Source organism: Stenotrophomonas sp. GD03819 (assembly GCF_029841665.1).
In the GTDB taxonomy this organism is placed as follows: Bacteria; Pseudomonadota; Gammaproteobacteria; order Xanthomonadales; family Xanthomonadaceae; genus Stenotrophomonas; species Stenotrophomonas geniculata.
On the sequence record NZ_JAOCEW010000019.1, the window covers coordinates 1 to 55,881 of the forward strand.

54 protein-coding genes and 2 pseudogenes (1 of these 56 only partly in view) are annotated in these 55,881 nt (G+C 62.9%); 8 read left to right on the plus strand and 48 right to left on the minus strand.

Annotation, left to right across the window (positions count from 1 at the left end; translation table 11 throughout):
• Positions 1–11 precede the first annotated feature (11 nt).
• The 29 genes from N5D45_RS12665 to N5D45_RS12805 form a co-directional block, all read right to left on the minus strand.
• Positions 12–647, minus strand: a complete 636-nt coding sequence (locus N5D45_RS12665) for a ribonuclease HII (RefSeq protein ID WP_043396472.1) — start codon at positions 645–647, stop codon at positions 12–14.
• Entirely contained in the window at positions 644–1,903 is a 1,260-nt protein-coding gene (gene lpxB / locus N5D45_RS12670) for a lipid-A-disaccharide synthase (RefSeq protein WP_049482825.1), read from the minus strand. The genes N5D45_RS12665 and lpxB overlap by 4 nt, the downstream gene beginning before the upstream one ends.
• Complete coding sequence (gene lpxA, locus N5D45_RS12675) at positions 1,900–2,691, minus strand: acyl-ACP--UDP-N-acetylglucosamine O-acyltransferase (protein WP_134958344.1); 792 nt, start codon at positions 2,689–2,691, stop codon at positions 1,900–1,902. The genes lpxB and lpxA overlap by 4 nt, the downstream gene beginning before the upstream one ends.
• A 16-nt stretch (positions 2,692–2,707) precedes the next feature.
• Positions 2,708–3,166, minus strand: coding sequence for a 3-hydroxyacyl-ACP dehydratase FabZ (fabZ, locus tag N5D45_RS12680; protein ID WP_008265823.1), 459 nt, complete (start codon positions 3,164–3,166; stop codon positions 2,708–2,710).
• Positions 3,163–4,185 carry a UDP-3-O-(3-hydroxymyristoyl)glucosamine N-acyltransferase gene (gene lpxD, locus N5D45_RS12685; RefSeq protein WP_049455670.1) on the minus strand — a complete coding sequence of 341 codons (1,023 nt, stop codon included), beginning with the start codon at positions 4,183–4,185 and terminating at the stop codon, positions 3,163–3,165. Before lpxD ends, fabZ begins: the two co-directional genes overlap by 4 nt.
• A gap of 460 nt (positions 4,186–4,645) precedes the next feature.
• Positions 4,646–7,009: an outer membrane protein assembly factor BamA gene (bamA, locus tag N5D45_RS12690; protein WP_010486337.1), complete on the minus strand. Its 2,364-nt coding sequence runs from the start codon at positions 7,007–7,009 to the stop codon at positions 4,646–4,648.
• Positions 7,010–7,083: 74 nt separating this feature from the next.
• A complete protein-coding gene (gene rseP / locus N5D45_RS12695; protein ID WP_228355175.1) occupies positions 7,084–8,442 on the minus strand; it encodes an RIP metalloprotease RseP in 1,359 nt (452 codons plus the stop codon).
• Positions 8,443–8,498: 56 nt separating this feature from the next.
• A complete protein-coding gene (locus N5D45_RS12700; protein WP_228355176.1) occupies positions 8,499–9,689 on the minus strand; it encodes a 1-deoxy-D-xylulose-5-phosphate reductoisomerase in 1,191 nt (396 codons plus the stop codon).
• Between the two features lie 2 nt (positions 9,690–9,691).
• Positions 9,692–10,528: a phosphatidate cytidylyltransferase gene (locus N5D45_RS12705; protein WP_010486331.1), complete on the minus strand. Its 837-nt coding sequence runs from the start codon at positions 10,526–10,528 to the stop codon at positions 9,692–9,694.
• Entirely contained in the window at positions 10,525–11,292 is a 768-nt protein-coding gene (gene uppS / locus N5D45_RS12710) for a polyprenyl diphosphate synthase (RefSeq protein WP_029380082.1), read from the minus strand. The genes N5D45_RS12705 and uppS overlap by 4 nt, the downstream gene beginning before the upstream one ends.
• Positions 11,293–11,297: 5 nt before the next feature.
• Positions 11,298–11,852, minus strand: a complete 555-nt coding sequence (frr, locus tag N5D45_RS12715; RefSeq protein ID WP_010486327.1) for a ribosome recycling factor — start codon at positions 11,850–11,852, stop codon at positions 11,298–11,300.
• 96 nt (positions 11,853–11,948) lie between these two features.
• The gene (pyrH, locus tag N5D45_RS12720; RefSeq protein WP_010486325.1) at positions 11,949–12,677 is read right to left on the minus strand and encodes a UMP kinase; all 729 of its coding nucleotides are present in this window, start codon (positions 12,675–12,677) and stop codon (positions 11,949–11,951) included.
• Positions 12,678–12,798: 121 nt separating this feature from the next.
• Complete coding sequence (locus N5D45_RS12725) at positions 12,799–14,337, minus strand: GGDEF domain-containing protein (RefSeq protein WP_197657092.1); 1,539 nt, start codon at positions 14,335–14,337, stop codon at positions 12,799–12,801.
• 818 nt (positions 14,338–15,155) lie between these two features.
• The gene (locus N5D45_RS12730; RefSeq protein WP_014703559.1) at positions 15,156–15,377 is read right to left on the minus strand and encodes a DUF2274 domain-containing protein; all 222 of its coding nucleotides are present in this window, start codon (positions 15,375–15,377) and stop codon (positions 15,156–15,158) included.
• A complete protein-coding gene (locus N5D45_RS12735; RefSeq protein WP_014703558.1) occupies positions 15,374–16,651 on the minus strand; it encodes a TrbI/VirB10 family protein in 1,278 nt (425 codons plus the stop codon). Before N5D45_RS12735 ends, N5D45_RS12730 begins: the two co-directional genes overlap by 4 nt.
• A 2-nt stretch (positions 16,652–16,653) precedes the next feature.
• On the minus strand, positions 16,654–17,658 hold the full coding sequence (trbG, locus tag N5D45_RS12740) for a P-type conjugative transfer protein TrbG (protein WP_279939043.1): 1,005 nt from the start codon (positions 17,656–17,658) through the stop codon (positions 16,654–16,656).
• On the minus strand, positions 17,655–18,359 hold the full coding sequence (gene trbF, locus N5D45_RS12745) for a conjugal transfer protein TrbF (RefSeq protein ID WP_014703556.1): 705 nt from the start codon (positions 18,357–18,359) through the stop codon (positions 17,655–17,657). The genes trbG and trbF overlap by 4 nt, the downstream gene beginning before the upstream one ends.
• Positions 18,360–18,376: 17 nt before the next feature.
• Complete coding sequence (gene trbL / locus N5D45_RS12750) at positions 18,377–19,756, minus strand: P-type conjugative transfer protein TrbL (RefSeq protein ID WP_014703555.1); 1,380 nt, start codon at positions 19,754–19,756, stop codon at positions 18,377–18,379.
• Positions 19,757–19,768: 12 nt separating this feature from the next.
• A complete protein-coding gene (gene trbJ / locus N5D45_RS12755) occupies positions 19,769–20,512 on the minus strand; it encodes a P-type conjugative transfer protein TrbJ (protein WP_096989798.1) in 744 nt (247 codons plus the stop codon).
• The gene (gene trbE, locus N5D45_RS12760; protein WP_014703553.1) at positions 20,509–22,941 is read right to left on the minus strand and encodes a conjugal transfer protein TrbE; all 2,433 of its coding nucleotides are present in this window, start codon (positions 22,939–22,941) and stop codon (positions 20,509–20,511) included. The genes trbJ and trbE overlap by 4 nt, the downstream gene beginning before the upstream one ends.
• Before the next feature lie 10 nt (positions 22,942–22,951).
• Entirely contained in the window at positions 22,952–23,224 is a 273-nt protein-coding gene (locus N5D45_RS12765) for a VirB3 family type IV secretion system protein (RefSeq protein WP_004883097.1), read from the minus strand.
• Entirely contained in the window at positions 23,221–23,607 is a 387-nt protein-coding gene (locus N5D45_RS12770; RefSeq protein ID WP_022995779.1) for a TrbC/VirB2 family protein, read from the minus strand. The genes N5D45_RS12765 and N5D45_RS12770 overlap by 4 nt, the downstream gene beginning before the upstream one ends.
• Positions 23,604–24,671, minus strand: a complete 1,068-nt coding sequence (trbB, locus tag N5D45_RS12775) for a P-type conjugative transfer ATPase TrbB (protein ID WP_014703552.1) — start codon at positions 24,669–24,671, stop codon at positions 23,604–23,606. Before trbB ends, N5D45_RS12770 begins: the two co-directional genes overlap by 4 nt.
• Positions 24,668–25,144, minus strand: a complete 477-nt coding sequence (locus tag N5D45_RS12780) for a ribbon-helix-helix protein, CopG family (RefSeq protein WP_014703551.1) — start codon at positions 25,142–25,144, stop codon at positions 24,668–24,670. The genes trbB and N5D45_RS12780 overlap by 4 nt, the downstream gene beginning before the upstream one ends.
• Positions 25,141–27,156, minus strand: coding sequence for a conjugal transfer protein TraG (locus tag N5D45_RS12785; RefSeq protein WP_014703550.1), 2,016 nt, complete (start codon positions 27,154–27,156; stop codon positions 25,141–25,143). The genes N5D45_RS12780 and N5D45_RS12785 overlap by 4 nt, the downstream gene beginning before the upstream one ends.
• Before the next feature lie 235 nt (positions 27,157–27,391).
• A complete protein-coding gene (gene trbK, locus N5D45_RS12790) occupies positions 27,392–27,655 on the minus strand; it encodes an entry exclusion lipoprotein TrbK (RefSeq protein WP_014703549.1) in 264 nt (87 codons plus the stop codon).
• A complete protein-coding gene (locus N5D45_RS12795) occupies positions 27,652–28,596 on the minus strand; it encodes a LysR family transcriptional regulator (RefSeq protein ID WP_041366910.1) in 945 nt (314 codons plus the stop codon). The genes trbK and N5D45_RS12795 overlap by 4 nt, the downstream gene beginning before the upstream one ends.
• A 72-nt stretch (positions 28,597–28,668) precedes the next feature.
• Positions 28,669–29,901, minus strand: a complete 1,233-nt coding sequence (locus N5D45_RS12800) for an MFS transporter (protein ID WP_157915985.1) — start codon at positions 29,899–29,901, stop codon at positions 28,669–28,671.
• Positions 29,902–29,945: 44 nt separating this feature from the next.
• Positions 29,946–30,839 (minus strand): macrolide 2'-phosphotransferase, encoded by an 894-nt coding sequence (locus N5D45_RS12805; RefSeq protein WP_014703546.1) that lies wholly within the window; start codon positions 30,837–30,839, stop codon positions 29,946–29,948.
• A 331-nt stretch (positions 30,840–31,170) separates the two neighbouring features.
• Here N5D45_RS12805 and N5D45_RS12810 point away from each other — a divergent pair, with 331 nt between their 5' ends.
• A complete protein-coding gene (locus N5D45_RS12810) occupies positions 31,171–31,773 on the plus strand; it encodes a TetR/AcrR family transcriptional regulator (protein ID WP_041366533.1) in 603 nt (200 codons plus the stop codon).
• Positions 31,774–31,827: 54 nt separating this feature from the next.
• On the opposite strand, the gene N5D45_RS12815 is transcribed toward N5D45_RS12810, so the two are convergent.
• The 5 genes from N5D45_RS12815 to parA all read right to left on the minus strand — a co-directional run bounded on the left by N5D45_RS12815 (position 31,828) and on the right by parA (position 36,298).
• Positions 31,828–33,813, minus strand: a complete 1,986-nt coding sequence (locus N5D45_RS12815) for a relaxase/mobilization nuclease and DUF3363 domain-containing protein (RefSeq protein ID WP_041366531.1) — start codon at positions 33,811–33,813, stop codon at positions 31,828–31,830.
• A 436-nt stretch (positions 33,814–34,249) separates the two neighbouring features.
• Positions 34,250–34,849, minus strand: coding sequence for a S26 family signal peptidase (locus tag N5D45_RS12820; protein ID WP_096989801.1), 600 nt, complete (start codon positions 34,847–34,849; stop codon positions 34,250–34,252).
• Positions 34,846–35,391, minus strand: coding sequence for a DUF2840 domain-containing protein (locus tag N5D45_RS12825; RefSeq protein WP_096989802.1), 546 nt, complete (start codon positions 35,389–35,391; stop codon positions 34,846–34,848). The genes N5D45_RS12820 and N5D45_RS12825 overlap by 4 nt, the downstream gene beginning before the upstream one ends.
• The gene (locus tag N5D45_RS12830) at positions 35,388–35,663 is read right to left on the minus strand and encodes a chromosome partitioning protein ParB (protein ID WP_096989803.1); all 276 of its coding nucleotides are present in this window, start codon (positions 35,661–35,663) and stop codon (positions 35,388–35,390) included. The genes N5D45_RS12825 and N5D45_RS12830 overlap by 4 nt, the downstream gene beginning before the upstream one ends.
• Positions 35,660–36,298 carry a ParA family partition ATPase gene (gene parA / locus N5D45_RS12835; RefSeq protein WP_096989804.1) on the minus strand — a complete coding sequence of 213 codons (639 nt, stop codon included), beginning with the start codon at positions 36,296–36,298 and terminating at the stop codon, positions 35,660–35,662. The genes N5D45_RS12830 and parA overlap by 4 nt, the downstream gene beginning before the upstream one ends.
• On the opposite strand from parA, the gene N5D45_RS12840 reads away from it, so the two are divergent.
• Positions 36,297–36,437 (plus strand): hypothetical protein, encoded by a 141-nt coding sequence (locus tag N5D45_RS12840; RefSeq protein ID WP_157915986.1) that lies wholly within the window; start codon positions 36,297–36,299, stop codon positions 36,435–36,437. The two genes, parA and N5D45_RS12840, sit on opposite strands and share 2 nt — an antisense overlap.
• A gap of 162 nt (positions 36,438–36,599) precedes the next feature.
• Here N5D45_RS12840 and N5D45_RS12845 read toward each other — a convergent pair whose 3' ends face one another.
• The 4 genes from N5D45_RS12845 to N5D45_RS12860 all read right to left on the minus strand — a co-directional run bounded on the left by N5D45_RS12845 (position 36,600) and on the right by N5D45_RS12860 (position 39,319).
• The gene (locus N5D45_RS12845) at positions 36,600–37,457 is read right to left on the minus strand and encodes a replication initiator protein A (protein WP_096989806.1); all 858 of its coding nucleotides are present in this window, start codon (positions 37,455–37,457) and stop codon (positions 36,600–36,602) included.
• Positions 37,458–37,483: 26 nt separating this feature from the next.
• Entirely contained in the window at positions 37,484–37,768 is a 285-nt protein-coding gene (locus tag N5D45_RS12850; RefSeq protein ID WP_096989807.1) for a helix-turn-helix domain-containing protein, read from the minus strand.
• A gap of 75 nt (positions 37,769–37,843) precedes the next feature.
• On the minus strand, positions 37,844–38,650 hold the full coding sequence (locus N5D45_RS12855) for a DUF2285 domain-containing protein (RefSeq protein WP_096989808.1): 807 nt from the start codon (positions 38,648–38,650) through the stop codon (positions 37,844–37,846).
• Between the two features lie 321 nt (positions 38,651–38,971).
• Positions 38,972–39,319 (minus strand): DUF2958 domain-containing protein, encoded by a 348-nt coding sequence (locus N5D45_RS12860; protein WP_096989815.1) that lies wholly within the window; start codon positions 39,317–39,319, stop codon positions 38,972–38,974.
• A gap of 265 nt (positions 39,320–39,584) precedes the next feature.
• On the opposite strand from N5D45_RS12860, the gene N5D45_RS12865 reads away from it, so the two are divergent.
• Both N5D45_RS12865 and N5D45_RS12870 read left to right on the plus strand, forming a co-directional pair.
• The gene (locus tag N5D45_RS12865) at positions 39,585–39,893 is read left to right on the plus strand and encodes a helix-turn-helix transcriptional regulator (protein ID WP_096989809.1); all 309 of its coding nucleotides are present in this window, start codon (positions 39,585–39,587) and stop codon (positions 39,891–39,893) included.
• Between the two features lie 20 nt (positions 39,894–39,913).
• Positions 39,914–40,558 (plus strand): hypothetical protein, encoded by a 645-nt coding sequence (locus tag N5D45_RS12870; RefSeq protein ID WP_279939049.1) that lies wholly within the window; start codon positions 39,914–39,916, stop codon positions 40,556–40,558.
• A gap of 228 nt (positions 40,559–40,786) precedes the next feature.
• On the opposite strand, the gene N5D45_RS12875 is transcribed toward N5D45_RS12870, so the two are convergent.
• The 3 genes and pseudogenes from N5D45_RS12875 to N5D45_RS12885 form a co-directional block, all read right to left on the minus strand.
• Positions 40,787–40,942: a hypothetical protein gene (locus N5D45_RS12875; RefSeq protein WP_201794001.1), complete on the minus strand. Its 156-nt coding sequence runs from the start codon at positions 40,940–40,942 to the stop codon at positions 40,787–40,789.
• A 287-nt stretch (positions 40,943–41,229) separates the two neighbouring features.
• Positions 41,230–43,314 (minus strand): annotated as a pseudogene (locus N5D45_RS12880) (ParB/RepB/Spo0J family partition protein).
• Positions 43,315–43,395: 81 nt separating this feature from the next.
• Complete coding sequence (locus N5D45_RS12885) at positions 43,396–44,223, minus strand: DUF932 domain-containing protein (RefSeq protein ID WP_279939067.1); 828 nt, start codon at positions 44,221–44,223, stop codon at positions 43,396–43,398.
• 562 nt (positions 44,224–44,785) lie between these two features.
• Here N5D45_RS12885 and N5D45_RS12890 point away from each other — a divergent pair.
• Positions 44,786–46,027: an SIR2 family protein gene (locus N5D45_RS12890; RefSeq protein ID WP_096989813.1), complete on the plus strand. Its 1,242-nt coding sequence runs from the start codon at positions 44,786–44,788 to the stop codon at positions 46,025–46,027.
• A 14-nt stretch (positions 46,028–46,041) separates the two neighbouring features.
• On the opposite strand, the pseudogene N5D45_RS12895 reads toward N5D45_RS12890, so the two are convergent.
• A pseudogene (locus N5D45_RS12895) lies at positions 46,042–46,143 on the minus strand (ATPase); the annotation flags it as partial.
• A 259-nt stretch (positions 46,144–46,402) separates the two neighbouring features.
• On the minus strand, positions 46,403–46,912 hold the full coding sequence (radC, locus tag N5D45_RS12900) for a DNA repair protein RadC (RefSeq protein ID WP_096989814.1): 510 nt from the start codon (positions 46,910–46,912) through the stop codon (positions 46,403–46,405).
• A 522-nt stretch (positions 46,913–47,434) separates the two neighbouring features.
• On the opposite strand from radC, the gene N5D45_RS12905 reads away from it, so the two are divergent.
• Genes N5D45_RS12905 through N5D45_RS12915 form a run of 3 tightly spaced genes read left to right on the plus strand, consistent with a single transcriptional unit; the run spans position 47,435 to position 50,620 of the window.
• Entirely contained in the window at positions 47,435–48,523 is a 1,089-nt protein-coding gene (locus N5D45_RS12905; protein WP_279939052.1) for a hypothetical protein, read from the plus strand.
• Positions 48,507–49,553, plus strand: a complete 1,047-nt coding sequence (locus N5D45_RS12910; protein WP_096989870.1) for a serine/threonine-protein kinase — start codon at positions 48,507–48,509, stop codon at positions 49,551–49,553. The genes N5D45_RS12905 and N5D45_RS12910 overlap by 17 nt, the downstream gene beginning before the upstream one ends.
• Positions 49,550–50,620, plus strand: coding sequence for a serine/threonine-protein kinase (locus N5D45_RS12915; RefSeq protein WP_279939053.1), 1,071 nt, complete (start codon positions 49,550–49,552; stop codon positions 50,618–50,620). Before N5D45_RS12910 ends, N5D45_RS12915 begins: the two co-directional genes overlap by 4 nt.
• Positions 50,621–50,876: 256 nt before the next feature.
• Here N5D45_RS12915 and N5D45_RS12920 read toward each other — a convergent pair whose 3' ends face one another.
• The 5 genes from N5D45_RS12920 to N5D45_RS12940 form a co-directional block, all read right to left on the minus strand.
• On the minus strand, positions 50,877–51,941 hold the full coding sequence (locus tag N5D45_RS12920; RefSeq protein ID WP_279939055.1) for a PDDEXK nuclease domain-containing protein: 1,065 nt from the start codon (positions 51,939–51,941) through the stop codon (positions 50,877–50,879).
• On the minus strand, positions 51,938–53,140 hold the full coding sequence (locus tag N5D45_RS12925; protein ID WP_279939057.1) for a site-specific integrase: 1,203 nt from the start codon (positions 53,138–53,140) through the stop codon (positions 51,938–51,940). Before N5D45_RS12925 ends, N5D45_RS12920 begins: the two co-directional genes overlap by 4 nt.
• A 237-nt stretch (positions 53,141–53,377) precedes the next feature.
• The gene (tsf, locus tag N5D45_RS12930; protein WP_010486320.1) at positions 53,378–54,253 is read right to left on the minus strand and encodes a translation elongation factor Ts; all 876 of its coding nucleotides are present in this window, start codon (positions 54,251–54,253) and stop codon (positions 53,378–53,380) included.
• A gap of 126 nt (positions 54,254–54,379) precedes the next feature.
• Entirely contained in the window at positions 54,380–55,186 is an 807-nt protein-coding gene (gene rpsB / locus N5D45_RS12935; protein ID WP_005408748.1) for a 30S ribosomal protein S2, read from the minus strand.
• Positions 55,187–55,406: 220 nt separating this feature from the next.
• Positions 55,407–55,881: the 3' portion of a molecular chaperone gene (locus N5D45_RS12940; RefSeq protein ID WP_228355177.1), read on the minus strand. It continues 224 nt past the right edge of the window; the window shows 475 of its 699 coding nt (coding positions 225–699); its start codon lies beyond the right edge, outside the window; its stop codon occupies positions 55,407–55,409.

Sequence of the window (55,881 nt, forward strand, 5' to 3'; positions counted from 1 at the left end):
GCTCTACAAGGTCAACCGAGGCACTCACGTACCGGGGCGAAGCTGCGCCGGTGCTCCATGCAGGGGCCGTGCTCGCGCAGGGCGGCCAGGTGGGCCGGGGTGCCATAGCCCTTGTGTTGCTCGAAGCCGTACTGCGGGTGGCGGGCGTGCACGTCCTGCATGTAGCGATCGCGCGAGACCTTGGCCAGGATCGATGCGGCCATGATCGCGCGGTCGATGCCATCGCCGCCGATCAGCGCCTGCGCCGGCAGTACCAGGCCCTTGGGCACCACGTTGCCGTCGATGCGCGCGAAGCCGGCCACGTGGGCGACCGCGGCGACGACATCGCGCATGCCCTGCAGGGTGGCCTGGTAGATGTTCAGGCGGTCGATGGTGTCCACGTCCACCAGCACCACGTGCCAGGCAAGGGCGCGCTCGATGATGCGGTCATGCAGCTGCTCGCGGCGCGCCGCGGTGAGCTGCTTGGAATCGTCCAGGCCGTTGATGCGTGGCCGTGCCGGGTCGAACACCACCGCCGCCACCGCCACCGGCCCGGCGAGCGGACCACGGCCGGCCTCATCGACGCCGGCAACCAGGCGTTCCGGCTCGATTACCGCGCTGCCATCGAACAGGGCCAGGCTGGCCGCTGCGGCGTGGCGGCGGCTCATGCCTGGGCCTGGTCGCGCATCAGCAGCTCGCCGACGGCGTCGGCGGCACGTGCCGAAGCATTGCGGCGCAGGCGCTCATGCAGGCGTGCATAGGTGTCCTGCAGGTCGGTTACCCGTTGTGGGTGGTCGAACCACTGCTGGATGGCCGCGGCCAGCTTGTCCGGCGTGCAGTCGTGCTGCATCAGTTCCGGTGCCAGGTCCTGCCCGGCCAGGATGTTGGGCAGGGCGAAGCGGTCGACCTTGATCAGGCCGAATGCCTTGACCAGACGGTAGGTCAGTTCGTTGACACGGTAGCCGACCACCATCGGCCGCTTCACCAGCATCGCCTCCAGGGTCGCGGTACCGGACGCCAGCACCACCACGTCGGCGGCGATCATGGCGTTGCGGGCCTGGCCGTCGAGCACATGCGAGTACGCGACCGGCAGCGCCGAGCGTGACAGCTGCTCTTCGATCAGGCGCTTGCAGGCGGGGTTGGCGGCAGGCACCACCACGTGCAGGCCCGGGATGCGTTCGGAGACCTGCCAGGCAGCCTCGAAGAAGGGTTCGCCGAGGCGCGAGATTTCGCCCAGGCGGCTGCCCGGCAGCACCGCCAGCACCTTGGCCGAAGTCGGCAGGCCAAGCGCGGCGCGCGCTTCCTCGCGGTTGCCCTGCAGCGGAATGTCGTCGGCCATCGGATGGCCGACGAAGCGCGCGTCGATGCCGTGCTTGGCATAGATGGGCGGCTCCATCGGGAACAGGCACAGCACCAGGTCGGCGCTGCTGCCGATCTTCTCGGCACGCTTCTCACGCCAGGCCCAGACCGAGGGGCTGACGTAATGCACGGTGCGCACGCCACGCTGCTTCAGCCAGCGCTCGATGCCCAGGTTGAAGTCGGGGGCGTCGATGCCGATGAACACGTCCGGCTGCCAGTCCAGCGCACGCTGGCGGAACGCCGAGCGCAGCTTCAGCAGGCGCGGCAGATGGCGCAGTACTTCGGTCAGGCCCATCACCGCCAGTTCGCTGGCATCGTGCCAGGTCTGGCAGCCGGCGCTGCGCATGGCGTCGCCACCGATGCCGGCGAATTCGGCATGCGGGAAGCGCGCTTTCAGTTCGCGAACCAGGCCCGCACCGAGCAGATCGCCGGAGGCCTCACCGGCGACCAGGGCGATCCGCAACGGGCGCTCGCTGAGCACCCGTTGCGCGGGGACGCTGCCGGTCATCGAGGCCAGCGGAATCACAGCGGCGCCGGCCGGCGCCTGGCCGGTCGTGCTGCTCATCGCAGCAAGGGCCTCTCGGCGTGCTCGATGAAGTCCAGCATGGCCTTCACGTCATCGCTGTCACGCGCCTGTTCGGTCAGCTGCACCTTGGCTTCGGCCAGCGGCAGGCCCGCCACGTACAGGGTGCGGTAGGCACGCTTGATGGCGGAAATGCGCTCGGCATCGAAACCGCGGCGCTTCAGTCCTTCGCTGTTGATGCCGCGCGGGCGGCCCAGCGAATCGGTGCCGACCATGGTGAACGGCGGAACGTCGCCATTGGTCAGCGCCCCCATGCCGAGGAAGGCATGCGCGCCGATCCGGCAGAACTGGTGGGCACCGGCGAAGCCGCTGATGATCACGTAGTCGCCCACGGTCACATGGCCGGCCAGGGTGGTGTTGTTGGAGAACACGCAGAAGTTGCCGACATGGCAGTCATGCGCCACGTGCGTGTAGGCCAGCATCCAGTTGTCGTCGCCGATGCTGGTGATGCCGCCGCCGCCGCCGGTGCCACGGTTCAGCGTGACGAACTCGCGGAACACGTTGCGGTCGCCGATCACCAGTTCGGTGCGCTCGCCGCCGAACTTCTTGTCCTGCGGCTCGCCACCGATCGCTGCGTGGCCGATGAAGCGGTTGTCGCGGCCGATCTTCGTCGGGCCGTGGATGCTGCAATGGGGGCCGATCACCGTGCCGGCACCGATTTCCACATCGGCACCGATCAGGGTGAACGCGCCCACCTGGACGTCATCGGCCAGGCGCGCGGCCGGGTCGATGACGGCGGTCGGGTGGATCCGCGGTGCGTTGTCAGTCATTCCTGCCTCCAGTGGATCAGCCCTTGGCGCCGGCACACATGACTTCGGCCGAGGCAACGACTTCACCGTTGACCTTGGCTTCGCCGTAGTACCAGCCCATGTTGCGGATCAGGCGCTTCATCTGCACATCCAGCATCAGCACGTCGCCGGGCACGACCTGCTTGTTGAAGCGGGCGTTTTCCACCTTGACCATGTAGAACAGCTTGGACTGCGAGTCACGGCCGAGCGTGAGCTGGGTCATCACGCCACCGGCCTGCGCCAGCGCTTCGATGATCAGCACGCCAGGCATGATCGGGCGGCCGGGGAAGTGACCCTGGAAGAACGGCTCGTTGATGCTGACGTTCTTCTGCGCAAGGATGCGCTTGGCCTCGATGTCGAGCTCAAGCACCCGGTCCACCAGCAGGAACGGATAGCGGTGCGGGAGCAGTTCCTGGATCTGGCAGACGTCGATCGGAAGCTGCAGCGTGTCGTTCATTCTTTCTCCTTGCCAGCAGCCAGGACGCGGCGAGCCAATGCGTCCAGCTGCTTGAAGCGCGCGGCGTTCTTGCGCCACGTGCGGTTGTCGGTCAACGGGGTGCCGGACGAGTACTCGCCCGGCTCATGGATGGAATTGCGGACCACCGACTTGCCGGTGATCACGACTTTGTCGCAGATCTCGAGGTGGCCGACCACGCCGACGTGGCCGCCGAGCAGGCAGTAGCGGCCGATCCTGGCACTGCCGGCGATGCCGGTGCAGCCGGCGATGGCCGAGTGCGCGCCGATCTGCACGTTGTGCGCGATCTGCACCAGGTTGTCCAGGCGCACGTCTTCGTCCAGCACGGTGTCTTCCAGCGCACCACGGTCGACGCAGGTGTTGGCGCCGATTTCGCAATCGTCGCCGATGCGCACGCCGCCGAGCTGCGGCACCTTGATCCACTTGCCGGCGTCCATGGCCAGGCCGAAGCCATCGGCGCCGAGTACGGCGCCGGGATGCACGCGAACGCGCTTGCCGAGCTTGACCCGGGTGACCAGGGTGACCCGCGCGATCAGCTCGCAGCCGTTGTCCAGGCTGCAGTCTTCGCCGATCACGCTGCCAGTGCCGATGATGCAGTTCTCACCGACCACGCTGCGCGCGCCGACGGAGACGAAGGGACCGATATGGGCGCTGGCGGCGACCTGGGCGCTGGGATCGATGACGGCGCTGGGGTGGATGCCCGGCGGGCGCGTTGGCGCGATATCGAACAGCGCGGCGATCTTGGCGAAGGTGGTGTACGGGTCCTTGGCCACGAGTGCGGCGCCGGGGGCGGCCTCGGCGTCGTCGGCACGCAGGACCACCAGCGAGGCCTGGCTGTCGGCCAGCTGGGCGCGGTAGCGTGGATTGGCGAGGAAGGTCAGCTGGCCAGGACCGGCATGGGCGAGGGTAGCCACGCCATGGATGGCGGTGGCGGGGTCGCCATGGACCTGCAGGCCGAACTGCTCGGCGAGTTGCTGGGCGGTGTAGGTGGGAGTATTCACGGCGGGAGTTTAACGTGTGACGCCATTGCGGTCATGCGGGGGCAGGGCTTGGCGCCTGCCTGGTACGGGCGGGAGGCGGCGGGTGGCCCTGGCCAGGACACGCAAAAGCCCCTCCATGGTGCTCGATGGCGCCTTGCTCGTGTGCGCTGTCCTGCGCACACGGCAAGACCGGGGTTGGGCGTCCTGCCCAACCCGCCCGAGGCATGCCTCGGCCCCATGGCGCCAACGGTCCTGTCCAGGGCCACCCGCCGCCTCTGAACAATTTCCCGCGAGCGCGGCCAAAAGTCCGTGCCGTGCAGTGTCATCTGCAAAACGAAAACGCCGGGCAGAGCCCGGCGCTTCGCGCCCCGTCTGGTGGAGAGCCCCCCTTTGTTAAGGGGGGCGCGCCAGCGGCGCGGGGGATAGGTGAAATGCGCGGGCAATTCACCGGAGGTGGATCAGTTCTGGGGAACAACGTTCCTCAGAACTGGCCACCGAACGTGAATTGCAGCCGTTCGATCTTGTCATCGTCTTTCTTCTTCAGCGGGAAGGCGTAGCTGATCGAGATCGGGCCGACCGGGGCGCGCCACAGCAGGGCCACACCGGTGGACACGCGCAGTTCGTTGGCCTTGAAGTTGTCCACGCCGTTGTAAACGTTGCCGAAGTCGACGAAGGCTGACACACGTGCCGACGGGCTGTCGAACAGGCGCGGGAAGTAGGCTTCGACCGAACCAACGGTCTTCAGCGAACCACCCAGCGGCTGGCCTTCCGGATAGCCGTTGGTGACTTCGCGCGGGCCGAGGGTGTTGTCTTCGAAGCCACGCACCGAGTTGGTACCGCCGGCGTAGAAGTTCTCGAAGAACGGTAGGCCGCTGGCGGTCACCGTACGGGTGGTGCCGTCCGGGTTGGTCAGCGTGCGGGTGTAGTCGTTGCCATAGGCATCGCCGTAGCCCACTTCGGCACGGGTGTTGATCACCAGCGACGGCATGATCGGCCAGTACTTGCTGATCTGGTAGTTCAGCTTGTAGTACTCGATGGTCGAACCCGGCAGCGTGGTTTCCAGGCCGATGCGCTGGTAGGTACCGCGGGTCGGCATGAAGTAGTCGTTGCGCGAGTCACGCGCCCAGCCCAGCTCGGTGCGCCAGGCATGGAACGTGCGCTTACCGACGGCGTTGATGTAGTCGATGATCGACTGCGGGGTCGAGCCCTGGTAGGTGGTGATCTGGTTGCTGTCGATGCCGAACATCAGCGAGACGGTATCGGTCTCGGTGATCGGCACGCCGAACACCACCTGCGCCGAACCATTGGTGCTGTTGTACTGCGCGGTGTTGAAGTCGGAGTAGTCCAGCTCGCGCCAGGACAGGTTGTAGCCCAGCGACACGCCGTCATCGGTGAAGTACGGGTTGGTGTAGCTGAAGCCGTAGCGCTGCAGGTAGCTGCTGCGCGAGGCTTCGACCGACACGCGGTTGCCGCCGCCGAGGAAGTTGTTCTGCGACAGCTGCACCGACGTGGTCATGCCGTAGGACTGCGAGTAGCCCAGGCCGAACACGAAGCTGCCGGACGTGGTTTCCTTGACGTTGTAGACGACGTCAACCTGGTCGTTGCTGCCGCTGACGGCCGGGGTTTCCACGTCCACCGACTCGAAGTAGCCCAGGCGCTGCAGGCGGATCTTGGAGCGGTCGATCGCGGCCTGCGAGTACCAGCTGTTCTCGAACTGGCGCATTTCGCGACGCATCACTTCGTCGGACGTACGTGTGTTGCCACGGAACAGGATGCGACGCACCGACACGCGAGGGCCGGGCACGACCTGCATGTTGATCGCCACGGTCTGCTCGGGGCGGTTGGTGGTCGGGATCGGGTTCACCTTGGCGAACGCATAGCCGATGTTGGACAGCGAGTTGGTGATGGTGTCCGAGCTGAATTCCAGCAGCGCACGCGAGAACGTGTCGCCGGACTTCTGGATCACCATGCGCTCGACGTCCTCCTGCGGGAGGATCGTGTCGCCGCTGACCTTGATCTCGGAGATCTTGTACTGCGCACCTTCGGTCACGCCGGCGGTGAGGAACATGTCGCGCTTGTCGGGGCTGATCGACACCTGGGTCGAATCAATGCTGAAGTCGACATAGCCGCGGTCGAGGTACCAGGAATTGAGTTTTTCCAGGTCGCCGGACAGCTTTTCCTTGGAGTACTGGTCGTCACGGCGGTACCACGACGCCCAGTTGTGCTCCTTGGACTCCCAGGTCTCCAGGATGTCCTTGCTCTCGAACTTCTCGGTGCCGACCAGGTTGACGTGACGGATCTTGGCCGCCTTGCCTTCCTTGATCGCGATCGCGATGTCCACGCGGTTGCGGTCCAGCGGGCTCACCGTCGGGGTGATCTCGACGTTGTACTTGCCGCGGTCGTTGTACTGGCGGCGCAGTTCCTGGGTCACGCGGTCCAGGCTCAGGCGATCGAAGGTGCCGCCCTCGGTCAGGCCGATGTCGGACAGGCCCTTGAGCAGCTGTTCGGACTTGATGTCCTTATTGCCGGTCACGGTCAGCTTGTTGATCGCCGGGCGTTCCTTGACGGTCACCACCAGGATGCTGCCCTGGCGGTCCAGCTGCACGTCTTCGAAGAAGCCGGTCTTGTACAGGGCGCGGATGGTCTCGCCGACCTTGTTGTCGGTGACCGTCTCGCCACGCTCCACCGGCAGGTAGGTGAATACCGTGCCCGAGCTGATGCGCTGCAGGCCATCCACGCGGATGTCGCTGACAGTGAAGGGCTCGGCTGCCTGGGCCAGGGCGGGAGCGCCGGTGACGGCGGCGAGGGCGAGGGCCAGCAGGCGGCGATTGGGGAGTCGCGTCATGTCACGTCCGGTAGGAAGGTCGATTTCGTTGGTGCGGGATGCCGACGCTGTAGACGGCAACAACATGGAAAAGTTCATCGCGGGACCAGGCCGAGGATGTCGTTGTAGAACGCCAACCCCATCAACCCGGCCAGCAACGCCAAGCCGATGTACTGGCCGGCGGCGATGGCACGCTCGCTCAGCGGGCTGCCCTTGACCAACTCGATAAGGTAATACAGCAGGTGGCCGCCGTCCAAGATCGGGATCGGCAACAGGTTGATGATGCACAGGCTGAGTGACAGCAGGGCAAGGAACTGCAGGAACCAGTCCAGGCCGCGTTTGGCTGAAACATTGGCCACGCGGGCGATGGTCACTGGTCCGGAAACGTTCTGCAGCGAGGCTTTGCCGGTGACGATGCGGCCCATCATGCCCAGCGAATCGGCCGCCAGGCGGCCTGTTTCGCGCACGGCCACGGTGACCGCGTCGAGCGGGCCATAGCGCAGCAGGGTGTCATAGGGCGGGCTGAACGAGGTCGGGAACTGCACGCCGATCTGCCAGATCGGCTCGCCCCTGGAATCCTTGCCCTGGCGCGGGGTGACTTCCAGCGCCAGGCGTTCGCCGCCCCGCAGGACCTCGATCATGCCCGGGCCGCCAGCGCGGCCCAGCGTCTGGATCTCGCCGATGACCTGGTCGGCACCGTCGATGCGCTGGCCGTCGATCGCCACGATCAGATCGCCCGGCTGCAGCTGCCCGGCCACCACGGAGTCCGCGGTGAGCGAATCGACCCGTGCCGGTTGCAGCCACGACTGCCAGTAAAGGCCAGCCAGGATCGGCACGCGTCGTTCATCGAAACCGGGGGGCAGCTGCGACAGCGGCAGGGTGCGCACGCGCACCTGATCGGCCGGGTCCAGCACTTCCAGCTTCACGTCGCGGCGGTCCATCGCTGCGGCGGTCAGCGCCATGCTGGCCTCGCCGAGGGTAACCACCGGGCGCTCGTCCACGCGCAGCACGCGGTCGCCGCTGGTCAGGCCGGCGCTGGCGGCGATGCCGCTGACACGGCCGATGGTCGGCGAATAATCCTGCTTGCCGATCACGAACATCGCCCACAGCAGCAGGATGCACAGCAGCAGGTTGGCGATCGGTCCGGCGGCGACGATGGCGATGCGCTGCCAGACGGTCTTGTGGTTGAAGGCCTGGCCGCGCTCGTGCGGGTGGACTTCGACTTCACGTTCGTCGAGGAATTTCACATAACCGCCCAGCGGGATGGCGGCGATGGCGAACTCGGTACCGTGCTTGTCCCGGCGCGACCACAGCGGCCGGCCGAAGCCGACCGAGAAGCGCAGGATCTTGACCCCGCACAGGCGCCCGACCCAGTAATGCCCGAACTCGTGGAACGTGACCAGCAGCCCGAGGCTGACGATCATCCACCAGACCGATCCGATGAAGTCAGTCATGCAGGCTCACAGTGGCGGGCAGGGGCGGCGTCGTCATGCGTGTGCGAGGCGGTCGTTCAGGCGGCGTCGATGGCGTTCAGGGTGAGCTGGCGTGCCCGCTGGTCGGCGGACAACAGGACCTCCAGTGTATCGGCTGGCTGGGTCGGCAGTGTTGAAAGAGCGTTAGCAACCAGTTCCGGGATGGTCAGGAAACCGATCCGGCCCTGAAGAAACGCTGAAACGGCCTCTTCATTGGCAGCGTTCAGCACCGCCGGCGCGGTGCCACCGGCCTGCATCGCCTGCCAGGCGAGGGCCAGGCAGGGGAACGCGTCAGTGTCGGGGGCCTCGAAATCCAGACGGCCCTGGGCCAGCAGGTCCAGCCCCGCCACGCCCGATTCGATGCGTTGTGGCCAGCCCAGGCCAACGGCCAGGGTGGTGCGCATGTCCGGCAGGCCCATCTGCGCCAGGGTCGAACCGTCCACGAACTCGACCAGCGAGTGGACCAGGCTCTGCGGATGCACCAGCACGTCGATGCGCTCACCGGGGATGCCGAACAGGTGGTGGGCCTCGATCACTTCCAGGCCCTTGTTCATCAACGTCGCCGAATCGACCGAGATCTTCGGGCCCATCGACCATTTCGGGTGGGCCACGGCCTGGGTCGGGGTGACCTGGGCCAGCGCGGCCCGGCTGCGGCCGCGGAACGGGCCACCGGAGGCGGTCAGCAGGATGCGGCGCACACCGGCACCGTCAATGCTGGCGTCGCGCGAGCGCAGGCACTGGAAGATCGCGCTGTGTTCGCTGTCGATCGGGATGATTTCGGCGCCGGCACGTTCGGCAGTGCGGGTCAGCAGCTCACCGGCCAGCACCAGCGATTCCTTGTTGGCCAGCAGGATGCGCTTGCCCGCGGCGGCCGCGGCCAGGGTGGAAGACAGCCCGGCCGCACCGACGATGGCGGCGACTACGGTGTCGCAGGCATCGCTCGCGGCCAGCTGGTCCAGCGCGGCATGGCCGGCATGCGCCTCGGTGGCCAGTCCGGCATCGCGCAGACCGTCGCGCAGCTCGGCGAACAGTGATGCGTCGGCGATCACCGCGTGCGCGGGATTGTGCTGGCGGCACAGCGCCAGCAGCGCCTGCACCTGGCGGCCGGCGGCCAGCACGGTGGCCTGATAGCGCTGCGGGTGGCGGGCGATCACGTCCAGCGTGGAGGCACCGATCGAGCCGGTGGCGCCGAACACGGCGACCCGGCGCAGGTCTGCGACAGCATTCATGGTCAGAACCCGAAGATTTCCTTGCCGAGTGCGAACACCGGCACCGCAGCCAGGACGCCGTCGACACGGTCGAGCACGCCGCCATGGCCCGGAATCAGGTGGCCCGAGTCCTTGGCGCCGGCGTGACGCTTGATCAGGCTTTCAAACAGATCACCCAGTACCGAGGCGAACACGGCCACCACCGAGGTGATCAGCAGGCCCGGCAGATGTGCGGTATCGATGCCGGCCAGCCAGCCCAGGCCGACGGCCACGGCGACACCGGCCAGCAGGCCGCCGAACAGGCCTTCCCATGTCTTGTTGGGGCTGATGCGCGGGGCCAGCTTGTGCTTGCCGAAGTGACGGCCGGCGAAATAGGCGCCCGAATCGGCCGCCCAGACCAGTGCCAGGGCAGCCAGCAGCCACAGGTGGCCCTGCTTGCCCGGCGGATCGCCGCCAGCATGGATCAGCACCAGCGCGGCCCAGGCCGGAACGATGGCCAGCGTACCGGCCAGCATCTTCACGATGCGCGAGGGTGCCGACGGTTGCGCGCCGAAATTGAAGAAGCGAAGCCAGACCAGCGCCGCCAACCACCAGGCGACGCCGGCCAGGGTGGTTATCTGGAACAGCACCAGCGTGCTGCCATCGGCCCAGACCAGCAGCACCATCAGCAGCAGGTTCAGCACCAGCAGCACGGTGCGTGCCAGGGTGTCTTCGATGCCGGCCAGCTTCAGCCACTCCCACAGGCCGATCAGCAGCACCGCCGCCGCCGCCGCTGCCAACCATTGGGTCGGCAGCAGCAGGATCGCGGCAATGGCGACCGGCGCCATGATCAGCGCGGCAAGGACTCGGGTCTTGGTCATGGGCTGGAAGTCTCGGTGGCCAGTGCGGCGATCTGGGCGCTGGTCAGGCCGAAACGACGCTCACGGCTGCCATAGGCGTCCAGCGCCTGCTGCAGCAGAGCGGGATCGAAGTCCGGCCACAGCGCCTCGGTGAACCACAGCTCGGTGTACGCCAGCTGCCACAGCAGGAAGTTGCTGATGCGGGTGTCGCCACCGGTGCGGATGAACAGGTCCGGTGGCGGCAGGTCGGCCAGGGCGACCTGGCTGCCCAGCAGCGATTCGTCGATCTGTTCGGGCAGCAGGCGGCCGGCGGCGACCTCGGCGGCCAGTGCGCGCGCGGCGCGGGTGATGTCCTGGCGGCCACCGTAGCTGGCGGCGATCGACAGGGTCAGGGTGGTGTTGTCCGCGGTGCGCTGCTCGGCCAGCTGCATGCGGCTGACCAGCCCGGCGCCGAAGCGTTCGCGCTCGCCGATGAAGCGCACGCGCACGCCACGCCGATGCAACTCGTCCACTTCGCGGTCGAGCGCGCCGAGGAACAGCTTCATCAACGCATCGACTTCTTCCTGCGGCCGGCCCCAGTTTTCGCTGGAGAACGCGAACAGGGTCAGCGCCGGAATACCCAGCTCAAGGCAGCGCTCGATGGTGCGGTTGACCGCACGCGCGCCGGCCCGGTGGCCGATCACGCGCGGACGACGGCGCTGCTGTGCCCAGCGCCCATTGCCATCCATGATGATGGCAATGTGGCGGGGCAGGGCGGCCGGCAATGGAGGTGGGACTGAAGGCATCGACTTCAGACCGACAGCAGTTCTTTTTCCTTGTCGGCAACGACCTTGTCGACGTCCTTGATGTGGGTGTCGGTCAACTTCTGGATGTCGTCTTCACCGCGCTTCTTCTCGTCTTCGCTGATCGCCTTGTCCTTGACCAGCTTGGCGATTTCCTTGTTCGCGTCCTGACGGATGTTGCGGATCGCGATCTTGGCGCCTTCCCCTTCCTTCTGCACCTGCTTGACCAGCTCCTTGCGGCGCTCTTCGGTCGGCGGCGGCATGTTGATGCGGATCGCGGTGCCCAGCGTGTTCGGGGTGAACTCGGCGTTGTAGAGACCCTTTTCGATCTCCTTGATCATGCTCTTGTCGAACGGCGTGACGAGCAGCGAGTGGGCGTCGGCGTTGGAGATCGATGCGACCTGGTTCAGCGGGGTGCTGGCGTTGCCATAGGCGCTGACCGTGACGCGGTCCAGCAGGGCCGGGGTGGCGCGGCCGGTGCGGATCGAGGTGAGGGTGTGCTTCAGAGCGTCGATGCTCTTGGCCATGCGCGTCTGCGCGTTGTTCTTGATGTCGTTGAGCATCGCCCGGTCCTGGGTGTAACTGGAATCGGGCGATTATAGGCGAATACGGGACGCTGCCGGGCCTGAATCGGCCCGGAGCTCGCCTGGCACTCAGGCTCAGGCCGGGTCGCGGCCCTGGACCAGGGTGCCGATGTTCTCGCCGCTGAGGATCTTCAGCAGCTCGCCCGGCTGGCCCATGTCGAACACGCGCATCGGCAGGTCGCTGTCGCGGGCCAGTGCGAAGGCGGCGGTATCCATCACTTCCAGGCCACGGCGGATCACTTCGTCGTAGCTCAGGCTGTCGAAGCGGACCGCGTCGCTGTGCTTGTTCGGGTCCTTGTCGTATACGCCGTCAACCTTGGTCGCCTTCAGCAGCAGGTCGGCGCCGATCTCGATCGCGCGCAGGGCGGCACCGGAGTCGGTGGTGAAGAACGGGCTGCCGACGCCGGCGGCGAAGATCACCAGGCGGCCCTTTTCCAGGTGGCGGATGGCGCGGCGCCGGATGTAGTCCTCGCACACGTCGTTGATCTTGATCGCGCTCATCACCCGGGCCTTGGCGCCCAGCTTTTCCAAGGCGTCCTGCATGGCCAGAGCGTTGATGACCGTGGCCAGCATGCCCATCTGGTCGCCGGTGACCCGGTCCATGCCGCCAGCGGCCAGGCCGGCGCCGCGGAAGATGTTGCCGCCGCCGATCACCAGTGCAACTTCGGCGCCTGCCTGCTGGGCTTCGATGACCTCACGGGCCAGGCGGTTGATGATCTTCGGGTCGATGCCGTAGTCCTCATCTCCCATCAGCGCCTCCCCGGACAGTTTCAGAAGGATGCGGCGATAGGCGAGCTTGGACATAGGGACCTCGGGTGCGTGGAAATCGCGGGCGATTCTACGCGCATGCGGCGTCGGGCCAAAGTGTTTTGTGCACTGCGGCGCAAAATCCTGCCATCCGCCCCGGTCACGCGGGGCGTCCCGTTCAGCCCAGTTCGGCGCCGGCGGTGGCTGAAAGCTTGTCGTGGCCGAGGGCGCCTGGGGAGCGGGCGATCACCCGGTTGCGGCCCAGGTTCTTCGATCGGTACAGCACATCGTCGGCGGCACGCAGCAGGTCCTGCACGTCGGCAAAGCGCTCGTAGCCGCCCTGGGTGGCCACGCCGGCGGAGAAGGTGACGAACAACGGACCTCCCTCCAGCTCGGCCATCGGCGTGGCGACGATGTTGGCCAGTACCCGGCGGATCACGTCCAGGGCCACGCTTTCGCTGGTATTGGGCAGCAGCGCGACGAATTCCTCGCCGCCGAAGCGGGCCACGGTGTCGCTGTTGCGCAGCTGGCCCTGCAGCTTGCCGGCAAAGGCGCGCAGCACCTCGTCGCCGGTCAGGTGACCGTGGGCATCGTTGATCTTCTTGAAGTCGTCCAGGTCGATGAAGGCCACCGACAGCGGCCAGCCCTGGCGCCCGGCGCGCAGGAACTCCTGCTCCAGCACCGCCTCCAGCTGGCGGCGGTTGAGCACGCCGGTCAGGGCGTCGCGGTGGGCCTGGTCGGCCAGGCGCTTGGCCCGCGCCTCGAATTCGTCGGCGCGGCGGCGCGCCTGGTCGGCATCCTGCAGCTCGCGCAGGTTGCGCAGGGTGGCCAGTTCCTGCGCGTGGTCGATCAGCTCACGGACCCGCGAGGGCGAGTTCAGCCCTGCCTCGAACAGGCTGGCGATGTCCGGCAGGGCCTCGCTGATGCGGGTCAGCACCTGGTCGAAACGGGCGCTGTCGAGTTCCAGCCGGTCATGCACCTGGTGCAGGGCGCGCTCGCGGGCGGCATCGGCATCTTCGTCCAGCCAGATGTCGGCGACAGCGCCGGACAGCTGCACGCAGGCCTGGAACGGCGAATTGGCAGCGTCGTCGTCCTCGCTGTGGCTGATGCTCTCCACCAGATAGCGCGGCAGGCCCCATTGCTCGGCCACCCAGGCGCCGACATCGGCGTGGCTGCAGCCGAGCGCGTCGCGCTCGCGGGCAACCAGGTCCGTGTTGTCACGGGCTTCGCGCAGCAGCGGCAGGTAGCGCTCCGATTCGGCCTGGGCCAGGCACAGCACGCCCAGGTCCTGCAGCAGCCCGGCCAGCATCAGTTCCTCCAGGCGGCGCAGGCCACGGGCCTGGCCCAGCTGGCTGGCGGCCAGTGCGCTGAGAATGCTGCGCTTCCACGCGCGCTGGCGCAGGTCGTGGTCGGCACCGGCGCCGCCGGTCAGGCCCTGGGTGACGGTGAAGCCCAGGGCAAGGCTGATCGTGGCATTCAGGCCGAGCATGGTCAGTGCCTGGCCGAGGTTCTCGATGCGGCGACGACTGGCGTACAGCGGCGAATTGGCGATGCGCAGCATGCGAGCGCTCAGCGCCATGTCGATGGCGATGATGTCGGCGGCGGTGGCGATGTCCGCTTCCGGGTCCTGTGCCAGTTCGATGATGCGCAGGGCAATACCGGGTGGCGAAGGCAGGTTGCGGCAGAGCGCCAGGGCAGCTGTCAGCTCGGGAGGCATGTCGGGTCGTTCAATTCCATTGGGACAAGAATACCTAGGAATGCATCACAGTCCGCGATTTTCGTTCCTGCTATGTGACTGTGGATTCCCTCCGCCGAGTATCGGCTTGATTCGCGCGCAACGCAAAGGTGCCGGTGTGCGCGGCGTCGGTGTGCGCAACAACAGTTGGAGCATGAGCCTCCCATTGTCCCGGGCATAAAAAATGGCTGGTGTCAAGCTCATTCTGAAAATCACCAAGAAGCTAAAAGCTTAAACGAGACAGGGGGTTAGCTCTATTTCGCATTGCTTTTCAGGGCGACCGAAGTGTAGGCTAGGAGCCACATGGGAGCGTCGGGGTAGTGGGCCAAGTCGTACTGCATCGGGGACGGTTGCCAGCAGACGGCAGACTTTTTTGCTGAATATCGCCCAGTAGGACGCCATCCCTCTAGAATGAAGAACGCGCAGCGTTGAGCTGCGCGTTCTTTCAGGTCAACAGTGGGCCGAAGCCCAAGATGTCAACAGGAAGAAGCATTGGATCGAGCACAGATGTACTGTGCACCTCCAGCGCCAACGAAGACCGACAGTGCCACAGCCCAACTTGCCACGAAACTAAGTTTGAAGTTTGTTTTCTTCATAGTTACCTCCTTGGTTTGTTGTGCGTTGGTTACGGGACGGTGCTTGTTGTTAGTGGGAATCTCACCCAGCATTCGGACGGTTCTCTCGGTCTTCTGAATCTGTTGATACGTCAGGCTGATAGAACTATCGGTCTTCTCGCTCCAATGCTTCCTCTTGGTCATAGATGCGTTCAGTTTATCGTGAATGCTCGGTGTTGGGCTACCTTATGGCTTGATTCCTTTCTTGAATCCCCGATCTCCTGCCATGAATGCCTCCAGCATGTGCGGGATCAGGGTCACGGCATCGACCGCCTCGCCATACGCCTGCGCGTGCAACGCGGCGTAGCGGTCGAGGTTTGCTTTCAGGCCTGCCGGGCAAGTGAAGGTCAGTTTGACGTTTTCGGTCTTGGGCAGCGGCCCGAGCCGCAGCTTTTTGGTTGTGCTCATCGAGAAGTCCCCTTATTGAAGAACAGCGGCTGGTACGGGCGAAGTACCAAATCCCGGCCGATCACGATACGCACCGGCATTCCAGGCCGGATCGTCAGCGTGGGCTGGATGTTGAGGTTGCGCCGGGTCACTTCCTGGCCGACCTGGTTCACAGTGTCCTGCAAGCTGTCGCGCCCGGCGATGATGACGCGGTCACCATCCTGGCGGTTCTCGGGTGCAGCCAGTTCGGCTCCCACGCCCAGCAGCGTGGTCATGATGGCACCTGCAAAGATCCGATCCCAATGCCAGTCCACATCGTCTTCCAGACCGGCATAGCCTGCTGGATCAGTACCGACCAAATTGTCGAGCGTGAGTGAAGACGTATCGGGCAGGATGATGCGGTTCCACACCACCTGCACGCGGCTCTGCCCATAGCTGACCTGGCTGTTGTACTTGCCCAGGATGCGCGACCCCTGCGGGATCAGCAGGAACTTGCCAGTGGCCGTGTCATAGATCGGTTCCGTCACCGTGGCGATCACGTCGCCCGGCAGGTCGGACTTGATGCCCGTGACCAGTGCCCCGGCAATGACCGTTCCGGCCATCACCTGATACGGCGAGGTGGGCATTTGCAGATTGCCGGAATTACGGGTTTCTGTAGAACCGCCAGCCAGGAATGCCGCTTTCTGGTCTTGCCGGTTCTGCACGGCAGTCGGATCGGCAGGTTGTGCCGCCGTCGAGGCCGGGCCACCGGCCAGCGGATCGAAAGCAGCATCGGCGGCAAAACCCGGTGCGGCAGCGACTTGTGACTGCGCCACGGGCGCAGCCTGCGGGGAGCCGGTGCGGAAGAATACCGACGAAGCTGCAGCCGCTTCTTCCTCCTTGCGCAGCGCATCGTTGGGGTCGTAGCCGGGCGCGGCATAGGTAGCGGCGACCGGCTGTTGCGAATTGACGATGGCTGGCCCCAGATCACCCGGCAGCGGTGGCCCCAGCTCCGGCACATCTGGCGGCAGCGCTGGCAGCTTTGAGTAATCCGTCGGCAGTGCATCCAGCCCTTCCGACTTGGACACGCGATCCACGTTGTACAGCTCGGTGGATTCGCCTGCGCCGCGTTGCTGCGGTTGCAGCGACCAGATCAGTGCGCCCATCACGCCGACCGACAAGCCACCAGCGAGGATGGCCAGCGTGCGCCGGTTCAAGCGCGTAACCGGGCGCGGGTGGGCGCGTAGCGCCACCGCCTCGGGAGCCACCTTGTCCGCCTGCGGCGTGGCAAGGTCGGGAATGTCGTCCTGGCTCATGCTCAGTTCCTCCCGGCGACGCCATCCGTGCGCTCGATGCGCACTACGTCGCCCTTGTCGGCTCCCAGACGCAGTTCGGCAGCACCGAACAGGCGATCCACGATGTAGTACGGCGAGCGGAAGCGATAATTCACCAGTTGCCCGTCGCCCTGCGCGCCGATGACAAACAGCGGGGGCAGCTCGCCCTGGGCGATGCCTGCCGGGAACTGGATATAGACCTTCTCACCGTCATCGAAGGCGCGCAGCGGTTTCCACGGCGGATTGCTGCCGCTGACCGCATAGCGAAACCGGATGCTCTCCAAAGACAGGCCCACATCGACCGGCGCGGCGGCGCTGGCCGCCTGCGCCTGGCGCTGCAAGGCCAGCATCCGATCCTTCGGGTAGTCCCAGGACACTGAGGCCATCCACGCCTTGTCGGTCGAAGTCAGTTCCAGCAGATAGGTGCGGCGGCTGGTGGTGATGACCAGATTGGTTTTCAGGCCAGAGCAGATAGGCTTCACCAATACATTGACGCGCAGATCGGCCCCGCTGCCGCTGGAGGTGTCGCCCACGATCCAGCGCACTGTGTCACCCGCAGCGACCGTCACCAGTTCCTCACCGGGTTGGAGCGCGATCACCGTCACGCGGCCCACGGACGCATAGACCTGGTACAGCGCGCCATCGGTGAAAGGCCAGACCTGGATCGCATTGACGTAGCCCTCACGGGTCGGCGCGATCCGTGCTTCAGCATTGGCACGCGAGACGCGCACCTTCTCGTCGGCAGGCTCCGGCGTGGTCGGGGCCGCATCAACGTCCGGCAGCGGCTTCAACTGTGCGGGCAATGCCAACGGCTCGGGCACTGCCACCACTTCGATGGGCTTGGGCGGCTCGGGCAGTGGCTGGGCCTGCACCGGCTCATCGAGCGAGATCACCGGCGGCGGTTTGCCCTGCGTGGCGCAGCCCGCAAACAGAACAGTCGATGCCAGCAGGATCACCGGCAATGCGGTTTTACGGATACGTGCATTCATGGCTTCACTCCTTCAGAAGAATCCAGTTCACGGCTCCACGACAGGCCATTGACGTAGATGCCTAGCGGGTTGCGGCGCAGACGCTCTTCGGTGCGCGGGGTCTGCTGCACGATGGACACCACCGCCGTCCATCTCTCCAGGCCAGCAGCCGCGCCATTGACGTAGCGGCGTTCCGTCCAGCGCACGTTGAACGATGCATCGCTGGCGCGAACCACACTGGTGATCTGCACCGTCACCGATTCCTTGCCGATGCGGGCGAACGGGTCATTCACCCGCGCATAGTCGTTGAGCACCGCCGCGCCCCGGTCGGTGGTGTAGTCGTAGGCATCGAGCCAGTTCTGGCGCACGACAATGGGGTCGATGGACAGCGAGCGCACCAGCGTCACGAAACGCGCGATGTGGTGCGCCGTCTGCGCATCGGTGGGCCGGTACGGCGTGGCCGCTTCACCCACAGTGCGCACCTGGCCGGACTGATCGACCTCGATGACATAGGGCGTGACGATGGATTGGGCCGAGCGCCACACCAGGCCACCGGCCATCACCAGCGCGAGCACCAGGCAGCCAAAGGCCATCAGCCGCCAGTTCTTCGCCTGCACGCGGGCCGAGCCGATGCGCTCGTCCCACACCTGGGCTGCGGCTTGATACGGGGTGGCAGGCTGCGGCGTATCGGCATAGCGCACCTGCGGTCGTTTGAATCGCATGGAGTTCTCCTTGAAAATCAGCTATCGGAATCCCGCAGGCTTGGGCCTTGGCCCGAACCACCACCGTCGCCACCGCGCAGCGTGTGCGCGGCAGTCGTAGTGGCCTGGGTGAGTTGTTGTCGGCGATGCAGGCGCTTGGCCCAGCCGGGTTGTTCTTGCTTCTGAGAGTTGGCTTCGTCAGAGGCGGCTTGCCCGGAAGCTGCAGCGCTACTACCTGAGCCGCCATCTGTGCTAGAGCCTTGCCAGCCTGCCTTGAAAGGTGCAGTCGTCTTCGCTGCCGCTGACTTGATGCCTGCACTGGCGCGTTGTCCAGCCGCTTGCGCACCACTCTTGGCAACATTGCCCAATCCCGCCATCGCGCCTTTGGCACCGCCGCCCGCAGCAGCGGAACCGGCTTGAAATGCCGACTTGGCGCTGCCAGCCGCTGAGGTGGCGGCCCGCGCACCAGCGCCTGCGAGCTTGGCAGCAGCCGGTGCCATCCTTGCCCCGGCCATCACGGCACCTCCTACCCCTGTGGCGGCAGCCCCCACGGCAACCGCCGCTCCTGCTGCGCCAATGGCCGCACCGGCCATGGCGCCAGCCCCCAACTGCGGCGCACCGGATACCAGCCCGGTAGCAATACCCGGCCCGAAGATCCCCAGCGCCAGTAGCGTCAGCGCGGCCAGCATGATGACCAGCGCATGGTCAATGGAGGGTTCGGCCGGATGCACCTGGAACTGAGCAAACAGGCCAGAGCCAATGCCGACGATCACCGCCAGCACCAGCACCTTGATGCCCGACGACACCACATTGCCCAGCACCTTTTCGGCCAGAAAGCTGGTCTTGTTCCACAGCGCGAACGGCACCAGCACGAAGCCCGCGAGCGTGGTCAGCTTGAATTCGATCAGGGTGATAAAAAGCTGGATCGCCAGCACGAAGAAACACAGGATCACCATCGCCCAGGCCAGGAACATGACCACGATGGGCGTCATGTTCACGAACACTTCGGGGAAGCCCGCCATGTCGCTGATCTGGTCAAGAAGCGGCGCAGCCGCGTCAATGCCTGTTTTGGCCAATCGGCCCGGCTGAAGGAAGTTCTCCATCGTCAGGGTCGAGCCGGATGCGGTCAGACCCAGTCCGGCAAAGGAGCGGAACACGATGCCGGCCAGCCAGTTGAAGTTGTTGAGGATGTAGGCGAAGGCACCGACGTAGAGCACCTTGCGCAGCAGCTTGGCGATCACGTCCTCGCCCTGGCCAGTGGCGTGGCTCATCGCCCAGTACAGCCCGGCAATCGTCATGTCGATGACGATCAGCGTGGCGGTCAGGAACGCCACTTCGCCCTGCAACAGTCCAAAGCCCGAGTCGATGTAGCGCGAGAAGGTATCGAGGAAGCGATCAATGACCGTCACGTTGTTCATGGCAGCCCCTCGTCAGTTCCCGTAGAAATTCACGCGCTCGGGCGTGTACGGCGTGCCGCTGCCCAGAAAGCGCCGGGTCACTTCGCGCCCGCGTTCCACCGCCGCCGCCTGCCGCGCCAGCTCCAGCGAGGCCGCCCGGTCTTGCGTGATCTGGAGCTGCTGGGCCTGGATGGACTGCTTGGCCTGCAAGGCGAGAAGCTGGTTCGTTGCCTGCATGGCTTGCAGTGCGCCGGTGGCCGATTGGCTTTGGCTCACGAGGTCGGCCAGTGCGCTTTCGTCTTGGGCCAGGTTCTGCGACACCTGCGCCTGCATCCGCATCGCGGTGTGCAGGCCGTTCAGCGTGTTTTTCCAGCGCTCCTGCGCATCGCGCAGCATCTGGTCGCCGCTGATGGTGGCGGCGTACTGCTCCGGGTACAGGCGCGAGAACGTGGCATCCATGTTCTGCACATCAAAAGCCAGCCCTTGCGCCTCGGCGATCAGGCGTTCGGTGGTGGCGAGCGTCGAGCGCAGCCGGTTGACGATGTTGAAGTCCAGCTTCGCCAGATTGCGCGCCTGGTTCATCAGCATCTGTGCTTCGTTTTGAAGCTGGTTGATCTGGTTGTTGATCTGCTCCAGGGTGCGAACGGCAGTCAGTGTGTTCTGCACGAAGTTGGACGGGTCGAACACCGTCAGCGCAGACGCAGGCTGAACGGACAACAGTGACACCGACAGCACTGCGGCGAGCGAGACGGACAGCAAACGGGGTTGGGTTTTCATGGTGAAACCTCCGGTAGTTGAAAAGCGGGGGAAGAAGGCAGCAGATCGGCAGCCCAATTGAGGCCGCGATGGCGCAGCCACGCACCGGCGAAGCCGGGAGCGCCGTCCTGCGTCAGCACGCAGTCGATGTCGCGTTGGTCTTGCGGTGTGGATGCGCCCGCGAAGGCGAGCGCGGCTGGTCCCAGGTCGAGGTCGAACAGTCGATTGCCGAGGCTCGACTGGTAGTAGTAATCACGCTTGGGCTGCGCGGTAGCGACGATTTCGATTTGCCGCGAGTTCAGCCCGAAGCCTTCGTAGATCGTGCGAATCTGCGGCTCGGTCGCCTGCGGGTTAGGGAGAAAAATCCGACTGGCGCAGCTTTCGATCACCGCCGGGGCAATGCTCGAATCCTTGATGTCGGCCAGCGATTGCGTGGCGAAAATGACGCTGACGTTCTTCTTGCGCAGCGTCTTGAGCCATTGCCGGATGCGGGCGGCGAACGACGGTTCATCGAGGAACAGCCAGGCTTCATCGAGGATCAGCAGCGTGGGCGCACCGTCGAAACGCGCATCGAAGCGGGCGAACAGGTAGCGCAGCACCGCCTGCACGGCGGCGGGGCTGTGCATCAGTTCTTCCATCTCGAAGCCCTGCACGTCGCCGCTGCCGAGCCGATCGCGGTCGGCATCCAGCAGCTTGCCGTGCGCGCCGCCGAGCACATAGGGCGACAGGGCCTGGCGCAGCGCGTTCGATTGCAGCAGCACCGAAAGGCCGGTCATGGTGCGCTGTTCCACCGGCGCACCGGCCAGACTGCCGAGCGCCGACCAGATGGCCGCCTTCTCATCCGGGCCGACGGTCACGCCTTCGTGCAGCAGGCGGCCTTCCACCCATTCGGCGGCCCAGGTGCGATAACCCACGCGGTCGATCCGTGCCAGTGGCTGAAAGGCAATGCCGCCATCCGCGCCGAGGTCGTAGTGTTCACCGCCCAGGCCCAGCACCGTCGCCCGCATGGATCGTCCCATGTCGAAGGCGAAGATGCGCGAACCGAAGTAGCGACGGAACTGCAAGGCCAGCATCGCCAGCAAAACGGACTTGCCCATGCCGGTCGGGCCAGCGACCAGCGTGTGCCCCACGTCGCCGATGTGCGTCACCAGCCGGAACGGCGTCGCGCCATCGGTGCGCGTGACGATCAGCGGCGGGCCGTCGAGGTGAGCATTTTTCTCCGGCCCGGCCCACACGGCGGATACCGGCATCATGTGCGCCAGGTTCAGCGTCGAGACGATGGGCTGGCGCACGTTGGCATAGGCGTTGCCCGGTATGGACGACAGCCACGCATCGACTGCATTCAAGGTTTCGGGGATGGTCACGAAGCCCCGACCCTGGATGACGCGCTCCACCATGCGCAGCTTTTCGTCGGCCGCAGCGGCATCGGTGTCCATCACGGTGACGGTGGCCGTCAGGTAGCCGAAGGCCACTTGATCGCTGCCCAGCTCCTGCAAGGCGGCGTCCGCGTCGGCCGCCTTGTTGCTGGCATCCGTGTCCACCAGAGGCGATTCCTGCTGGAAGATGGTTTCGCGCAGCAGCGCAATGACGTTCTTCCGTTTCGCAAACCATTGGCGACGCAGGCGGCCCAGCTCCTTTTCCGCCTCGGCTTTGTCGAGGCAGAGAAACCGGGTACTCCAGCGATAGGCAAAGCCCAGGCGGTTGAGGTCGTCCAGCAGGCCCGGCCAGGTCGAAGTCGGGAATCCCCGCACCGACACCACGCGCAGATGCTGGTCGCCCAGCATGGGCGCGAGGCCACCGACCAAGGCGGAGTCGGCCAGCAGCGCGTCGAGGTGGAATGGCACCTCGGGCACGCCAATGCGATAGCGTCGCGTCGAAACCGTGGCGTGCAGGTAGGTCAGTGTCTGCGCGTCATCGAGCCAGCCGATTTCGGGCATCACGCCATCGAGCAGGTCGAACACGCGATTGGTTTCCGCCACGAAGGCGTCGAGCCGGCCGCGCCAGTCCACGCCCTCGCCCGGCGCGTGCTCGTAGAGCAGCTTGGCCGCGCGGGCGCGGGATTCCTCCGGCGGCAGATAGGTCAGCGTCAGGTGATAGGTGCTCTCGAAGTGGTTGCCCGATTCCTCGAAGGCGGCGCGGCGCTCCTCGTCCACCAGCCACGACAGCGGTTCGGGGAAGTCGGAATGCGGATAGTCCGCCGCTGGCCGGCGCTCGGCTTCCACGAACAGCGCCCAGCCCGAACCCAGCCGGCGCAGTGCGTTGTTCAGCCGCGCCGTGGTGGCGATCAGCTCGCCTTGCGTGGCGCTGTCGAGGTCGGGGCCACGGAAACGGGCTGTGCGCTGAAAGCTGCCGTCCTTGTTCAAGACGACACCTGGCGCGACCAGGCCAGCCCAAGGCAGCCAGTCGGCGAGCAGCGCGGGCCGCTGGCGGTATTCGGCAAGGTTCAGCATGGCATCCCCCTCACACGTCCAGCAGCGGCTTGTGCTTGATGTGCCGGGCGAAGACCTGCATGAACTGCGGATCCACGCGCGCGCCCCACACGGCCAGCGAATGGCCGACGATCCAGAGCACGACACCGGGAATCCAGAGTTGAAGGCCCAGCCCGACGGCGGCGGCCAGCGTGCCGTTGGCAATCGCCACGGTACGCGGCGCGCCGCCCATCAAAAGCGGCTCGGTCAGCGAGCGATGCAGCGGCACCTCGAAGCCGGCCGCGAAGCTATCCGGCCCGCTCATACGACCGCCCCGCCGGAGAAGCTGAAGAACGACAGGAAGAAGCTCGAAGCCGCGAACGCGATAGACAGGCCGAACACGATCTGGATCAGCTTGCGGAATCCGCCCGACGTGTCACCGAAGGCGAGCGCCAAGCCAGTGGCGATGATGATGATGACCGCGACGATGCGCGCCACCGGCCCCTGGATCGACTCCAGAATGGATTGCAGCGGGCCTTCCCACGGCATCGAGGAACCGGCGGCCTGCGCCGTTCCGGCCAGGAACAGCAGCAGCGCGGCCAGCAGCAGTCCTTGCCCCGCCGGGCGGGCCAGGCTGCGCAGCCGCGCGAGGCTGGACAGGTGGGAAAGCGGATTTACGGAAAGACGGAAAGCATGGGCGTGCGTCATGGCAGTTCTCCAGGTTGGTCAAGGGACGGGGAAGGCGCAGCGGCATCGGCTGCGAGAGGAACCGGCGTCAGCTCGGGAAACGGCGTTTCCAGCGCGTCCGCCAGGCGGTAGCCCGCGCCATCGAAGCCAACGACACGGGCGATGCTCTCGACGCGGCGCTTGCGGCCGCGTCCGGCGATGTGGATCACCACGTTGACCGCCTCGGCGATCAGCGCACGCGGCGGGTTCACCGCCACTTCGAGAATCAGTTGCTCCATGCGCAGCAGCGCGCCCAGCGCGGAGCCGGCATGGATCGTGGCGATGCCGCCGGGGTGGCCCGTGCCCCACACCTTCACCAAGTCCAGGGCTTCGCCGCCGCGCACTTCGCCGACGATCACGCGGTCGGGGCGCAGGCGCATCGTGGCGCGCACCAGCTCGGTCATGGACACGACGCCCGCGCGTGTCCGCAACGGCACATGGTCACGGGCTGCACATTGCAGCTCGATGGTGTCTTCGAGCACCAGCACGCGGTCGCCCGTGGCGGCGATCTCGGCCAGCAGCGCGTTCGCCAGCGTGGTCTTGCCGCTGCTCGTCGCCCCGGCGATTAGGATGTTCTGGCGCTCGCGCACGGCGCAGCGCAGGAAGTCCGCTTGGCCTGTGGTCAGGATGCCATCGGCGACGTAGCGATCCAGGCCGATGATGCTCACGGCGCGCTTGCGCAGCGCGAAGGCCGGGCCAGGCGCAGCCGGTGGCAAGATGCCCTCGAACCGCTCGCCGGTTTCGGGCAGCTCGGCGGTCAGCAACGGTCGGCCGCGATGCACTTCCGCGCCGACGTGCGCGGCCACCAGTCGGATGATGCGTTCGCCATCGTCTTCGGACAGTTCCACGCCCAGCGGCGTGCGGCCCGACGACAGCCGATCCACCCATAGGGTGCGGTCGGGGTTGAGCATGATTTCCACCACGTCAGGGTCGGCCAGCGCGGCGGCGATGACCGGCCCCATTGCCGTGCGCAGCATCTGGATACGGCGATCCAGCGAAGCCGCAGCGGATGAGCGTTCGGGCGGGGTTTGCGGAACGGCGCTCATGAGGCACGCTCCGCAGTACGTTCTTGGGCTTCAGCCAGCGCCGCCGCGTCATCCATTCGCACCGGGTCGGGGTGTAGTTCCTCCACTACGTCGCGCACCAGGCTGCGGCCGCGCAGCAGGTGGCGGCCAAGCTGTTCCACGAACTGCTCGAAGCGCGCCTTGCCCTGCGCACGGGCCGCGTCCTGATGGGCTTCGGGAATCGGCGTGCTGACGGTCAGGAAGTAGCGGATGAACAGCGCCAGCGTTTCGATTTCGACGTTCTGGTCGCGTTCCAGGCGCTCGGCCTGCCGCGACAGGCGATCAAGGCGCTTGGCAATCGCCGCCTCGCGCTGGTCGCCGGCATCCGGCGACAGCCAGGACGCCAAGGCGGCGGCCACGATGCTGGACTTCGAGACGCCTTTCTTGGCGGCCAGTTCGTCTAGGCGCTTGGCATGTTCGGGCTGGATGAACAGGTTGAGGCGGTACTGGCTCATAGGTCGATTCCGTCGTTGGGATTCAGCGATGCGAGCCGGGCCGTGCGCTGCATGGCCGGGTCGAGCTGGCCGGGGAGAGAGGCAAGACCTGGCAGCGGCAGGTCGTCGTCGTCATCGAGCAGCGCCAGGTCGTTGCCGGCGGGCTGCGGTTCGGGGCTGTATTCCACGACTTCGGATAGCTCCGGCTGGCGGCGCGGGCCGCCGTCATCGGCGGTGCCTGCTCCATCGCTGGACAAGCTCGCAGCCGGGGCCGCTGGTTCAGCGGGGATCGCCAGGCCGCTCCAGTCGTCGGGCCGGGCCGGTGGTGCGTCGGCGTACTGCCCGGCCGCGAGCGCGGGCGGCGGCAAAACGCGGTTCTTGAAATTCGCGTCGGCGTAGTAGCGCAGCTTCTTGGCCTTGATCGGTGCCACGCTGGACACCATCACCACGGCTTCGTCGGTCGGAAGCTGCATCACTTCGCCCGGCGTCAGCAGCGGCCGTGCCGTCTCCTGCCGCGACACCATCAGGTGCCCCAGCCAAGGGGCCAATCTGTGCCCGGCATAGTTGCGCTGGGCGCGCAGTTCGGTGGCGGTGCCCAAGGTTTCGGAAATGCGTTTGGCGGTGCGTTCGTCGTTGGTGGCGAACGTCACGCGGACATGGCAGTTATCCAGAATCGAATGGTTCTGGCCGTAGGCTTTGTCGATCTGGTTGAGCGACTGTGCGATGAGAAAGCTGCGGATGCCGTAGCCGGCCATGAAGGCGAGCGCCGTCTCGAAGAAGTCCAGGCGGCCCAGCGCCGGGAACTCGTCGAGCATCAGCAGCAGCTTGTGGCGGCGCTCGATGCCGTCGCTGCCGTCGAGCGATTCGGTGAGCCGCCGGCCGATCTGGTTGAGGATCAGCCGGATCAGTGGTTTGGTGCGCGATATGTCCGAGGGCGGCACTACCAGATAGAGGGACACCGGATGCTCGGATGCGATCAGGTCGGCGATGCGCCAGTCGCAGCGCGAAGTCACTTCCGCCACGGTGGGGTCGCGGTACAGGCCGAGGAACGACATGGCGGTGCTCAACACGCCCGAGCGTTCGTTGTCCGACTTGTTCAGCACTTCGCGCGCAGCGGACGCGACAACCGGGTGCGGTGCATCGCCCAGGTGCTTCGTCGTCATCATCCTGTGCAAGGTCAGCTCGAACGGGCTGGCCGGATCGGAAAGGAAGTTGGCGACGCCGCGCAGGGTCTTGTCCTCGCCCGCGTACAGCACATGCAAGATGGCCCCGACCAGCAGCGCGTGCGAAGTCTTCTCCCAGTGGTTGCGCTTCTCCAGCGCACCTTCGGGATCGACCAGAATGTCCGCGATGTTCTGCACGTCGCGCACCTCATGCGCGCCGCGCCGGACTTCCAGCAGCGGGTTGTAGGCTGCCGACTTCGAATCGGTTGGGTTGAACAGCAGGCAGTGGCTGAACCGGCTGCGCCAGCCTGCGGTGATCTGCCAGTTCTCGCCCTTGATGTCATGGATGACGGCCGAAGCCGGCCAGGACAACAATGTCGGGACAACCAAGCCGACACCCTTGCCCGAGCGAGTGGGAGCGAAAGTCAGGACGTGTTCCGGGCCTTCATGGCGCAGGTAGTGGCCATCATGCTGGCCGAGAAAGACACCAGCGGCCTGTGTCAGCCCAGCCTTGCGAATGTCGGCAGCATCGGCCCAGCGCGCCGAACCGTAGGTCGTCACCTTGCGTGCCTGGCGCGAGCGCCACACCGACATGGCGATGGCAACCACCACTGCCAGCAGGCCGCTGCCCGCCGCGATCATGCCGCCAGTGTCGAACACCTGCGGGGCGTAGGCGTCGAAGAAGAACCACCACTCGAACAGCCGCCAGGGGTGATAGACCGGCGTGCCGAAGAAGTCGAACCACGGCGAGCCAAGGCGTAGCTGGTAACCCAATGCGGCGGCTGTCCATTGCGTGGCACCCCACACGCCGGCGATCACGATTCCGAACACGACGGCGATCTGCCCGAACAACACGCCTTGACCTTGCATAGACTGGCCTCCAATTTCCCTGCACTGATTCCTCGGTCGAGAACGGCACAAGGACGTGCCGCATGACGTGAGGATCAGTGCCGGGTCGGTGCCGGTCAAAGACCGTTATCGGGAGAAAGGTCGAGTAATTGGAAAGAATTGGGTCTGCATCGCGCCAATGAGAAACGCCGCAAGCGAAGGCGCATTGCGGCGTGTCGAGCGAAAAACTTAAGGGTTCGTGGCGAATCGCCTGCGATCAGAACTTGGGCGGATTCTCCGGCGGCGTGTAGGGCGTATTGCCGCCGCCATAGAACCGCTTGCGCGTGGCTTCGGCCACCCGGTTGCACAGCTCGTCGCCCAGTGTGGCGCGATCCGTTTTGCACTGCTGGCGCAGTTCCTTGAGACGCACGGGATTGGACGCCAGTTCTTCAACGCTCGGCACGTCTTTCTTCTCTGGCGCATCCTTCGGGCCGCAGCCTGTCAGCACCGCAGCCAATAAGAGCGCAATGGCTTTCTTCATGGTTCGGGTTCCTCCAGGGAATCGTGGTCGTCATTCGGCGTTGGATTGTTGGCCTCGGGTGAGTCGATAGCCTGCACGCGCTCCATAAAGCGGGCCAGCGTTCCCGATGGCTCGGTGTTCAAGCGCAGTAGATAGGTCGTGAGTAGCGGCGAGCGGCCCGTAAGTGGCCGCGCAACCACGCCCTGTTCGCGGCTGGCCGCGATGTGCGCGGCACCGGTCAAGCCGAGGGCGAAGCCGGCCGACACCAGCACCATCATCAGGTCGCAGGTCGCCACTCGTTCGGCCACCAGCGGTTCCATGTCCGCACGGCGCAGCACGCGATCCACCTGTCTCGCATGGCCCTCACACGCAACCGGGTCGCACAGCACCAGCGGATAGCGCAGCACTTCTTCCAGCGGGATGCGCTTGTGGGCCAGCAAGGGATGGCGCGCGGGAACAGCCACCATCAGCGGATCGTTCCAGACAGGCAAGGCAACTATGCCATCGCCGGCTTCATCGGAACGGGCAAAGCCCACGTCATACAGATCATCGTGCAGCCCTTTGATCTGCTGCGACAGCGGCACTTCGGTCAGGCGGATTTCGACTTCGGGTTCCTCCTGGCGGCATAGCGCCAACAGAGCCGGCAGGCGCGACGGCGTGATGCCATCCGACAAGGCCACGCGCAATTGCCCATCAAAACCTTGAGCGGCCGCACGGACACTATCGCGCGCCTGCTGCAACGCCGCGAACACGCGGCGTACGTGCTCCAGGAACAATGCACCAGCCCGGGTTAAGCGCGTGCTGCGCGTGGTGCGTGCAAACAGCACCACGCCCAGTTCTTCCTCCAGTTCCTTGATGGCACGCGACAGCGGCGATTGCTCGATGTGCAGTCGCTCGGCCGCACGAGCGAAGTGGAGTTCTTCAGCCACGGCCAGGAAGTAGCGAAGGTGTCGTAGCTCCATGCTTGCTTCACTACACCAAGACCATGAACTGCCAATGTAGCGACGCGATATGGCTTCGACCATTTATGTAGATCATGAGGAAGACTTGTTCCAAGTAGTCGGCGGATTTTTGCCATTCTGTTCATCAATGAGTCGAGTGCTTGTGTGCTGATGTCCGATACATTTAAGCGAAACCAGTGCAGAAAAGGTGGCGACAAAAGCCAATGCCAGTAGTGTTTGGATGGCTCCTATGGTTTGCACAGTTGCAGTGCCGATAGCGATCGTAGCCACCGCGGCAATCATCAAGATGGCACTGTAAATTCCCAAAGATCGCCCGCGCATAGCCAATGGCACCTGCTTATAAATTTCTATGCCTATTGCTAGTGGCATGAGGCTTCCAGCAACACCGGTGAAGAAAGCTATGGTCAGAGAGACGGCGAGGCTCGGTTGAGATGCGATAACCAGCCACATCACTGCATGTGCCGAATAAGCTGCAACAAATGCAACCCGAATTGAAGGAAAACGCGACAACATGCCTGTCAGCATGGTGCCAGTTAGGGTGCCTGCTCCCAGGGCCGAGATTAAGCTCCCGAACTGGAGCGCACCTGAATCAGAAGATTGGAGCAATGCTGGAATCACCACGCTGTTAGCAGATGCCGCACAACCTGCCAGAAGTGCACAGAACAGGATTGCCGTTCGGAGCGATCCATTACTGTATAGCCGTCGCAACAACGGGCCCCAATTTTGCTCAGAATCGGCCGCTTCGGAGGTGCTGCGCCGAGGTTTTCCATTCGGATATACGGGTGCAGCTACCAGCGTTGCAGTCAGCAGACATCCAGCAATGAGGCCTAGGCATACCGGCATGGAGAGATGGGTAAGAACGGCGCCCGCTAGGACCGGCCCCAGCACCAAACCAAGGTGACTAGCAGCAGTCTTGGCCACAACGGTTCTCTGGATCACAATGCGCGCCATGCGTGACAGCTCCGGCAACCGGCTCTCTTGAGCCATCAGGATGGGTGCGTCTACGAGATTCGTCATGACAAGCAACGCTATTGCCGCGAATGCAAAGTAAGCATGTTGCGATGAAACAACCGATGCTATTGTCATTAGTAGGCCGCCGCTAATCCCTGACATCCATAACACTTGACGAGGACCTTGCCGATCCGTCCACCGCCCACCAAGAATGAACCCAATGACACTTGTCACAGTTAATGCGACGGCAGTGGCGCCGAGGTCATTTGCTTTTCCTCCCATTTCAAGGACGGCCCAAGGCGCTGTTACGCCCGACATCGCTTTACCTAATCGATAAAGGAAGATTGCCGCCATGGTGCACCACCATGGAAGCGCCTTCGCTTGAATCCGTATATACATTAGAGTGCGGCTAACTGCTTAGCGGCAGTGTCGCTGTGGGTCGGGTCTTTGCTTCTCAGAGCAAACATCGCGTATTTCAGCGGACCCGCTGCCATCCGCTCTGTCGTGTGGCGAACCAACGTTGGCCAAACGTAGCCGCCGCAACGCTCGTAGTGCTTAAGCAAATTGCTGAGCCCTTTGTCACCAAAAAGCTGAAGGTGACCAACAAAATCTAAACCCGGATCGCCAATCCCGGCTTCGGACCAGTCGATCATCCCTGTGACCTGTTGGTCTTTATTAACAAGGACATGGCCGGCATACAGGTCACCGTGTATAAACTTGCAGCAGCTAGGCCAAGTGGAGTCGTCGTCTATCCACGCCCGTACTCGATCTCGCCACTTCGGCTGGACATCAAAGGAACTCGTCACTATGTCGAGATCGCGAAGTAGATCACGCCGGACTTCGTCGATAGTTGGGTTTGGTAATCCTGTACTTTCTGCGGCCGTAAGGCTAACGCCATGCAATGAAGCGAGCGCCTCACCTAGCGTATATGCGTAAGTAACGGATGTTCGATCTACGTGCCAAGTGATCGCGTGCGTGCTTGCATCGACATCAATCGCCGTATCGTCCGCCATCCATGGATAGGCGACGAGTTCGGGCGAGGCAACTCTCCAATCGGGAATCTTGAAGGGGAGATTGCTTGACAGCCAAGAGAGAATCCTTGCCTCACGCTCAATTCGCTCGGCGGCATCTTGGCGTCTAGGAACCCGCAATCCCCAAAAGACTGATTGCGTGTCGCGCGCCTTCAGCACACGAAAATCCAGCCCAATCTCATTCACCTCCAACTCACCGTGAAGGGAAAGGCCGTGACGCCGGGCAAGCTCGAATATTTCCTCGGTCAGGTCTGTAGTCATCGTTGATCTCCGATCAGAACAGGCGTAATATAACCGACGCGTCGGTAATTAGCAAGTGCAAATGAAGGCTTGCAGATGAAGGCTGCTGTTTGGTCGCACCGCATGCAATGGGATGGACGCCTTCATCCGTAGTTGGAGTCTGGGCCTTTCCGTCGCGGCAGTACCGCTCACGACACCTTTTTCACATCAGTTGCACAGATGCCGTGCGCTCTGAAACCGACCAGGGGGATCTCTGAGACTCGCTGATCAATGCGAGTCGTTTCAAAATAACATTCGAGTAGGTAAGATATGGCGATGAAGATGCAGCGCCATTAAGCTTAGGAGTTCATAGATGGCTCGACCCAAGCTACACAGCGATGAAACCATTCTTGATGCCACGTGTGCCGTTCTCAAGCGCCTAGGACCATCTGCGTTCACGTTGAACGACGTGGCAAACGAAGTAGGTATTTCACGGGCTGCGCTCATCCAACGGTTCAAGAATAGGGATACCCTTCTGCGTCACGCCATGGAGCGATCCGTTCTAACGACTCGCGAGTTCTTGGAGAAGCTTCCCTTCAGTGAGGGCGCTCAGGGTCTGTGGCTATTCTTGCTGGAACTGTCCGAAGCTCTCGGTACTGGCGAGTCGTACGAGGTGAATCTGCTAATCGCGTGGCATGAGGTGCAAGATCCCGTCTTGAGAGAACTTGCGCGGAAGCGCAATGTGCAGGTGCAGCAGGCAATACTAGAAAGGGTTCCCTTGGATACCGCGCACGAACCGAAGGTCGTGGCTTCCCTTTTTCATGCTTTGATCGGTGGTGCGACGCTGCAATGGCTGGCAACGCGAGAAGGTCGCTTGGACAGCTTTGTCGCGGGGCGACTTCGTGAGGCCATTCGTTTGTTTTTTCCCGGAATCCGCTTTTCATTGCCGCCGAAACTACAGATCGGGAGAGACTGAGATTGTGCAACTGCTCACTTATTGACGCGAGTCATCTGCTCTGTTTTTGCCACATCAGTGGACAGCCGGGTCGCGTTGTCGCCCAATCTCCCACGACACGCTACCACCGCGCACCATTGCGGCAAGCTGTTGCCCCAGCCGCTGTTCAATCACTGACCGCCACGGCACTAGGCTGAACCTCACGCCGTCATCAAGCATTGCGTAGCGCCCACTCGCCAGCATGACGCTTCGTCGGTATATGCCCGCCACCCGCTGCCCGTCCTCTACGGGCCGATGCTCCAGGCCCGTTTCGGCGGCAATGTCCTTGGCGGCCTGCGCCAATTCCCGGTTGCGCAGCGTGCCCAGCAGGTTGCGCGCCAGAATCACGCGCTGCCCGCGCCGCTCGGCCAGTCCCTGTTCTTCAAGGAAGTCGGCGCGCTGCTGCATGGCCTGCTTGGCGTCGCCACCAAAGCCCAAGTTGCCCAGCCCTTTGCCACCGCCGATCAACTGCTGATCCAGCCAGGTCGCTCCGATCACGCGGGCCTGCCGCTCGATGGGAAGGTGCGATTTCAGTTCCACGGCTACGCCACCCAGTCGCCGTGCGTCGTACTGGCGGCCTCGCTCGACCAGGTCGTCCGGCACCTTCCATAGCCCTTCGGCCACGCGCTCCACGATGCCGGCCCGGCGCAGGGCTTCCAGCCGCCGGACGTGGGCGGCGGCGACTTCCTGCGGGTCGCGTCCCGGCTTGGCCCGGCCCTGCTCGATGGCTAGGTGATGATCGGCGCGGTACAGGCCATCGCTCGCCAGCGCAGCGATGTTCTTGTCGGCGGCGCGCACGTCGGCCGATCCCTTCACTTCCACCACCGCGCCCGTGGGGTAGTTCGCCAGCTCGTCGTGGGCATTCAGCGCGACGTAGTGGGCCTTGCCGTCGGTGCCGTCGATGACCAGATAGCCCCGGTCGTGCAGCTCGTCAGCCAGCCCCTTCGCTGCCACACGGCCGATGATGCTGCGGCCATCCTCGCCCGGCTCGAACACTGTCAGCTCGCGCGGCTGTCCGCTCATGGCGCGCTGCATCGTGCGGATGATGTCGCCACGCTCGCCCAGGGCGCGCAAGGTCTTCTCGGCATCGGCATGGATGGCCCAAGTGCCGGGCTGCACCTCGTCGGCCAGGCCCAGGCGCTGCAAGCGCTGCAGGCGACCGATTAGCAGCAGGCGCTGGCGTTGCAGCCGGGGTTCGTTGAAGCGTTCGATCTGCACACGGCCATCCTCGCCGGCTTCACGCTGCAAGGTGCGATCCAGGCTGGTCCACCGCTCCTGTTCCACCTCGCGCTGCAAGGTCTGCTGGATCTCCAGTTCGGTGCGCGGCCCCAGCCATTCGGTCGCCAGCTCGGCGGCGCGATGGCGGAAGCCATCGGCGATGTAGTCGCCCGCGATGATGAGGTCTTTGCCGGTGTCGTCACGCCCGCGCACGACGATGTGCGTGTGCGGGTTGTCGGTGTTCCAGTGGTTGACAGCCACCCAATCGAGGCCAGTGCCCAGGTCGGCCTCCATGCGGCCCATGAGGTGCCGCGTGTAGGTGCGCAGGTCTTCCAGCTCCGCGCCATCCTCGGGCGAGAGGATGAAGCGGAAATGGTGCCGGTCGTCGGCGCAGCGTTCCTTGAAGGCGTCGAGGTCGGCCACGTCGGTCTGCGGCCCGTAGGCTTGGCCCGCTTCGCCGTCGCGGCCCACGCCGTCGCGCTCGATGTAGTGCAGGTGCTTGGCGAGCGACTGCGGGCTGGCCCGCTGGTGATTCACCAGCAGCGTCTTGATGGTCACGCGCCGGGACATGGGCGTCAGCTTCGCGCCCGCGAAGCGCGCCGCCGTGTGGCCGCGCCCCAGGCGCGAGCCGGGCCGCTGGCCGGTGCCACCCGTCGCGCCAGGCCGGCGCACCGAGGACTTGCCGCTGCTGGCTTTGCCGGCCTGCTTGAGCACCTTGGAAACGAAGCTCTGACCCTGGCCCTTGCCCCGGTTCTTGGGGGCGCTGGGGCGCACGCGGAAATCGTCGTCGCGGCGGTCGGTCATCGCCGTTCTCCCGGCAAGCTCTGGCGTGTCCGGTCGTGCAAAGCACGCGGACATGCCTGCATTGGCGCGGGCCTCGCGGCACACGCGGCACGGCGGCGAAGCTGCTCCGTGCCGCGCCACCCCCACGTGCAGACAGGCTTACGACGAGGCCTGGTGCCGCGTCCTTTTGTCTTGCCTTCCGCCTTTGCCTTCCGCTGTCGCTCCAGGCACCGGCGTCCCGGCGGCGCTGCTGCGCGAGCAGCCAGCGCGCCGGCGAACGCGGCGACGGCCATAGGCCGGGCGCGTTCGAGGCAAGACGCCTGCACATGGGAAGGCAGCGCGAAGTGCAGCGCGGATGCGCTCGCACTGCACGCGCGACAACATGCGGAAAGCCACTGGATCGACACGCCCGATGGCACGAGAAAATGCACGGCAACGTGCAGCGAGTCGGCGGCCATCATGGGCGTGTCTCCAGCCAGATCGGGCGCGCGACGCCGATCACGGCGGATGCGCTGACCGGGCCGAAATACCGGCTGTCGAACGATGCCGGATTGGTCACGCTCAACAGGAACAGCTCGCCCGGTTCGAGGCGGCGGCAAAGCTGCAAGGACGGCAGCGGCCGACCCATCCGATCGGCGGGCAGCACGACTGCCGCAGGCACGCCGTCGATGCGTACCTGACCACCGACGATGCAGACGTGTTGCGGAGCGACCGCGCCCACACGTTTGAGCAGCGGCACGCGGGTCGGCAGGTAGCCGCGCTGTGCAGCCAGCATGGCGGCCCTGGCCGGCAGCGGCACCAGCACGATGCTGTCCACGGACAACGGACGTGGCAGCGAGACGGTGCGCGGGTCGAACGGGTCGATGCGATACCAGCCGACCGCCACGCTGTCGGACGGGTTGTAGGTCAGGCGCGGCAGCGGCGACACGAGAGCCGCCCAGGCCAGCGCAGCGAAGCCGATGGCGGCCAGTGTCGCCACGACGATGCGAGCGCGCAGGCGCGAGCGAGGACGTAGCGCAGTGCCTGCGGTGCTGGCCGTGCTGGTCGGGGCGGTCATGGCAGCACCTTCCCGGCCAGCCAGGCGGCGTGCCGCTCGGCGGTGTATTCGGGCAGCGCAAGGCGAGCCGCAAGACGGTTGCCCAGCGTTCGCCAGTACGCGGGCGACACGTCGATGGCGGCGATGCCCAGCGCCTCGATAGCGTCGATGCGTTCCAGCACGGCGCGCACGTTGGCATCGCCTTCGGCGTGCAGCAGCAGGCGCGCGCCCGGCTGCACGCCGGGGATGCGCTGCGCCGCGTCCAGTGCCGTGCAAGCCTGCATCACCATGAGCTGCCAGCGGATCGTGCCGTAGTCGTTGGCCTGCCAGCGGATGCGGCAGAGCAGCGCGCCCGGCAGGAACACCGCGCAGCGCCGCCAGTCGTCCAGGCGCAGCGTGCGTGCGGGCTCGCCGAAGCGTAGGTAGAGCTTGAACCGATGTTCAAGGTAGGCCAGCGAAACGCGCGTCAGCGGCACGTTGCCGGCCTGTCCGGCGAGTGCCGAAAGCGCAGGCAGCGGCGTAGCCGGTGCCGCGTTCGCGGCAGGCAAAGCGGATGCAGTCATGGTGTGTTCTCCGGCGGAAATTCCCGCTCCAGCAGGACGCGCAGCAGGTCGGCCACGGTCACGCCTTGCGTGAAGGCCGACACCTTGATGCGCGCCCGCATGGCGGGTGTGATGTCGAGGGTCAGGCGCGCGGTGTAGAGGTCGCCTTTGCCGAGCGCATCGGCGTCGCCCTGGCGAATCCACGCCTCGGCGTGCGGATTCGCCGGCGGACGTGCGCCGATGCCAACGCGCTTGCCCGTGCGTTTGCTGTTGGGTGGCTGCTGCGCTGTCATGTCGGCCACCGCAGCAGTTCGTCCACCAGGGCGGTGATTTCGCGGGCGGCGGCGCTGTCGGGCGCTGTCTCGCGTGCGAGCCGGCCAGCGGCCACGCTGTCGGCGAACACGATGCGCTGATGCACCTCCGCGCGCAGCGCAGGCAGCGGCTGTTCTGCCAGCGATTGCCGCGCCTCACGGCCGATGATGGTGGTACTGACGCGTCGGTTGATGACGAAGGCTGCGCGGAGCAGCGGACGAAACACCTGCGCTTCGCGGATCAGCGCCACCATCTCGGCGCTGGCCCACACGTCATAGGGGCTGGGCTGCACCGGGATCAGCACGCGCTCGGCCGCCAGCAGCGCGGAGCGCGCCAAGGCGGCAATCCTGGGTGGCCCATCAATGACGACGTGATCGGCCCGCCTGGCGAGTTCTGGCGCTTCCTGATGCAGCGTTTCGCGGGCCAGGCCCACGGCGCTGAACAGCCGTGGCAAGTCTTGCTGGCTGCGTCGCTGCGTCCAGTCCAGCGACGAACCCTGCGGATCGGCATCGAGCAGGATGACCTGCTGGCCTCTCAAGGCCAGTTCGCCTGCGATGTGGGTGGCAAGCGTGGTCTTGCCGACACCGCCCTTTTGATTAAGCAAGGCGAGGATCATGGCGCAGCCCTCCGGCTTGAAAGACTGGGCTGTTTTTGCCTTGCCGAACGGGGTTGGTTTTGCCCTCGATTTCGGTGCCGGATTTGTCGCTGATTTTGACTTTCGGCAGTTGTCCACCGAAACGGCACTTCTCTACTAAACGTTAGAGAATTTAAGTTAGGTAAGTTAGAGGACCGTAAAAACCAATACTGGCGCGGCTTTGCGGCCGATTGGCACGCCTGATAGCACGATAGGGACACGTCTGATAGCACGATACCCCGCACGCCTGATAGCACGACACTATTCACAGGCTTTCCCGGAGTTATCCCCGTGCCGCCTGCGGCACGGGCCGGAAAGTCAGCAACTCCGTTCCATCGTCCGGCATGTGCTCGATTCCCAGGACATAGCCAGGCAACGATTGCCGCGCAGCCAATGCGCGCAGATCGCACGCGAAATCGTAGGGTTTGGCGGTGCTGCCGGATTTCTGGTGCAGATAGCGAAAATCGAACTGCCAGCCATACTCCTGTTTTCCGCCATGCTTGCGCACCAGGCGGTACAGCCAGCGTTCGATGCCACCCGTGAGCCGGAAATACGTCGGGTCGATGGTCAGCACCAGGGCGGCATCCAGCACGCCCGCATAGAACCAGTTCGGCAGGATCAGCTCGATGCCCAGCGGCGTGCCGTGGGCATCGGCCAGTTCCTTCCATTCGTTGATCCAGGAAAAACGGTGCAGCCGCCGCCCGGTTGTTTCGCGGATGGAGGTGGCCACCGTGGTCGATTGCAGGCGATCCAGCGCGGCTTTCAGGCGCTGGTAGTCGCGTGAGCCTGTGCCGCGCCCGATGAAACGCAGGATCTCGTAGGGTGTGGCACGCATCAGCCGGGATGTGGGCAAACCCGCGTCCTTGGCTTCGACGATCTGGCTGGCAGCCCAGATCAGGATGTCGGCATCCCAGATCGTGGCGATGCCGTGCTCCTGGGTGCCCTCCACGCGGATGGTGATGTTCCCACTGCGAAAGTCGATGGGCACGGTGCGCCGCGACTTCGCCAGCGAGAAGAACGGATAGGCCATCAAGTCCTGGGCATCGCGCGGTGCCATGTCGCCCGGCAAGGCGCGGAACAGATCGAGCTGTTCGCGCTCTTGCGGCGGTCGCGGCCGGGATGGCAGCGATGGGCTGGACATGGGGATGGCCACCGGCAATGCGCCTATCAGCAGCGATCACGGTAGTCACCCGCATGGCGCTCGGCATACTCCGGGTCGGACGTGGCATCGAAGCTGCGCGCATCAGCCCAGGCATCCAGGTCGGATACGGCATACATGACGCGCCGGCCGAACTTGCGAAACTTCGGCCCGCCGCCGATCACGCGCTGTTTCTCCAGCGTGCGCGGCGACAGGCGCAGGTAGTCGGCGGCCTCGTCGTTGGTGAGATAGCGTTGAGGCTGCGCGGGCGCAGCGACAACAGTGGCGGCAGGCCGCAAGGGAGCAGGACGCATGGGAAGTACCTCCATCAAGCCCGGCCACACAGCGCAGCCGGATAGAGGCAGTCTCAAGAAACTTGAGGCTCTTGCTCAGGGACGTTCTGCTGCGGATGCGAAACGTCCCCCCTCATGCGAAGTGACAACCGGAAGCTTTGCCAGACGGCGATAACCGCCGCGCATCAGCCCATCGCCACGGCGCACCAGCCGCCGCACGCGGGCGCGCAGAGCGCTGTCGGCGTGCCAGTCGGCGGCAACGGCATCCACACCAAACAGCCCCTCGGCCACCTCCCGCAATGACGCACCCGCCAGGGTTGCGTCCAGCGCCTGCAGCGTGTGCAGTTCCAGCAATGCGGACAGCGGCGGACGTGGCCGGACGGTCGCCGCAGGTACGGCACCGGCGGCACCGGCGATCTTGTTCAATTCGCTCGCCAGGGCCGCATAGCGCTCGCAAGGCGCGGCGCAGGCTCGGATGGCATAGGCGTAAGCCATGCCATCAGCCAAGCCTGGTGCGAGCACGAAGCGCAGGCAGCAGCCGGGCCAGCGCGCCACCAGCACCAGGCGCTTGCCGTCATGGATCAGGTGTTTGTGGCCCGGCAGCTTCCAGAACTCAAAGCACAGGGCATCGGGCGGTGGATCGGCATCCGGGTAGAGCTGCACCACGGCATCGTGATCGGGGAACCAGGCCGGGTGCGCGTCCCGCGCATCCAGGGCGGGATCTTCCAGCAGGCGCAGCCCCCAATGCCCGGCGGCATCCGGTTGGCGACGACGGCGCAGCCAGTCGTGCCGATAGTCTGGATGACGGCGCAGGTACTCCCAGGCCAGCGCCGGGCCATCCAGGTGCAGAGCGTAGAGATAGGCCGCCGTGGCATACCACGGCTCGGCACTGCGATCAGCCATACGGCAACCTCCCTGTGCTGGGGGTGCGTCGCCACGGCGAAACGGCGTGCTACGAGGCCATCGTCAAAACGTCATGGGTGAAGCGTAAACTGGCAGTGTCAAGACCGATGAACTCCGATGCGTTGCTGAAATCGTCCGAGTGCGACGGCGGCAACGCTCTCCAATGGCATGCCGCGTCGGTCAGCTTGCCGCAGCCCGCGCCAGGCATCATGACCGTTTCGATCTGGCACGCACCGCTTCGGTGCAACACTGCCGATTCAGACCGAACGGGTCACAGACCAGACCGAAATAGACACAGTGCGCCTCGCTTTGCGGTGGCGCTTAATCGGTGATCGAGCCGTTGTCTTCGGCCAGTCGCAGGTATTCCGACAGCCGCCGCACCGGCTGAAAGTAGCGATCCCGCATCACGGGCTGTTGGCGTGGCCCGACGATGGAGGCTAGGTCAGACAGCTTCACCGTACCCAGTGCAGGCATTCCAATCCCCAAGTCGATCAGGCCGTGGGCAGTATCGCCATCGGCTGGGTCGAGCGAGGCTAGCAGCCAGGTAGCGTGAGCATCTGGCGTAAACAGGCGCACCACGGGCAGGGGGTCGGTGTCCTGCCCGGCAGCGCGGGCCTGGCCGTTGGCCAGCAGGCGCGTGCGCTCGTCGGCGGTGATGAGCGGAGTCATGGCTGTACGTCCAAGGACTTGCGGAGCAGCAGAGGCGCTTTCACGCCTTTCAACGAAAGCACCAATGCACAATCCCACGTATCCGCAGAGACGTAGAGGCACGAAGGCACATGCACAGAAGACAGGAAAGACACGGATCAGGCTCTCCGCTTTTGAAGAAAGCCGCCAATGCAGATTTCAGTAAAGGCACAAAAACAGTTGAGATTGCATGATTGAGTTAAATATAACGTGGTTTTAATTGTTCTGCTAATTGACGCTTCTGTCTATGCAGAAGCGAACCATCCAGCGTGGCCGACCGGCCGGCTCCACAACCTTCGACGCCGAGCTGGCCCAAGCCTTCGGCGCAGCCGTGCGTACGCTGCGCACGGAGCGCGGCATCGCTCAGGAAACGCTGGCCAACCTGGCCGACGTTGAGCGCTCCCATATGGGAAAGATCGAGCGTGGCGAGCATACGCCAAGCCTAGCGATCATCTTCAAGATTGCCCGAGCACTTGATTGCGGCATGACGGTACTGATGAGTGAGACCGAAAGCCAGTTTGCCGTGAAGTCTCAGCCAGCGCCTAACGAGCCTTGAGAACTCGCGCATGATTTTAGTTGAATGTCTATTACTTCAATAATTGGCAAATAATACTGCTGCGCACCAAAAAATGGATCTCAGACTTGATGGAAAAATTAAATAACAAATATAAGATCTGGATGAGACGCCATCTAATAAATCGCTGTATCAATTTAATAGAGTCCGACGAGGGTTTAACAAAAAATCATCATTCTCGGCTTGATAGCGAGGCTCCTCATATAATGGGTTGCGAGGTTTTAATTGACTGCCATTCACCAATGGACATGACAGGCTCGTTCCACGAGCAAAAAGTCGCTGCAGCCTGGAGATATCGACTTAATGATTCAGTCAATCTCGCTCTCAAAATGAAGTTATTTAAATCCACTCTATACCCAATTAGCATTGGTGAAAAAAACTTCTACTCCAGTCGTTACGTGACAACAAGATTTGGAAAAATATTTCGATCACTGCCGGAGTTCTTTCAATCTTCATTAATTTCCCTTTACATGACTGTTAGCCGCGTTTCTGCTGTTGCCACGCGCTTCAAGTGGGTAACAGGAATCGTCAGCTTTGCGGTTCTCGCGATCAAAGTTTGGCATTCGGGCTTGATTAGTAACTGGTGGATAGCAGCAAGCGCATTGATAGGGCTAGCCATTGGTTTTCTTGCTACCCTCTGGCGTTGACTGACGAAACCAATAGGATTTTCAGTTAGAATTCAGCTCTACTTTTGAGCCAATGCCTGTTGATTAAACGCAGGCTAGTTAAGCGCGGAGCGAGGCGCACTAAAACCCACAGCTGCGGACGAAAATAATGGCGCATCAAGCGACGTCGTTGCCTTCTTCCCCTCGCGCATTGGCATAAGGTGATGATGTATTGAGCTGGGTCATCCGATCTTGGGCGCACTTCTCACATCAGGACATGCCATACAGCGACGAATAGCGTTCCTGTTCGACCAGTGCCACGATGCGGTCATGCTCAGTCGACACCTCGGCAAGATCCACTATCAGTTTCTTATAGGTATTGCGAATGGCATCCAGCAATTCCTGCTTGTTCTGTGGAACCACCATACCGATCCTCTTAACGCTTCGGCGAAATTGCCGATTGAAACCCATATTTTCGCTCTGCGATGGGCTTGTGGCGAAAGTCCGTCCAAAGTACTTGGGCGTCGCCAAGTCGGCAGACCGAAGGTATTGGCGTGCAGTTTTGGGGCTGTGTGTGTCTTACCGGGCGCGGCCACTGCCGCGACCGTTTTTTTGACCACCGGCCCCAAGGCGGAACGGCTTGGGGCCGGTGCTGATCGGACAGCAAAACGCCTTGGCCGAAGCCAAGGCGCTTGCTTCATCAAATGGGAAGGTCACGCGGCCAGTGCCTTGGCCTGCGGCTGCTTATTCGCCACGGCGACGGCTTCCTCCGGTGCTTCGGCTGCCTCGTCCGTCACCACCTCCTGCGCGGCCTGCTGCGTGGCTTCGGCGGCGAAGATGGCAGGCATCCAGCCGGTGCCATCGGCCAGCCGTTCGGCTTCCCTGGCAATGTCGCCTTTTTTCAACTTCGCCAGCCGGGTGACGTGCTCCGGTGCGAATTCGCCCACGGCTTCCAGAATCGCGGCCTTCGGCACATGCTGGAAATAGCCGTCTGCGGTGGGTTGCCACCATGCCGCCATGTCCAGCCCCACCGCCTGCGCCAGCTCGGCACCCGGCTGGTGCTGCGTGGCGCGGGGCGTCACCACATCGACCGTGGATGCCACGCATACGGCCAGCAGGAGCACCAGTTCATCCTGCGGCTTTGCCAGCAGTGCGGCGAACAGTTCGGCGCTGTCCTGCGGCAAGGCTTCACCCGCTACCTGTTGCAGTTCGCGCAGTGCCACGGCGGCGGGCGATTCTGGCCAGTCCGGGGCCATGCCTTCGAGCCGATCTTGCTGGGTCAGCTTCACGACCAGCGGCAGGTCGTGGCCGTAGTAGCTGCCGTGCAAGACGGTCTGCACCATGCCATGCACCAGTGCGGCCAGCGCCACCTGCGGTTGCCGGGCCACTTCGATTTGCAGCGCAGCGGTACGGTGGGCACTCAAGCGTTGCGCCAGCCGGTCGGACATGACGGCGGGCTTGGGGGCGTCGTCGGCTTCCTCGCCGGTGTCGCCGTTCCCGGCTTCGCCCTCGCTGCCGAAACCCTGCCGTAGCCGCTCCAACGTGCGCAGTGCCTTGGCCTCGGCTTCGCGCAGCAGGCCACGATGAATCACGGCCTCGCCGTTGCGGTCGATGGTGACGATGGCACCGGCGGCAGCCTTGACGGCTTCCCCGTAGTCCTGCAAGCCATCTTCCAGCGCCTGCAACTGTGCGCCCAGGTGTTAGCCTTCCTCCTGCAAGGCGTCGGCCTTTTCTTCGTCGTCGGCGTCCAGGGCGGTATCCACTGCTTCGGCCAGCGCCTGCATCTTGGTTTGCAGCTTCTCGATGCGTTGGGCTTCGCGCTTGTTCGGGCTGCGGCGCTGCCTCGGAGCGCGCTGGAAGGCTTGCAGGTCGGCATGGGTCGTGCCGGGAGTGGCATCCACCCATGCCCAGCCTTCGGCCTTCACCTCGGCGGCAAGGCTGGCCAGCTTGTCCTGCGCCATTCGCTCCAGCAGCGTGGCATCGGTCAGATACACGCCGCTATCGGCTTCCGCGAACAGATCGCGGCGGATGCCACCGCCTGCGGCCTCGTAAGCATCCAGCCCAACGAAGCGCACCAGCGGATGCCGGTGGGCATCAATCTCGCGCTCGGTCAGGCGGTCGCGCAGGTTATGCGGGCTGCGCTGCCATGTTGGCGCATCGTAGAACGCAGCTTCCTGTGCGGTGTGGTCGTCGGTGATGGCAAGGGCCATCAACTGGTCAAGGCTCACGGCTTCGGCCCGGTAGTCAGCCAGTAGACGCGGCGACACGTTGGCGAGTTTCAAGCGGCGCTGTACCACCAGCGGCGTGACGCTGAAATCGGCGGCAATGTCCTCGATGGGTCGGCCTTCGGCCACAAGCGCGGCAAATGCCTCGAACTGGTCGGCGGGGTGCATGGCTTCGCGCTGCACGTTCTCAGTCAGGCTGGCGGTGCGGGCAGTGCCATCGGCCACCAACAGGCAAGGCACCTCCCATTCCCTGCTGATGCGGCGCTTCTTCGCCAGCAGCTTGAGGGCGGCAAGGCGACGGCCTCCGGCCACGACTTCGTAACGCTCGCCGTCAGCGGTCGCGGTCGCGATCAGGTTTTGCAGCAGGCCGACACGCTGGATGCTGGCGGCGAGTTCGGGAATCGACATGCGCGGGGTCTTGCGCACGTTGCGGCCCGTGGGGCGCGATACCAGCCGCGACAGCGGCACCAGAATCAGGTTCTCGCTCAGGTCGGAGGCTTCCAGTAGCACGGCAGGCGCGGCACTGGCTGCGGTGTGGACGGCTTGGGCTTCGGTGTGATTGATGGCGTTCATGGTGAAAACTCCTTGCGATGATGGAATGCAGCAGCGAATGACGCGGCAAGGGTTGCTGCCTGCCCCTGCCGCGCAGGGAAATCAGGCTTTCAACTGGCGCAGGCCATCAGCCAGCAGCCACAGGGCGCGATTGAGGCGAATATCGGAATCAATGCCCTGCACCGGTCGGGTCTGCTGGCGGCGTCCGTTGGCGCTGCGCCCATGCAATCCGCCTTTGGTCAGGTTCTCTTGGGTGCGGTTGAACACGCTCCACAAGTCCGGGCGGCGGTCGTCGAAGCGGCGCGCGATCAGGATCTGCGATTCGGTGATAGGTGCGGGCTTGTCCGGGTCGTCGTACTTGAGCGACAGGGCGGCGCGGGCGAACACTTCGGCTTCGCCTTCATCCAGCGTGATGGCCTGCATGGATTCGCGCGACTCCAGCGCACGGTCAAAACCGTGCAGCACCTGATAGGCACCCTCGATCACTTGTCCGGCCACGTCCCCCTTATGCGGTACGCGCACATCGGCCACGGTGTCCCCGCACACCAGCCCATTGCTGCACACGAAACGAAACATGCCGGCCAGCATCTGGTAGCTGCTGGTGCCATCGTGCGAGTTCAGCAGGATGATTTCGTTGGCTTCGCCTCGGGCATTGATCTGGCTGGCATGGCGCAGCCGGATCATGTGCTTGGTGTAGTCGCGCCGGTCTTCGTGGCGGGTGCGGGTCTGCGTCACCATGAAGGGCTGAAAACCTTCCTTGCGCAGTTCGGTCAGCACCGTGGCGGTGGGGATATAGGCGTACCGCTGGGAGCGGCTTTCGTGCGGTGCTTCCGCAAAGATGGACGGGGCCACGCGGTGAATCTGGTCATCGGACAGCGGGGAGTCGCTGCGCAGTACCGGGGAGCGGGAAGCAAAACGGGATGCAAGCATGGTCTTTCTCCTGACGAAAAGGGTTTGCTGTTCAAACCGCACACCGGATTCCAAGATTCGGAGCCCAGCCTTTCGGCTGTTCGGTGCGGTTGGCACGAGGAACCCGGTTGGCCCTGTTGCCACCGTCTTTCCTGAGTTCATCGCCCGCGACGGTCAGGAGCCCACGGACGTGGGCCGTCAAGGAGAAAAGCGACAGGTAGGTGCGGCCCGCAGGCGCAGCCGAGGACACGGCCTGACGCGCCTTGATGGCACGCGGCCACGGGCTACAGTCGCGAGCAAGGTGATGGAGTCAGGAGAGACGACTGGACATGGCAACGGCCGCCGCGATGTGCAAACCGCACGCAAGCGAAGCGCGCAGGCCCGAAGCTGGAAGCCGGGCCGTAGGCGTCAGCCGAGCGGAGCGAGGGAACGATGAAAGCCCGTCAGGGGCGAGACGCCGCAGGCGGCTCGATGCGAAGCACGACAGCGCGACCGGCCATGTTTCTTGGCCGGGGACGCACAGGCTTCAGAGAAATCCAAGTGGCACGTACTATGGACGCTTGTCTTACCCTGCGCGATTGCCATGAAGAAGAAATTATTGATAACCGTCGGTGCCGGCGCTTCGCTGGACTTCGGCCTGCCCTCCGTCAGTGCTGTTGACACGTTTTTCGACGGCTGTGCGAGCAAGAGTCACCCGTTAGCGAACGACCCTAACTCCAACCTGTACCGCTATTGTCGGGACGCAATCAATACGTACTACGCTAGCGCACCGAAGCCAGGGTTGCGCAAATGGACGAACTTCGAGGAAGTGCTGTACCAGCTCAACTTGTTGATCCCCTATCTGTCAGACCTTGATCGGTTGCACGGATCAAATGCGTTGCTTACGGCCAATTCTTTGCCCGAAGTGATGCACTTCGGACGGGATAGGAAAGCTGTCGATGGGGCAGCTTGCGGAAATCTGACCAGTACGCTGATGAGCGAACTGGTCAATCACTTCATCGACGCTTGCGCTACCGCGAGCACAGCTAAGGCAGCTGAGATCGCCGAACTCGGGCAGTTTCTGGCTGCACTACAGGACGAGTTCGAGATCGGCATCATCACACTGAACTACGACAACCTTTTCACCCAAGCGTTGTCAGGGCTTCATACCGGCTTCGACGCCGCAGGCAAGTTCGATCCGATGTCCGTCTTGGCCCGGACGGACTGGAATTTCATTTACCACTTGCATGGTTCGGTGCATTTCGCGATGACTGGCGTTGCGCACGATATGCACGGCATCACTTGGGTGACTACGCCGTCGAAGGGTCACACAGTCCAGGCGAACGGTCGCAACAGTCAGGATTCAATGGAAGGTACGACCTATCCGATGTCTCCCATCGTGGCTGGGTATGGCAAGACGCAACAGATTCTTCGGCAGCCGTTCCGCACGTACTTTGCGCAGGTCAACCGCCTAGTACATGAAGCCGATAGTCTGCTCTTTCTCGGGTACGGCTTCGGCGATTTACATCTGAACGCGGCATTCTCTGAGGCACGTAACAGGCATCGCCCAATCGTTCTGGTCGATTGGGCAGACGATAATCAAGACCCGCTTCCGTTCCGACACGATGCTTGGTCCTACAACCTGTTCAAGGCCTTACCTGGCGATGCGCACAACATGAGTTCAGTCGGCCACTCAGCACCTGTTTTTCTTGGCGATCTGCGTGCAGCGCGTGACCTGGAAGTCTCTAACAACCCGACGTATCCGTTAGCTGTTTGGTACAACGGCATGCTCGAAGCCTGTCGGCATCCGCAGAAGATCCTGAGGCATCTTCGTAGCCGCTGCTGACAGTCGGCTCTGATAGCTTGCAGGGCTTTGCTCTGGAGGATGGCGCCGATATCGAACGCCGTGCCCCAGACCAGGCAAATGTGCTGTTCGAGGGAAACGTGTGATTTGTCGTTCATGACGATCTCCGGTTGCACGGGCGGAGTTGCCCGGAACCGTCGCCAGCACGGTGCAGCGCAGCAGTCAGGGGTCGAAGACGGGCGCAAGGTGCGCCCGGCCCTTGGCGGCGAAAACGCCGTGGTAGCGTCAAGGGAACAGCAAGACCGCCCCACACCCATGAAACTCTGACTGCGTGAATTTCCGAGACACTGTCTAGAATTTTCAAATAGGCCATGTTGCCAGGTAGACGCAGCAAAAAGGGGGCTGAAGCCCCCTGGTTCAAATCAAGCCGCATTCCGCAAATGACGTTGTTTTCGTGCCACCGACAACAATGTGATCCAGCACGCGCACGTCCACCATCGCCAGCGCCTCCCGAAGTCGCTTCGTCAGCGACTTATCGGCTGCGCTAGGCTCGGGATTCCCGCTCGGGTGGTTATGAGAAATGATGACTGCCGCTGCATTGAGCCGCAGTGCCTCCTTGAGAACTTCACGCGGGTACACCGATGCACTGTCGATGGTGCCCCGGAAAAGTTCGCTGTACTCGATCAGCCTATGCTGCGTATCAAGGAACAGCACTGCGAAGACTTCATGCTCCAGGCACGCCAGCTTGGTGCCCAGATACTCCTTTACCGCCATCGGTGATGTAAAGGATTCGCCGCGCGGCATTTTCTGGTCGATGACCAGGCGTGCGGCTTCGAGGATCTGATCGGCAGAAGCTGGCTGGTAGCGCCCACGCGCGCTGCGAACCATCAGAACGGAATCGAAGGAAGAAAAAGAAAGTTGCGACATGATCGTGCTCCGGTTGCACGGGCGGAATTGCCCGGAACCGTGGCCAGCACGGCGCAGCGCAAGCAGTCAGGGGGCGCAGACGGCCAACGGGCCGCAAGCGCGCATGGCGCGTGCAGCCATTGACGGCGAGAACGCCGTGATACGGTGAAGGGAACAGCAAGACCGCCCACACCCGCCCAAAGCACACAGTCGGTTTTCATGGCAAGCGGAGCGCGCAGGCCCGTCGGGGCCGAAGGTGTCAGGGGTCAAAGCCGAATGGCCGCGATTCGGTACGAGGCGCAGGGCGCAGCCCGCGAACCCGACGGCGGCACGCCGGGACGCACGAATTGCTGCCTGGCTACTCGTGCTGCTCAGTCTGCAAGCGGGGTCGGAGGCGTCGGCGACGTGAGCCACTATGAGCGTGACGCTTTGAAGTGCCTCAGCTAAAATGTAACTATCGCACAGCAGTTCAAAATCAAAGTGACGTAAGTCCCAAAGAAGACGCAAATAGATTGCTTTCAATATAGGAGTTACGAAAACACAATGCACCCATTCCAAGAAAATATACAAGCTTGGATTTCTAGGCGTCTTGCAGACCGCACGTCCAATCAATCCCTTGAGATTCCTTTTTTGCTATCCAGTGATATAGGACTGGTTCGAAAGGAGAATCAGGATCGAGTGGCCGCTCTCTATACTGGAAAGAAGTCGATAAATCCCCTGTTTGCGATAGCAGTTGCTGATGGTATGGGCGGCATGCGCGATGGAGGGAAATGCTCTTCATTGGCAATATCGAGCTTCTTCTACTCTTTGATACAGCACCGTAATTTAGGTATCAAGGAAAGGGCCTATGAAGCTGTAAAAGCGTCAAACAATCAGGTGTTCGACACATATCGAGGCGGTGGCGGCTCTACGCTGACTGCCGTTTTGCTTGATTCTCAAGGCACTAAGATAATTGTTCATCTTGGCGATACGCGTGTCTACACTTTCGGGGCTGGGAAAAAGGTTGAGCGACACACAACGGACGACTCTCTCGTCGAAGCTGTTGGTGGAAGCGGTCGAGAACTACTCCAATTTGTTGGAATGGGCGATTCGATGCAACCCAAGATAACTGATTTTTTTTGTCAGGAAGGTTTTTGCGCCATTACCACTGATGGCATACACGGCATAGAAGAAAAAACCCTCAGCAGGATTCTAGGAAATTCATCAAGCCTTAATGATGCCTCCGATCGTCTTAATTCTGTCGCGATGTGGTGCGGGGGGAATGACAACGCAACATCGGCAATATTTGACATTTCCGGGTTGCCTCCATCACTTGCACGATATGAAGGAGGCGGAATCCGTTTATGGGATGCAGCTGGAGATCTAACTACTCTTTGGCTGCGAGAGGAGGACCAGGCATTTAATGCAAAAAACGCTCAAGTTCAAAATGAGACGAATGAAGCAAAAAATGATTTTTCATCCCAACTGATACCCAGTAAGCCACCGACGAATGAGGGGGCGCCGAAGAAGTCAAAGCCACCCGTTCGAAAATCTCGAAAAAAGAAAAACGAGAATTACCCAGAAGAAGTTCAACTAGATATAGAAATTGGCAATTCTGCCGAACAGGGAGACGTCGGTGTTGATAGCAAATAGATATAAAACTCTCGACAACTCCGACAGGGGCGGGATGGGGGAGGTGATTTTTTGCGAAGATCAACATCTACAACGTCAAGTTGTACTAAAGCATCTGCAGGCTGGCGTCGAAGCTCGTAGATTGCTCGATGAGCAAAAGGCATTGTCAAAAGTTAGGTCGAAACACGTCGTTCAACTTTATGACATCGTAAATATTCAAGGAGCAGTCACGCAACAGCCCGCTATTGTCCTTGAGTTTATTGATGGAGAGACACTCCAAGCTGGATCTCTTTCTGCCAATGCGGATTATCTAAACCTGATATGGCAGATTTCATGCGGACTTGCTGATATTCATTCGCACGGAATCATCCATCGAGATATTAAACCCGGAAACATAAAAATAGATGGCGAGGGTGTCGTTAAGATTCTTGATTTCGGTTTGTCTCGAAATAATGCCGATGCAGAGACTAGGAGCATAATAGGAACTCCTATATTTATGGCGCCGGAACTATGGGGTGACCAAACAATCGCGTTTGACTCTTCCATTGATGTCTATGCGTTTGGTGTGACATGTCTAGCCTTGCTGACCAACGAGCCTCCCCTTAGTTTGCGTCATAGGCCTCCCACCCAGCCAACACTAGCAGATTTTTCTACTCCGTTCGCTGGGATGCCCGCTGAAATTACAAATGCCCTGTTCCAATGTCTTGCGACAAACAAGCAGGATAGGCCATCCATGCAAGCCATCAAGAATTTGTTGGAGAAGCATCTTCTGAGGGATAGGCATCGTGCCACGGTTGTTTTAAACGGCGTAGCAAACACACTAGACCACAAGAATAGAAGAATATCTCTGAATGCAACCGTGGGAAGTCTCACGATTGAATATGACGGCTTAGCCTTCACTGTCACCCAGGTCGCTGGTGCCGTTTATATAAATAACACACCCGTCATTGCAGGGGCGATAGTGCCAGGTTGTTGCGTTCTAACCTTCGGCAACGGCAGTGGCAGGAAGTTCGTGACTTTTGATGTTTCAAACCCGGAGGTAATGCCATGAATGCGCAAGATATTGTCTCCGAGCGCTATCGCATAGAGCGCCATATCGGTCGAGGCGGTATGCAAGACGTCTATTTGGCGCAGGACATATTGTTGGAATCTAACGTTGCACTAAAAACACCTCAACCCGGACAGCCCGATAAGAGATTCAAAAACAGTGCGAAGATTTCCGCTAGAGTTAATCATCATAACGTCGCTAAAACTCTAGACTACATTGAGGAGAATGGTCGGCTTTTTCTTATTGAAGAATTCGTTGATGGCGACAATCTTGAAAATAAGCTCAAGACCTTTGGAGCTATCGACCCGCACCTCGCTGCTCGTATATTTCTGCACGTTTCCAAAGGCGTTGCCGCTTCACATCATGCTGGAGTTGTTCATCGTGACTTGAAGCCAAGCAATATCATTGTTGAACATGGCATTAATTTGCATGAGCTGAAAATAACTGATTTTGGCATCGCTACACTAACAGAAGAAGTCTTTGACGAAGCTGCGCGGGAAGGCGATATAACCAGATCGACATCTGGAACAATTCGCGGCGCTCTTCCTTATATGGCACCAGAGATGATGTTCAGGCAGCCGGGTGAACACCCAGGCGCATCAGTCGACATTTGGTCGCTCGGCGCTATGATGTTCCAGATACTGACCGGAAAAGTTCCTTTCGGCGTCTATCTCCAGGCGGCTGTAAATGTTCAAAACAGAAATAGAGAACCGTGGCCGGACTTCATGACGTCAAACCCGCAATATAAGATTCTTGCGCAGCAGTTACAATCCCTCGTGGAAGACTGCCTTCAGTACAATGTTGCGGATCGTCCTACCGCTGATGATGTTGTTGCGAAGATTTCTAATCTTTGCTTTATCGGCGTTGACAGAAAAGTTGGAAGTGTGACCAACCTGATTCAAAATGGATATAGCGGCTTCATAGACGGCGATGACGGTGTAACGACCTTTTTTAGTCGAGAAAGCGTTTATGGGTCAAAGTCATCAGCCACGCCTGGAAAGAGAGTTTGCTACTCGAATTTCCCGGGATCGCCGCGTGACCGAGGTCATCCGATCATTGTGATCGAATAATTTTGTATTAATTAAGTGGGGACTCCAACGTCCCCATTTTTTCAGATTCATGTCAAGTAACGAACGGCAAGCGATAGATTGTCCTGTCTTGAGCAGCCAAGCGCGCAAGTGAGCGTCCCCTCGATCTGCTGCATCAGTTGATGATCGGCCTGCGAAGGATCAGGACTCCCCTAGGATGGTTTTAGGTGATTGGAGGCGAGATATGCCACAGATAGCTTGAGCGGCACATTGGCAAGCTAGTCTGTTTGAGACAAGGCTAATCGTTGCGCGTTTCTCGCTGTTCTAGCTGCAACTGCGCCCGTTGAGTTGCCTGTTGTAGCCGCTCCACTAGAACGCCCCTCGGCGGCAAGGCTGTCAGGTACTCGGCAACGTGGATTCCGGACTTGTCCAGTTCCAGCAATTCGATCTGCTCGCGTTTCTTGCCAGTGCAAAGAATGATTCCCAGCGGCGAGGACTCCTCTGGCTCCCGCTCGTGCTTGTCTAGCCAGCGCAAGTAAAGCTCCATCTGCCCCTTGTGCGCGGCCTTGAACTCGCCGATCTTTAACTCCACCGCCACCAGCCGCCGCAGCTTGCGGTTGTAGAACAGCAGGTCAAGGTGGAAATCCTCGTCGTCGATCTGTATGCGTTTCTGACGGGCGACGAAGCAGAAGCCTGCGCCCAGCTCCAGCAAGAAGGCTTCCATTTCGCGGACGATGGCAGCCTCCAAATCGCTTTCCTGCCAGCTATCCCGCAACCCCAAGAAGTCGAGGATGTACGGGTCGCGCATGACCAGCGCCGGCGTCATGCGCTGCGCATCGCGCAGTGCCGCCAGCTCCTGCGTTATGGTTTCCTCTGGCTTCTGAGACAGTGCTGTGCGTTCGTACAGCATTGACTCGATGCGCTCGCGTAGCGTCCGCACGCTCCAGCGCTCGGTGCTCGCCATCTGAGCGTAATAGTCCCGCTGCAGGGGGTCTTTCAGCGGCAACAAGGCTACGAAATGCGACCAGCTCAATTGTCGTGACAGCGTCACGACAATTGGCTTCTGGGGGTAAGTGGCCGCGAACTGCACCATCCGGCGCAGGTTTTTGTTTGCGAAGCTGCGTCCGTAGTCGCGGACAAGCTGCTCGGCCAGGGACGGCAGGATCTCCTCGCCGTACTCGGCGCGCTGTCCGGCCAGCACCTCCGTATGGATGCGCTGGCCGATGCGCCAGAACAGCAAGGTTAGTTCGGTATTGACCGCCGAGGCGGCGCGCTGATGCGCCGCCTCGATCAGTGCCCGAATGTCACCCAACAGTGCCTTCGGCGCTGCTGGTGGAGGGGTGGACACCTTGCGCCTGCTCATGCCGTCACCTCGGCAGGAGATTGCTTAGCGCCGGTGATCGCCTTGCGTCGGCTCGCCACCAACTCGGCGGCCTCCCGAACGGGCTTGTCTTCGGTGTGGACGTAGCGCATGAACATCGCCACGGTTTTGTGCGCCGTCAGCGCCATACCGACCTTCACCGGGATGCCGGAATTGGCAATGTCCGTCGCCGAGCGGTGACGGATGCCGTGCGTGCCCACATGCGTCACGCCTGCAGCTTTGAGAGTGCGGCTCCAACCGTTGTAATACTCGCCGTCGGTCAAATGCCGATCAGGGTGACGCGGAGACGGTAATACATGGGGCGTCGTAGCATTACGGGCCGCCGTCGAAAGAAGCCAATAGGCTTCTTCGCTCATGGGCTTGGACATGCCTCCCGTCTTGCTGTCAGGCCACACCACCCGCCGGTTTTCCAGATCAATCCAATCCCATTGAAGCGCAATGATTTCGGAGCGACGAGCGGCAAACTCGAATTGCAGACGGATGGCCAGCGGGATCACTGCATGCTCCAGCCCTTCCGCCTCCAACTGGTCAAGGTAGCGAAACAACTTGCCCATTTCCTCGTCGCTGATGAGGTGAGTCGCCTTGCCGTTCGGGTACATGGGCACATGGCGGCATGGATTGGTGCCGTCAGGGCGATAGCCCCACACCTCGGCCAAGTTGAACATCTTGCGCATTACACTGAACGTGCGGTTCGCATCGGCGGGCTTGTGCGCCATCTTCTTCATCATCGAAGCCACGTCAGGCCGCTTCAGATCCTGCACCTTCATGCGACCAAGCATTGGGATGATGTTGCGATCAATGACGCTCTGGTAGCCTTCTTGCGTGCTCGGCTTGTTGCGCTGGCTGGAGTAGTCCTCCATGAACTTGATGCACAGTTCCTTGACCGTGGGTGCCTGACGCGCTGCAGCCTTCTCTGCGGCAGGATCGCCACCCCGACGCACTTGCGCCAGCCACTCCTGGGCTAGCGACCGGGCCTGTTCAACGGTCAGTTCTCCATAGAGCCCCAAGGCAGGTTTGCGCCGCTCTCCGGCGTTTGTGCGGTACTGGAGCATGAACACCTTTCGGCCTGCCGGGGTGATCTTGCAAAGGAAGCCTGGAACCAGGTTGTCGCGCAGTTCGACTGGCTGCGCTTGGGCTTGTGCCGCATCGACTGCGGACTTGGTGAGTTTGATTTTCGCCATGATGACTCCTCGGAAGACCCGGTTTCCAGGAGCCTGTTGGGAGCCAAGCGGGTGGAAGCCGGGTCAAGTTTCAGAAAGCACCGGCATATGATGAATCCGCCTAAGTTATTGATAAACCTGCTGTATCAGGCTGCGGCGTAGTCCAGCCAAGTTCGGTGCTGGAGTCATGGTGAAATAAAAAAAGAGCCGCGGATTCCCGCGGCTCCTTCTGGTCGCTTCGCAGCCGGAAGGCTGGAATCAGACCTGCATCGCCTTGGCAACTTCAGCGGCGTAGTCTTCCACGACCTTCTCGATGCCTTCGCCGACGATCAGCAGCTTGAAGCCAGCCACGTCGGCGCCAGCGGCCTTGACCACCTGCTCGACGGTGGTGTCGCCCAGCACGTAGGTCTGGCCGTACAAGGTCACGTCGCTGACGATCTTGTTGATCTTGCCGCTGATGATCTTTTCCAGGATCTCGGCCGGCTTGGCCTTGTCCTTTTCGGACATCTTGGCCAGCTCGATTTCCTTTTCCTTTTCGACGAAGTCGGCCGGAACGTCCGAAGCCTTGTTGTGCGGCGGCTTCAGGGCAGCCACGTGCATCGCCAGGCCACGGGCCAGCTCGACGTCGCCGCCGATCAGGTCGACCAGTACGCCAACCTTGCCGTTGGTGTGGACGTAGGCACCGATGTTGCCGGTGGTGTCGACCTTGACCATGCGGCGGATCTGGATGTTCTCACCCAGGGTCTGCACGGCGGTGGCGCGGGCTTCTTCAACGGTGCGGCCATCGGCCAGCTTGGCAGCCTTCACGGCTTCGACGTCGGTGGCGCCCGATGCCAGGGCGGCAGCGGCGACGGCATTGACGAAGGACTTGAAGTTGTCATCGTTGGCGACGAAGTCGGTTTCCGAGTTGACTTCGACCAGCACGGCCTTGCCGCCATCCTGGGCCAGGCCCAGGCGGCCTTCGGCGGCCACGCGGTCGGCCTTCTTGTCGGCCTTGGCGGCGCCGGACTTGCGCATGGCTTCAGCAGCAGCGTCGATGTCGCCGTTGGCTTCGGTGAGAGCCTTCTTGCATTCCATCATGCCGGCGCCGGTGCGCTCGCGCAGTTCCTTGACCAGGGAAGCAGTGATTTCCACGGGATTACCTCACGAAAGAAAGGGGTTGGGCCGGCATGGTGGCCGGCCCGTGTGACACGGTCCTGTCACGCGCCAAAGGCTGCGTGCAGGGAGGGTGGATGCCGGGCGTCCACCCCGGGGCCTGGATCAGGCCTGGGCGTCGTCGCCCTTCTTGGCAGCCTTCTTGGCCGGAGCGCGGCGGGCCGGCTTCTCTTCGCCTTCAGCAGCGGCTTCAGCGAACTCTTCCTCACGCACCGAGGCAGCGTGCGGAGCAGCAGCCTTGCCTTCCAGCACGGCGTCGGCAGCGGCGCGGGCGTACAGCTGCACAGCGCGGATGGCGTCGTCGTTGCCCGGGATGGCGTAGTCCACCAGTTCCGGGTTGTAGTTGGTGTCGACCACGGCGATGACCGGGATGCCCAGCTTCTTGGCTTCCTTGATCGCGATGTCTTCGTGGCCGATGTCGATCACGAAGATGGCGTCCGGCAGACGGTTCATGTCCTTGATGCCGCCCAGCGAGGCTTCCAGCTTGTCGCGCTCGCGACGCAGGCCCAGCACTTCGTGCTTGACCAGCTTCTCGAAGGTGCCGTCGGTTTCACCGGCTTCCAGTTCCTTCAGGCGGGCAACCGACTGCTTGACGGTACGGAAGTTGGTCAGGGTGCCGCCCAGCCAGCGCTGGTTCATGAACGGCATGCCGCAACGCTCGGCTTCTTCCTTGATGGTTTCGCGGGCGCTGCGCTTGGTGCCCAGGAACAGGACGGTGCCGCGCTTCTGGGCAACCGACGAGATGAAGTTCATCGCGTCGTTGAACAGCGGGACGGTCTTTTCCAGGTTGATGATGTGGATCTTGCCGCGGGCGCCGAAGATGTACGGAGCCATCTTCGGGTTCCAGTAGCGGGTCTGGTGGCCGAAGTGGACGCCGGCTTCCAGCATCTGACGCATGGTGACCTGGGGCATTGCAATACTCCTGATATGGAACCAGCGATTCCGCCCGCGGGGATAGGTATGCGGGACGCGTGGAAGCGCGATCGGTTCCGGGGTTGGGCTTCCCTGTTGCCTCCGTGGCCGAACTCCTTGCGGAGCACCCCGGCACGGATGGGGGCAGCAGGTGTGGATTCACCGGTGACGTCCGGTGTGGACGGTCTCCCGCGCACGCAGGCGGCAGGAATCCGGTCGATTATAGCCCGCTCGGTGCGCTCGCTGCAATTGCCGGGTCCGGCACGGTCAGATCGACCACGCGGCCGTCCTGCAGCCGGGCCTGGAAATGGCCACGGGCATAGCCGTCGGCATGGGCGGGGAGGGCCCAGCGACGCTCCCGGCCCGCCAGCAGGTAGCCGGCCAGTCCCGGCAGCAGCAGGGTGCGGCGGCCATCGTCGGCGACGAACGCAAGATCGTGCAGGCGGGCGTGTACGGTACCTGCGTTGCTCAATCGCAGAAAGGGATGTGACGTACCGGGTTCGATCCCGGCATGCAGCTCAGGCCGCGCCAGGGGCACGGCGTGTCCCCTGAACAAGGGCAGTGAGTACCGTGGCAGGTCCGGTTCAGTGGGCGCCAGAAGCACCCGGTAGGCCTGCTCGACGGCAATGGGCGACCTGTCCCGGGGCAGCAGCCAGATGCGTTGGCGGGTGCCGGGCGGGAGGTCGAGCTGGGCA

Bases quoted from the DNA above. Each gene is read 5' to 3' on its own strand.
- N5D45_RS12665 (WP_043396472.1), bottom strand. From the start codon at position 647: ATGAGCCGCCGCCACGCCGCAGCGGCCAGCCTGGCCCTGTTCGATGGC.
- lpxB (WP_049482825.1), bottom strand. From the start codon at position 1,903: ATGAGCAGCACGACCGGCCAGGCGCCGGCCGGCGCCGCTGTGATTCCG.
- lpxA (WP_134958344.1), bottom strand. From the start codon at position 2,691: ATGACTGACAACGCACCGCGGATCCACCCGACCGCCGTCATCGACCCG.
- fabZ (WP_008265823.1), bottom strand. From the start codon at position 3,166: ATGAACGACACGCTGCAGCTTCCGATCGACGTCTGCCAGATCCAGGAA.
- bamA (WP_010486337.1), bottom strand. From the start codon at position 7,009: ATGACGCGACTCCCCAATCGCCGCCTGCTGGCCCTCGCCCTCGCCGCC.
- rseP (WP_228355175.1), bottom strand. From the start codon at position 8,442: ATGACTGACTTCATCGGATCGGTCTGGTGGATGATCGTCAGCCTCGGG.
- N5D45_RS12700 (WP_228355176.1), bottom strand. From the start codon at position 9,689: ATGAATGCTGTCGCAGACCTGCGCCGGGTCGCCGTGTTCGGCGCCACC.
- N5D45_RS12705 (WP_010486331.1), bottom strand. From the start codon at position 10,528: ATGACCAAGACCCGAGTCCTTGCCGCGCTGATCATGGCGCCGGTCGCC.
- uppS (WP_029380082.1), bottom strand. From the start codon at position 11,292: ATGCCTTCAGTCCCACCTCCATTGCCGGCCGCCCTGCCCCGCCACATT.
- frr (WP_010486327.1), bottom strand. From the start codon at position 11,852: ATGCTCAACGACATCAAGAACAACGCGCAGACGCGCATGGCCAAGAGC.
- pyrH (WP_010486325.1), bottom strand. From the start codon at position 12,677: ATGTCCAAGCTCGCCTATCGCCGCATCCTTCTGAAACTGTCCGGGGAG.
- N5D45_RS12725 (WP_197657092.1), bottom strand. From the start codon at position 14,337: ATGCCTCCCGAGCTGACAGCTGCCCTGGCGCTCTGCCGCAACCTGCCT.
- N5D45_RS12730 (WP_014703559.1), bottom strand. From the start codon at position 15,377: ATGAGCACAACCAAAAAGCTGCGGCTCGGGCCGCTGCCCAAGACCGAA.
- N5D45_RS12735 (WP_014703558.1), bottom strand. From the start codon at position 16,651: ATGAGCCAGGACGACATTCCCGACCTTGCCACGCCGCAGGCGGACAAG.
- trbG (WP_279939043.1), bottom strand. From the start codon at position 17,658: ATGAATGCACGTATCCGTAAAACCGCATTGCCGGTGATCCTGCTGGCA.
- trbF (WP_014703556.1), bottom strand. From the start codon at position 18,359: ATGCGATTCAAACGACCGCAGGTGCGCTATGCCGATACGCCGCAGCCT.
- trbL (WP_014703555.1), bottom strand. From the start codon at position 19,756: ATGAACAACGTGACGGTCATTGATCGCTTCCTCGATACCTTCTCGCGC.
- trbJ (WP_096989798.1), bottom strand. From the start codon at position 20,512: ATGAAAACCCAACCCCGTTTGCTGTCCGTCTCGCTCGCCGCAGTGCTG.
- trbE (WP_014703553.1), bottom strand. From the start codon at position 22,941: ATGCTGAACCTTGCCGAATACCGCCAGCGGCCCGCGCTGCTCGCCGAC.
- N5D45_RS12765 (WP_004883097.1), bottom strand. From the start codon at position 23,224: ATGAGCGGGCCGGATAGCTTCGCGGCCGGCTTCGAGGTGCCGCTGCAT.
- N5D45_RS12770 (WP_022995779.1), bottom strand. From the start codon at position 23,607: ATGACGCACGCCCATGCTTTCCGTCTTTCCGTAAATCCGCTTTCCCAC.
- trbB (WP_014703552.1), bottom strand. From the start codon at position 24,671: ATGAGCGCCGTTCCGCAAACCCCGCCCGAACGCTCATCCGCTGCGGCT.
- N5D45_RS12780 (WP_014703551.1), bottom strand. From the start codon at position 25,144: ATGAGCCAGTACCGCCTCAACCTGTTCATCCAGCCCGAACATGCCAAG.
- N5D45_RS12785 (WP_014703550.1), bottom strand. From the start codon at position 27,156: ATGCAAGGTCAAGGCGTGTTGTTCGGGCAGATCGCCGTCGTGTTCGGA.
- trbK (WP_014703549.1), bottom strand. From the start codon at position 27,655: ATGAAGAAAGCCATTGCGCTCTTATTGGCTGCGGTGCTGACAGGCTGC.
- N5D45_RS12795 (WP_041366910.1), bottom strand. From the start codon at position 28,596: ATGGAGCTACGACACCTTCGCTACTTCCTGGCCGTGGCTGAAGAACTC.
- N5D45_RS12800 (WP_157915985.1), bottom strand. From the start codon at position 29,901: ATGGCGGCAATCTTCCTTTATCGATTAGGTAAAGCGATGTCGGGCGTA.
- N5D45_RS12805 (WP_014703546.1), bottom strand. From the start codon at position 30,839: ATGACTACAGACCTGACCGAGGAAATATTCGAGCTTGCCCGGCGTCAC.
- N5D45_RS12810 (WP_041366533.1), top strand. From the start codon at position 31,171: ATGGCTCGACCCAAGCTACACAGCGATGAAACCATTCTTGATGCCACG.
- N5D45_RS12815 (WP_041366531.1), bottom strand. From the start codon at position 33,813: ATGACCGACCGCCGCGACGACGATTTCCGCGTGCGCCCCAGCGCCCCC.
- N5D45_RS12820 (WP_096989801.1), bottom strand. From the start codon at position 34,849: ATGACCGCCCCGACCAGCACGGCCAGCACCGCAGGCACTGCGCTACGT.
- N5D45_RS12825 (WP_096989802.1), bottom strand. From the start codon at position 35,391: ATGACTGCATCCGCTTTGCCTGCCGCGAACGCGGCACCGGCTACGCCG.
- N5D45_RS12830 (WP_096989803.1), bottom strand. From the start codon at position 35,663: ATGACAGCGCAGCAGCCACCCAACAGCAAACGCACGGGCAAGCGCGTT.
- N5D45_RS12840 (WP_157915986.1), top strand. From the start codon at position 36,297: ATGGCGCAGCCCTCCGGCTTGAAAGACTGGGCTGTTTTTGCCTTGCCG.
- parA (WP_096989804.1), bottom strand. From the start codon at position 36,298: ATGATCCTCGCCTTGCTTAATCAAAAGGGCGGTGTCGGCAAGACCACG.
- N5D45_RS12845 (WP_096989806.1), bottom strand. From the start codon at position 37,457: ATGTCCAGCCCATCGCTGCCATCCCGGCCGCGACCGCCGCAAGAGCGC.
- N5D45_RS12850 (WP_096989807.1), bottom strand. From the start codon at position 37,768: ATGCGTCCTGCTCCCTTGCGGCCTGCCGCCACTGTTGTCGCTGCGCCC.
- N5D45_RS12855 (WP_096989808.1), bottom strand. From the start codon at position 38,650: ATGGCTGATCGCAGTGCCGAGCCGTGGTATGCCACGGCGGCCTATCTC.
- N5D45_RS12860 (WP_096989815.1), bottom strand. From the start codon at position 39,319: ATGACTCCGCTCATCACCGCCGACGAGCGCACGCGCCTGCTGGCCAAC.
- N5D45_RS12865 (WP_096989809.1), top strand. From the start codon at position 39,585: ATGCAGAAGCGAACCATCCAGCGTGGCCGACCGGCCGGCTCCACAACC.
- N5D45_RS12875 (WP_201794001.1), bottom strand. From the start codon at position 40,942: ATGGTGGTTCCACAGAACAAGCAGGAATTGCTGGATGCCATTCGCAAT.
- N5D45_RS12885 (WP_279939067.1), bottom strand. From the start codon at position 44,223: ATGCTTGCATCCCGTTTTGCTTCCCGCTCCCCGGTACTGCGCAGCGAC.
- N5D45_RS12890 (WP_096989813.1), top strand. From the start codon at position 44,786: ATGAAGAAGAAATTATTGATAACCGTCGGTGCCGGCGCTTCGCTGGAC.
- radC (WP_096989814.1), bottom strand. From the start codon at position 46,912: ATGTCGCAACTTTCTTTTTCTTCCTTCGATTCCGTTCTGATGGTTCGC.
- N5D45_RS12905 (WP_279939052.1), top strand. From the start codon at position 47,435: ATGCACCCATTCCAAGAAAATATACAAGCTTGGATTTCTAGGCGTCTT.
- N5D45_RS12915 (WP_279939053.1), top strand. From the start codon at position 49,550: ATGAATGCGCAAGATATTGTCTCCGAGCGCTATCGCATAGAGCGCCAT.
- N5D45_RS12920 (WP_279939055.1), bottom strand. From the start codon at position 51,941: ATGAGCAGGCGCAAGGTGTCCACCCCTCCACCAGCAGCGCCGAAGGCA.
- N5D45_RS12925 (WP_279939057.1), bottom strand. From the start codon at position 53,140: ATGGCGAAAATCAAACTCACCAAGTCCGCAGTCGATGCGGCACAAGCC.
- rpsB (WP_005408748.1), bottom strand. From the start codon at position 55,186: ATGCCCCAGGTCACCATGCGTCAGATGCTGGAAGCCGGCGTCCACTTC.